This is a genomic window from Corynebacterium sp. SCR221107 (assembly GCF_027886475.1).
In the GTDB taxonomy this organism is placed as follows: Bacteria; Actinomycetota; Actinomycetes; order Mycobacteriales; family Mycobacteriaceae; genus Corynebacterium.
Window position 1 is genome coordinate 575,516 of sequence record NZ_CP115670.1, and the last position, 57,671, is coordinate 633,186.

The 57,671-nt window shown below is 59.3% G+C and carries 46 protein-coding genes and 5 pseudogenes (2 of these 51 running past the window's edge); 25 read left to right on the plus strand and 26 right to left on the minus strand.

Features of this window, described 5'->3' with window-relative positions; all coding sequences use genetic code 11:
- A protein-coding gene (locus PAB09_RS02725) for a LysR family transcriptional regulator (protein WP_271034555.1) crosses the window boundary here: on the minus strand, positions 1-863 show its 5' portion. 49 nt of this gene lie to the left of the window's left edge; 863 of the gene's 912 nt are visible here — the first part of the coding sequence; its start codon is at positions 861-863; its stop codon lies beyond the left edge, outside the window.
- A gap of 121 nt (positions 864-984) precedes the next feature.
- Here PAB09_RS02725 and PAB09_RS02730 point away from each other — a divergent pair, with 121 nt between their 5' ends.
- The 4 genes from PAB09_RS02730 (at position 985) to PAB09_RS02745 (ending at position 3,873) form a co-directional block, all read left to right on the plus strand.
- Complete coding sequence (locus PAB09_RS02730; RefSeq protein ID WP_271034556.1) at positions 985-1,200, plus strand: hypothetical protein; 216 nt, start codon at positions 985-987, stop codon at positions 1,198-1,200.
- A 162-nt stretch (positions 1,201-1,362) separates the two neighbouring features.
- Complete coding sequence (locus PAB09_RS02735) at positions 1,363-2,133, plus strand: carboxymuconolactone decarboxylase family protein (RefSeq protein WP_271034557.1); 771 nt, start codon at positions 1,363-1,365, stop codon at positions 2,131-2,133.
- A 199-nt stretch (positions 2,134-2,332) separates the two neighbouring features.
- The gene (locus PAB09_RS02740) at positions 2,333-3,163 is read left to right on the plus strand and encodes an aldo/keto reductase family protein (RefSeq protein WP_333780178.1); all 831 of its coding nucleotides are present in this window, start codon (positions 2,333-2,335) and stop codon (positions 3,161-3,163) included.
- A 233-nt stretch (positions 3,164-3,396) separates the two neighbouring features.
- Positions 3,397-3,873, plus strand: a complete 477-nt coding sequence (locus PAB09_RS02745) for an imm68 putative immunity domain-containing protein (protein WP_271034558.1) — start codon at positions 3,397-3,399, stop codon at positions 3,871-3,873.
- Between the two features lie 156 nt (positions 3,874-4,029).
- On the opposite strand, the gene eutC is transcribed toward PAB09_RS02745, so the two are convergent.
- From eutC to PAB09_RS02765, 4 genes are all read right to left on the minus strand, one after another.
- On the minus strand, positions 4,030-4,875 hold the full coding sequence (gene eutC, locus PAB09_RS02750) for an ethanolamine ammonia-lyase subunit EutC (protein ID WP_271034559.1): 846 nt from the start codon (positions 4,873-4,875) through the stop codon (positions 4,030-4,032).
- Positions 4,868-6,286 carry an ethanolamine ammonia-lyase subunit EutB gene (locus PAB09_RS02755; RefSeq protein WP_271034560.1) on the minus strand — a complete coding sequence of 473 codons (1,419 nt, stop codon included), beginning with the start codon at positions 6,284-6,286 and terminating at the stop codon, positions 4,868-4,870. The genes eutC and PAB09_RS02755 overlap by 8 nt, the downstream gene beginning before the upstream one ends.
- A gap of 66 nt (positions 6,287-6,352) precedes the next feature.
- Positions 6,353-7,780, minus strand: a complete 1,428-nt coding sequence (gene eat, locus PAB09_RS02760; RefSeq protein ID WP_271034561.1) for an ethanolamine permease — start codon at positions 7,778-7,780, stop codon at positions 6,353-6,355.
- A gap of 457 nt (positions 7,781-8,237) precedes the next feature.
- Entirely contained in the window at positions 8,238-9,440 is a 1,203-nt protein-coding gene (locus PAB09_RS02765) for a PspC domain-containing protein (RefSeq protein WP_271034562.1), read from the minus strand.
- A 280-nt stretch (positions 9,441-9,720) separates the two neighbouring features.
- Between PAB09_RS02765 and PAB09_RS02770 the strand changes: the two genes are divergently transcribed.
- From PAB09_RS02770 to PAB09_RS13295, 3 genes and pseudogenes are all read left to right on the plus strand, one after another.
- A complete protein-coding gene (locus PAB09_RS02770) occupies positions 9,721-10,890 on the plus strand; it encodes an ATP-binding protein (protein WP_271034563.1) in 1,170 nt (389 codons plus the stop codon).
- Positions 10,891-11,012: 122 nt separating this feature from the next.
- On the plus strand, positions 11,013-11,693 hold the full coding sequence (locus PAB09_RS02775) for a LuxR C-terminal-related transcriptional regulator (protein ID WP_271035247.1): 681 nt from the start codon (positions 11,013-11,015) through the stop codon (positions 11,691-11,693).
- A 315-nt stretch (positions 11,694-12,008) separates the two neighbouring features.
- Positions 12,009-12,292, plus strand: a pseudogene (locus PAB09_RS13295) (transposase family protein); the annotation flags it as partial.
- A 34-nt stretch (positions 12,293-12,326) separates the two neighbouring features.
- Here PAB09_RS13295 and PAB09_RS02780 read toward each other — a convergent pair.
- Positions 12,327-13,583: pseudogene (locus PAB09_RS02780) on the minus strand (IS3 family transposase).
- Positions 13,584-13,721: 138 nt separating this feature from the next.
- On the minus strand, positions 13,722-14,138 hold the full coding sequence (locus tag PAB09_RS02785) for a hypothetical protein (protein WP_271034564.1): 417 nt from the start codon (positions 14,136-14,138) through the stop codon (positions 13,722-13,724).
- A 114-nt stretch (positions 14,139-14,252) separates the two neighbouring features.
- Between PAB09_RS02785 and PAB09_RS02790 the strand changes: the two genes are divergently transcribed.
- Both PAB09_RS02790 and PAB09_RS02795 read left to right on the plus strand, forming a co-directional pair.
- Positions 14,253-14,948: a hypothetical protein gene (locus PAB09_RS02790; protein WP_271034565.1), complete on the plus strand. Its 696-nt coding sequence runs from the start codon at positions 14,253-14,255 to the stop codon at positions 14,946-14,948.
- 16 nt (positions 14,949-14,964) lie between these two features.
- Positions 14,965-16,479, plus strand: a complete 1,515-nt coding sequence (locus PAB09_RS02795; protein ID WP_442873732.1) for a Y-family DNA polymerase — start codon at positions 14,965-14,967, stop codon at positions 16,477-16,479.
- Between the two features lie 40 nt (positions 16,480-16,519).
- Here the strand turns inward: PAB09_RS02795 and PAB09_RS02800 are convergent, their stop codons facing one another.
- Positions 16,520-17,182, minus strand: a complete 663-nt coding sequence (locus tag PAB09_RS02800; protein WP_271034567.1) for an AMIN-like domain-containing (lipo)protein — start codon at positions 17,180-17,182, stop codon at positions 16,520-16,522.
- A gap of 445 nt (positions 17,183-17,627) precedes the next feature.
- Here PAB09_RS02800 and PAB09_RS02805 point away from each other — a divergent pair.
- A pseudogene (locus tag PAB09_RS02805) lies at positions 17,628-18,314 on the plus strand (TM0106 family RecB-like putative nuclease); the annotation flags it as partial.
- A gap of 12 nt (positions 18,315-18,326) precedes the next feature.
- Here PAB09_RS02805 and PAB09_RS02810 read toward each other — a convergent pair.
- Positions 18,327-19,478, minus strand: coding sequence for an MFS transporter (locus PAB09_RS02810; protein ID WP_271034568.1), 1,152 nt, complete (start codon positions 19,476-19,478; stop codon positions 18,327-18,329).
- A gap of 105 nt (positions 19,479-19,583) precedes the next feature.
- Here PAB09_RS02810 and PAB09_RS02815 point away from each other — a divergent pair, with 105 nt between their 5' ends.
- Positions 19,584-20,459 carry a LysR family transcriptional regulator gene (locus PAB09_RS02815; RefSeq protein WP_271034569.1) on the plus strand — a complete coding sequence of 292 codons (876 nt, stop codon included), beginning with the start codon at positions 19,584-19,586 and terminating at the stop codon, positions 20,457-20,459.
- A gap of 3 nt (positions 20,460-20,462) precedes the next feature.
- On the opposite strand, the gene PAB09_RS02820 is transcribed toward PAB09_RS02815, so the two are convergent.
- Together PAB09_RS02820 and PAB09_RS02825 are read right to left on the minus strand one after the other, a co-directional pair.
- Positions 20,463-21,653, minus strand: a complete 1,191-nt coding sequence (locus PAB09_RS02820) for a serine hydrolase domain-containing protein (protein ID WP_271034570.1) — start codon at positions 21,651-21,653, stop codon at positions 20,463-20,465.
- A gap of 209 nt (positions 21,654-21,862) precedes the next feature.
- Positions 21,863-22,408: pseudogene (locus tag PAB09_RS02825) on the minus strand (superoxide dismutase).
- An 84-nt stretch (positions 22,409-22,492) separates the two neighbouring features.
- Here PAB09_RS02825 and PAB09_RS02830 point away from each other — a divergent pair.
- Positions 22,493-23,267, plus strand: a pseudogene (locus PAB09_RS02830) (IS256 family transposase); the annotation flags it as partial.
- Between the two features lie 746 nt (positions 23,268-24,013).
- The gene (locus tag PAB09_RS02835) at positions 24,014-24,877 is read left to right on the plus strand and encodes a sucrase ferredoxin (protein ID WP_271034571.1); all 864 of its coding nucleotides are present in this window, start codon (positions 24,014-24,016) and stop codon (positions 24,875-24,877) included.
- A 114-nt stretch (positions 24,878-24,991) separates the two neighbouring features.
- Here the strand turns inward: PAB09_RS02835 and PAB09_RS02840 are convergent, their stop codons facing one another.
- From PAB09_RS02840 to PAB09_RS02855, 4 genes are all read right to left on the minus strand, one after another.
- A complete protein-coding gene (locus PAB09_RS02840; RefSeq protein ID WP_271034572.1) occupies positions 24,992-25,423 on the minus strand; it encodes a TM2 domain-containing protein in 432 nt (143 codons plus the stop codon).
- 261 nt (positions 25,424-25,684) lie between these two features.
- A complete protein-coding gene (locus tag PAB09_RS02845; RefSeq protein ID WP_271034573.1) occupies positions 25,685-26,362 on the minus strand; it encodes a methionine ABC transporter permease in 678 nt (225 codons plus the stop codon).
- Positions 26,359-27,381 (minus strand): methionine ABC transporter ATP-binding protein, encoded by a 1,023-nt coding sequence (locus PAB09_RS02850; protein WP_271034574.1) that lies wholly within the window; start codon positions 27,379-27,381, stop codon positions 26,359-26,361. The genes PAB09_RS02845 and PAB09_RS02850 overlap by 4 nt, the downstream gene beginning before the upstream one ends.
- Positions 27,382-27,612: 231 nt before the next feature.
- Positions 27,613-28,512: a MetQ/NlpA family ABC transporter substrate-binding protein gene (locus PAB09_RS02855; protein WP_271034575.1), complete on the minus strand. Its 900-nt coding sequence runs from the start codon at positions 28,510-28,512 to the stop codon at positions 27,613-27,615.
- A gap of 252 nt (positions 28,513-28,764) precedes the next feature.
- Between PAB09_RS02855 and PAB09_RS02860 the strand changes: the two genes are divergently transcribed.
- A complete protein-coding gene (locus tag PAB09_RS02860; RefSeq protein WP_271034576.1) occupies positions 28,765-32,049 on the plus strand; it encodes an error-prone DNA polymerase in 3,285 nt (1,094 codons plus the stop codon).
- Positions 32,050-32,127: 78 nt separating this feature from the next.
- On the opposite strand, the gene PAB09_RS02865 is transcribed toward PAB09_RS02860, so the two are convergent.
- Positions 32,128-32,595, minus strand: coding sequence for a tRNA (cytidine(34)-2'-O)-methyltransferase (locus tag PAB09_RS02865; RefSeq protein WP_271034577.1), 468 nt, complete (start codon positions 32,593-32,595; stop codon positions 32,128-32,130).
- A gap of 84 nt (positions 32,596-32,679) precedes the next feature.
- On the opposite strand from PAB09_RS02865, the gene PAB09_RS02870 reads away from it, so the two are divergent.
- Positions 32,680-33,531 carry a bifunctional methylenetetrahydrofolate dehydrogenase/methenyltetrahydrofolate cyclohydrolase gene (locus tag PAB09_RS02870; RefSeq protein WP_271034578.1) on the plus strand — a complete coding sequence of 284 codons (852 nt, stop codon included), beginning with the start codon at positions 32,680-32,682 and terminating at the stop codon, positions 33,529-33,531.
- Positions 33,532-33,580: 49 nt separating this feature from the next.
- Positions 33,581-33,865 (plus strand): DUF3017 domain-containing protein, encoded by a 285-nt coding sequence (locus PAB09_RS02875; protein ID WP_271034579.1) that lies wholly within the window; start codon positions 33,581-33,583, stop codon positions 33,863-33,865.
- 800 nt (positions 33,866-34,665) lie between these two features.
- On the opposite strand, the gene PAB09_RS02880 is transcribed toward PAB09_RS02875, so the two are convergent.
- The 5 genes from PAB09_RS02880 to PAB09_RS02900 all read right to left on the minus strand — a co-directional run bounded on the left by PAB09_RS02880 (position 34,666) and on the right by PAB09_RS02900 (position 44,093).
- A complete protein-coding gene (locus PAB09_RS02880) occupies positions 34,666-36,201 on the minus strand; it encodes an HNH endonuclease signature motif containing protein (RefSeq protein ID WP_271034580.1) in 1,536 nt (511 codons plus the stop codon).
- A 1,033-nt stretch (positions 36,202-37,234) separates the two neighbouring features.
- Entirely contained in the window at positions 37,235-38,335 is a 1,101-nt protein-coding gene (gene metX / locus PAB09_RS02885) for a homoserine O-acetyltransferase MetX (RefSeq protein WP_271034581.1), read from the minus strand.
- A 293-nt stretch (positions 38,336-38,628) separates the two neighbouring features.
- The gene (locus tag PAB09_RS02890; protein WP_271034582.1) at positions 38,629-39,945 is read right to left on the minus strand and encodes an O-acetylhomoserine/O-acetylserine sulfhydrylase; all 1,317 of its coding nucleotides are present in this window, start codon (positions 39,943-39,945) and stop codon (positions 38,629-38,631) included.
- 469 nt (positions 39,946-40,414) lie between these two features.
- A complete protein-coding gene (locus PAB09_RS02895) occupies positions 40,415-42,631 on the minus strand; it encodes an NADP-dependent isocitrate dehydrogenase (protein WP_271034583.1) in 2,217 nt (738 codons plus the stop codon).
- 295 nt (positions 42,632-42,926) lie between these two features.
- Positions 42,927-44,093, minus strand: coding sequence for an MFS transporter (locus PAB09_RS02900; RefSeq protein ID WP_442873696.1), 1,167 nt, complete (start codon positions 44,091-44,093; stop codon positions 42,927-42,929).
- On the opposite strand from PAB09_RS02900, the gene PAB09_RS02905 reads away from it, so the two are divergent.
- The 5 genes from PAB09_RS02905 to yhjD all read left to right on the plus strand — a co-directional run bounded on the left by PAB09_RS02905 (position 44,020) and on the right by yhjD (position 49,016).
- A complete protein-coding gene (locus tag PAB09_RS02905) occupies positions 44,020-44,301 on the plus strand; it encodes a hypothetical protein (protein ID WP_271035412.1) in 282 nt (93 codons plus the stop codon). The two genes, PAB09_RS02900 and PAB09_RS02905, sit on opposite strands and share 74 nt — an antisense overlap.
- A gap of 186 nt (positions 44,302-44,487) precedes the next feature.
- Positions 44,488-45,387: an exodeoxyribonuclease III gene (locus tag PAB09_RS02910; RefSeq protein ID WP_271034584.1), complete on the plus strand. Its 900-nt coding sequence runs from the start codon at positions 44,488-44,490 to the stop codon at positions 45,385-45,387.
- Positions 45,388-45,611: 224 nt separating this feature from the next.
- Complete coding sequence (locus PAB09_RS02915) at positions 45,612-45,791, plus strand: hypothetical protein (RefSeq protein WP_271034585.1); 180 nt, start codon at positions 45,612-45,614, stop codon at positions 45,789-45,791.
- Positions 45,792-46,091: 300 nt separating this feature from the next.
- Positions 46,092-47,114 (plus strand): tryptophan--tRNA ligase, encoded by a 1,023-nt coding sequence (gene trpS / locus PAB09_RS02920; protein WP_271034586.1) that lies wholly within the window; start codon positions 46,092-46,094, stop codon positions 47,112-47,114.
- An 828-nt stretch (positions 47,115-47,942) separates the two neighbouring features.
- Positions 47,943-49,016, plus strand: a complete 1,074-nt coding sequence (gene yhjD, locus PAB09_RS02925) for an inner membrane protein YhjD (RefSeq protein ID WP_271034587.1) — start codon at positions 47,943-47,945, stop codon at positions 49,014-49,016.
- 131 nt (positions 49,017-49,147) lie between these two features.
- On the opposite strand, the gene PAB09_RS02930 is transcribed toward yhjD, so the two are convergent.
- Positions 49,148-50,329, minus strand: coding sequence for a D-alanyl-D-alanine carboxypeptidase family protein (locus tag PAB09_RS02930; protein ID WP_271035249.1), 1,182 nt, complete (start codon positions 50,327-50,329; stop codon positions 49,148-49,150).
- Between the two features lie 290 nt (positions 50,330-50,619).
- Here PAB09_RS02930 and PAB09_RS02935 point away from each other — a divergent pair, with 290 nt between their 5' ends.
- The gene (locus PAB09_RS02935; protein ID WP_271034588.1) at positions 50,620-51,552 is read left to right on the plus strand and encodes a hypothetical protein; all 933 of its coding nucleotides are present in this window, start codon (positions 50,620-50,622) and stop codon (positions 51,550-51,552) included.
- 215 nt (positions 51,553-51,767) lie between these two features.
- Here the strand turns inward: PAB09_RS02935 and PAB09_RS02940 are convergent, their stop codons facing one another.
- The 3 genes from PAB09_RS02940 to PAB09_RS02950 all read right to left on the minus strand — a co-directional run bounded on the left by PAB09_RS02940 (position 51,768) and on the right by PAB09_RS02950 (position 54,274).
- Positions 51,768-52,994 carry a hypothetical protein gene (locus PAB09_RS02940; protein ID WP_271034589.1) on the minus strand — a complete coding sequence of 409 codons (1,227 nt, stop codon included), beginning with the start codon at positions 52,992-52,994 and terminating at the stop codon, positions 51,768-51,770.
- 90 nt (positions 52,995-53,084) lie between these two features.
- Positions 53,085-53,990 (minus strand): C40 family peptidase, encoded by a 906-nt coding sequence (locus tag PAB09_RS02945; RefSeq protein WP_271034590.1) that lies wholly within the window; start codon positions 53,988-53,990, stop codon positions 53,085-53,087.
- Complete coding sequence (locus tag PAB09_RS02950) at positions 53,987-54,274, minus strand: hypothetical protein (protein ID WP_271034591.1); 288 nt, start codon at positions 54,272-54,274, stop codon at positions 53,987-53,989. Before PAB09_RS02950 ends, PAB09_RS02945 begins: the two co-directional genes overlap by 4 nt.
- Before the next feature lie 165 nt (positions 54,275-54,439).
- On the opposite strand from PAB09_RS02950, the gene upp reads away from it, so the two are divergent.
- Positions 54,440-55,075: a uracil phosphoribosyltransferase gene (gene upp, locus PAB09_RS02955; protein WP_271034592.1), complete on the plus strand. Its 636-nt coding sequence runs from the start codon at positions 54,440-54,442 to the stop codon at positions 55,073-55,075.
- Positions 55,076-55,334: 259 nt separating this feature from the next.
- A complete protein-coding gene (locus tag PAB09_RS02960) occupies positions 55,335-55,745 on the plus strand; it encodes a helix-turn-helix domain-containing protein (RefSeq protein WP_271034593.1) in 411 nt (136 codons plus the stop codon).
- Between the two features lie 21 nt (positions 55,746-55,766).
- Here PAB09_RS02960 and PAB09_RS02965 read toward each other — a convergent pair whose 3' ends face one another.
- Positions 55,767-57,368: a phospho-sugar mutase gene (locus tag PAB09_RS02965; RefSeq protein ID WP_271034594.1), complete on the minus strand. Its 1,602-nt coding sequence runs from the start codon at positions 57,366-57,368 to the stop codon at positions 55,767-55,769.
- A gap of 206 nt (positions 57,369-57,574) precedes the next feature.
- Between PAB09_RS02965 and PAB09_RS02970 the strand changes: the two genes are divergently transcribed.
- Positions 57,575-57,671, plus strand: the 5' portion of a protein-coding gene (locus PAB09_RS02970) for an amidohydrolase (protein WP_271035250.1). Its footprint extends 1,115 nt past the window's final position; only the first 97 of its 1,212 coding nucleotides appear in the window; its start codon is at positions 57,575-57,577; its stop codon lies off the right edge, out of view.

Sequence of the window (57,671 nt, forward strand, 5' to 3'; positions counted from 1 at the left end):
GACAATGCAACCAGCGGAAGTTGCTGTAAAAAGGCCTCGCATGCACGCGATTGGGCTTGGCTCGCTTTCCAGATCACGCGTACCGGAATGTGGGATTCGACGTTGATAGGGCGAAAGATGAGCCCGGGGGCATTCTTGAGCCCGTCGAGTGTGATCGCGCAGCCCAGCCCGCTGCGCACGAGGATGCTGGCGTTGTAGTTGAGATTGAAGGTAGCGACAACGTCGAGCTTGGCGGGGTCGACTCCGGGCAGGAGCGCGAGCTTATTGTCGGCGAAACGCTGCGAAAGTAGCAAGGGGGTCGTAAACAGGTCGTCGATTTCAATAGTCTTCTTTTTGGCCAAGGGGTGATTCTTGCGCATGAGGAGGCCGGGGGTTTCATAGAAGGGGAGATCGATCTGGTGGAAGCCTTTCGGCGCATCGCCCACGATCAGCGCGCAGTCTAGGTGACCGTTTTCGATCCTTTCGACTGCGTCATCAGCGGTGGTGGACACGATGCGGAATTGGAGTTCGGGGTAGAGCTTTCGTAATCCGGCGATGGTGCGGGCAACATATTCGAACGCCTGTGATTCGGCTGCTCCTATACGTACTGAACCTGCTACTTGTCCACGGCTAGCGTAGATCTCGGTCTCTGTTGTGCGGACGAGGTCGATGATTTCGCTCGCCCGTCGCGCCAACAACATGCCGTCCTTCGTAAGCGCAACACCCGTGCGGGATCGAACCAACAACTTCGTGCCTAGGTGATCTTCGAGCTCGATAAGTTGGCGAGACACCGTGGGCTGGGCAAGCCCGAGTTCGTCCGCGGCTCCTGAGATGCTTCCCTCTTGCACGATGGTGAGGAAAGTTTCAAGTGCTTTGACCTCCATCGGTATCCCCTGTCTTTTCCCCGGCAACCCTTAAAAAGCATTCGAAATACGCATACTAACGATGACAAATTAATATTTTACATATGTGGGAGCGGTTCCTAGGCTGACAAGTGTGTCAGGAATGAACCAGACCAATCCAACGAACATGGACTTGCTTGCCGATGCGGGTGTTGAACCACAACAAGCAACGCAAATCGATCAGCTCATTCGTGCTGGCCATGCCGATGAGACCAGGGTCTTGCTCGCAAAAAGGAGATTTGAGCTGGTAGCGCAGTCACGAACCTGTCATCGCCAACTTTTGTGCCTAGATGAGCTCTTAGGCTCACTGGGTACCTAGGATCCTCCGCATCGCGGGGGCCAGGACGCACATCCCCTCAGCGCGTGGCACCAATGTCATAAACAAAACCAGCAGAAGACCCCTCGGCTCTCACCGGCTGCGGGCTTTGCTGGCAGAGCTTGTCGTATAGGCGAAGCTTCATTACGCATAGAAAGAACCCCCATGGAGATCAAGCAAACCGCAGGACGCGACCAACTCGGGGAATTTGCCCCGACTTTCGCCGCCCTCAACGACGACGTGTTATTCGGACAGGTGTGGTCGCGCGATGAGCTGCCGCTTAAGCAGCGCAGCATAATAACGGTCACGGCACTGCTCGCGCAGGGGCTTGTCGACGAATCCTTCCGCTACCACCTCATGAGCGCCAGAAACAATGGGGTCAGCAAGCAAGAGATTGCCGAGCTCATCACCCACGTTGCCTTCTACGCTGGCTGGCCGAAGGCCTGGGCTGCCTTCCGGCTCTCGAAGGAGGTGTGGGTGGGCACCGAAGGGGCGTCGTTAAGCAAGCAAGCCTACGAGCAGCAGGCCATGTTCCCCGTCGGAGAGCCGAACGATGCGTACGCACAGTACTTTACTGGCCAAAGCTACCTGGCTGAGATCTCCAGCGAGCAGGTGGTCATGCACAATGTCACTTTCGAGCCGGGGTGTCGCAACAACTGGCACATCCACCACGCCGCAACCGGCGGCGGTCAGCAGCTGATCTGCGTCGGCGGGCGCGGCTGGTATCAGGAAGAAGGCAAACCTGCCCGCGCACTGGCCCCCGGTGATGTGGTTAATATCCCTGCCAACGTCAAGCACTGGCACGGTGCGGCCAGTGACAGCTGGTTTAGCCACCTAGCCATCGCGGTGGACGGCACGGAAACCTCAAATGAGTGGCTTGAGCCGGTTACCGATGAGGAATATGCGGCTATTGAGACTGCAGTAGAAAAGGCCTAGCTTTCTGCACGGTCGTCGTAGCACCCTGCGCATTCACATGATGGCCAGTGGAGGCCAACCTATGGACGTCGGCAAGCAACGCCAAAGCAACAACAAGCAACGGCTGGCAACGACAAGCACTGGTACTCTCCGACAATTATTAGATAGACGCGACAATGAGTGTCCCAGAATTCGAACTTTCCACCGGCGCACGCATGCCGTGCGTAGGCTTGGGCACCTGGCTTATCGACGCCGCCAACGCCGAAACCCCCTCGTCGCCGAAGCGCTGCGCGCAGGCTACCGTCACATTGACACCGCGCAGGCTTACGGCAAAGAGTCGGGGGTGGGCAAAGGCGTGCGCGCCGGAAGAGAAGAATGGGGGATAGGGCGTAGCAGCGTCTTCATTACCACTAAGATCGCGGCCGAGGCCAAGGATTATGACTCGGCGCTGGCCTCGATTGACCAATCGCGTGACAAGCTGGGGCTTGACTATATCGACTTGATGATTATTCATAGCCCGCATCCATGGGTGGAATTCCGCGGGACCGACAAGCGCTACTTCGCAGAAAACCTTCAGGTGTGGCGCGCCCTCGAAGATGCTCAAGCGGCAGGCAAAGTTAAGGCGATCGGCGTCTCGAATTTCTTGGAAGATGACCTTGCCAACATCCTCGAGAATGCGCACACTCAACCCTCGGTCAACCAGGTCCTGGCCCATATTTCGAATATGCCCACAGAGCTTATCGACTACTGCCACCGCAACGGTGTTGTGGTCGAGGCTTATTCACCGCTAGGTCACGGAGCCAACTTCCGCAACCCGCGCCTTATGTCCATCGCTTCCACGTATGGGGTAGGCGTGGCACAGCTCTGGCTGCGTTACCTTCTCGACAAGTGGCTAGTTGTTTTGCCCAAGATCACCAGCGTCGAACGATTGCGAACAAACCTCGAGCTCGATTTTGCGCTGTCCGACGAAGATGTCTTGGCTCTCGATCACATCACAGATGCTCCCGACTACGGTGAGCACTCCTTCTTCCCCGTCTTCGGGGGGGGGTAACGGGGAGGCTCTAGGTGGTGCGTTCTATACGTAATGACGCTACTACAACCCAAAAAGACCCTTAGACGCGTGCGGCCGGTAGTCGACGGCCAACCGCACACGCTTCGGGCGAAAGATGCCGCCTAGGTAGGTAGTATGCTTTCTCGACGGAAATTGACGAAAGAGCATGCCCGCTACCTTCATGGGCGGCATCTATTATGCGAAGCGACGCATACGAAGCAAAGGGGCTACCCATGATCATTGATAAGTACTGGGGACGATATTTTGGCGACAGCCCCGACAGCGCCGTATTGGTCGCCTACCTCGACGACAAAGGTGAAGAGATCCTCGACGTGGCCGACATATTCCGGGATCTAGGCCTTGAGGAACTCCACGGCAACTACACCGACGCGCAACTCGACGCCGATGTCGCGACCCCGGCGGGCGAGAAGCACTACCACTTCGACCATGCCTTCCAGGTCATCATGGATCTTTCGGTGCTTTTGCTGGAGTCTAAGTCCACACGCAGGTTTAATCTCGCCCGGGTGGGAGGAGCAGACGATCGCTTCATGAGGATTGACTCCCAGCCCAAACACAACACGCAAATCACAACCGCGTTGAAGTATTTCGCCCTGATGCCCGAAGAACACGCGATCACCGAGCGCTTCGAAGACGACGATTGGGACGAGGTAGGCAACCTCTGTGAGGAAATCCGCGGTCAGCTCGACTAAGACGCTCGAGCACCTGCGAACACCCCCACCAGGCAACAGAAAAAATAGTGTACCCCCGGACCAGTCTTGTATGTGTACTTACAGGGCCGATCGTTCGGGGGTTTCACGCAGTGCGGGCTGCGCACACAGACCGTAGACTGGCGGCAACTCTAGCGGTCAGGCAGGTGTTCCTGCCGAGTGCCCAGTTTCGGTTGGTTGTCCAAGTGCCTGGTTCCCGGACTGCTCGGCCGCCTTGATCATGAAGCCGGAGCGGCGGTGCGCGTAGTATTCGCGAACATAATACGCAGCAAGGCTGGCAGCTTCTGCATACCCCATGCCTTCTGGCGGGTGAATATTGGAAATGCAATTGCGTGCCTCATCGGTGGTCCCCGGCGTGGTGCGCCACGTGGAGTAGATGCCGAGCGAGCTTGGAACCGAGAGTCCGGGGCGTTCACCGATGAGCACCAAGGTCACGTCCCACCCGGCGGCGTGGCCGATGTGATCGCCGAGGGCTACCCGCGCCTGTGTTGCGATCACCGGTGCCGCCAATTCGTACTCCGGTAGGGCGTCCGCGAGTGCCGCATACATCTGGGGCCCGTGCTCGGCTACGGCGGTGGGGGACAGGCCGTCGGCAAGCACGATGCCGATGTGTCCTGCATGCTCCGATAAATCGGGCAACGCCTGCGGCAATCGGCCTAGGTCGGGGCGTAATAGGTAGTCTTGCCTGGTTGCAGCCTGCGACCTGACGAGCGCATGCGTGCCGACGCCCACCGCGCGCAAATCCGCAACCAATCCTTCCACGTCAAGGCCAGTATGAACGGCGTCGCGGGCGCCGGCGTGTGCGCTGAGAAAATCGAGCCGAGCCTTCGTGGGAATAGCGGCGCCTACGCGCCCGAGTCCCACGCGCGCCGGGGTTGCGGCCCGCAGCTTCTCCGCGGCCGTCCCAACGGAGGGGTCCGTGGTGTGGGAAGAAGCCGCCGAGGGGGCGGTGGTACTAGTGGTAATGACGGTACTGCTAGACATAGCTTCCACCACCGATTTGAAGTAGGCTGTCGATTTCTAGTGAATTCGTGGACTGCAGGGTGCGCGACTCGTCGATGAGCTCCCGCGAGCTCAGCCACGCCTCGAACTCCGGAGCGAAGCGCTGGCCGGTAACCGAGCGGGCCAAGGCCACGTCGTGGTAGCTCAGTGACTGGTATCCGAGCATGATGTCGTCGGCGCCCGGTACGCAGATCACGAAGCTGGCTCCGGCCTGGATGAGCAGGTGTAGCAGCGTGTCCATGTCGTCGGAATCTGCTTCGGCGTGGTTGGTGTAGCAGACGTCGACACCCATCGGCAGGCCGAGGAGCTTGCCGCAGAAGAGGTCCTCGAGTCCGGCGCGGATGATCTGCTTGCCGTCGTAGAGGTATTCGGGTCCGATGAAGCCGACCACGGTGTTGACCAGCAGGGGGTTGTAGCGTCGCGCTAGGCCATAGGCGCGGGCCTCGAGGGTTTGCTGGTCTACGGGACGCCCGTCGCCGTCGAGGTGTGCCGCCGCAGACAGGGCCGAGCCCTGCCCGGTCTCAAAGTACATGCAGTTATCCCCCACCGTGCCGCGGCGCAGCGAGAGGGCGGCCTCGTAGGCCTCATCGAGGATCGCCGGGGTCACTCCGAAGCTGTCGTTCGTGCCTTCGGTTCCGGCAATGGATTGGAATACCAAATCGACCGGTGAGCCGTGCTCGATGAGCCCGATGGTGGTGGTGACGTGAGTAAGGACGCAGGACTGTGTGGGTACCTCGTAGCGCTGGCGGACCTCGTCGATGAGCTGGAGCAGGGTGTCAACGCGCGAGGGGATGTCGGTGGCTGGGTTGATGCCGATCACGGCGTCGCCGGAGCCCATGAGTAGCCCGTCGGCGATGGAGGCTGCGACACCGATGGGGTCATCGGTGGGGTGGTTGGGCTGGAGGCGGGTAGCAAGCGTTCCGGGCAGGCCGATAGTGGATCTAAACGCGGTGACGTTACGTATAGTGTGTGCGACTGCGATCAATTCGCCGTTGCTCATGAGTTTGGATACGGCCGCCACCATCTCCGGGGTCAGCCCCTTGGCGATTGACGCGAGGTCGAGGCTTGCCGACTTCCGGTAGCACGTCGCAAGCAACCACTCCCGGAACTCGCCGACGGTAAGCCTCGACACGATATCAAAGGCCTCGAGGTTGAGGTCGTCGAGGATGACTCGGGTGACCGAATCGGTCTCATAGGGCATGGCGGGGTGTTCGAGGAAGTCCGCCAGGGGCACGTCGGCAAGCACCCAGCGTGCTGCAGCGCGCTCCTGCGCGGTGGCGGCAGCTGCGCCTGATAACACGTCGCCGGAGCGGGCGGGGGATGCCTTGGCAAGGACGTCGTTGAGGGAGGCGAATTGGTAGGTATGCCCGGCAAGGCGTTGAACGTAGACCATGATGCGTCGTGATTCTTTCTAGTGTCGAACTAGGTGGGCTTTCAGTACTGTCGGTACGGATCTCACTTACATGTCAGCGTCGTAGGTGTCGTAGGCGGGCTTAACGACGCCACCAGGGCCGTCGGTGGCTGGCGTTTTCTTTGTCGTTGGCACGTAGACGTAGACGATCGTCATCGCGACCAGCACCAGCGAGGAGACGGAGCCGACGGCGAAGTTGGAGACGAAGGCCGACACGATTGCGCCACAAGCGAGCACGAAAGCGACGCCGGAGGTGATGATGCCGCCGGGGGTCTTGTAGGGGCGCGGCAGATCGGGGTTGGTGATGCGCAGCTTGATGTGGCTGGCCATCATCAAAGCGTAAGAAATGACGGCGCCAAAGACGGCCACGCTCATGAGGGTGTCGCCGTCGATGAACAAGGTGAGCGTGAAGCCGATGGCGGCCGGGATGACCAGCGCGTAGGTGGGCACGCCGCGACCGTTGACCCTCGATAGTGCCGGCGGCAAGACATTGTCGTTGGACAGGGAGTAGATCAGTCGGGAGTAGCCGTACATGATCGAGAAGAAGGAGGCGACCAGGCCGATGAGGGCGGCGACGTTGATGAGGGTGACAAACGTCGGGTTGGCACCGACAGCCTCAAGCCCACTGACCAGTGGGTTGCCGGACTCGGCGAAAACGGCCACCCCTGCGGCACCTGGGCCCACCACGAGCATGGTCCCGGCCGCAAGCATGAGGATGAACATCGACCCCAAAATTGATCGTGGGATGGTGCGGTGCGGATCACGGGCCTCCTCGGCGGCCATGGGCACACCTTCGACGGCAAGGTAGAACCAGATAGCAAAGGGGATCGCCGCCCACACGCTGGTGGCTCCGTTCGGGAACAGCCCGACGCCAGTGGTGAGGTTGGCGGCCTCAAAGTGCGGGACCATGACCAGCGTGTAGGCGATCAGTGCGAAAACCGCGATACCGGTGATGCCAAGCATGAGCTTTAAGGCCTCGCCCGCGCCCGCTAAGTGGATGGCGACGAAGATGATGTAGCAGGCAAGGTACAACGGCCAGCCGCTGGTGAGCCCGAAGAGATTGAGGGATTCGACATAGGATCCGATGAAGGTGGCGATGGCCGCCGGTGCGATGACATATTCCAGCACGATGGCTGCGGCGGTGATGAAGCCTCCGAGTGGGCCGAAGGCCGTGGTAGCGAAGCGATATCCGCCGCCGGCACTGGGCAGCGCGGAGGACAGCTCGGCCAGCGACATACACATGGTCAAATACAAAACGGTGACGATGCCGAGCGCGATGGACATGCCGCCCCAGCCGCCGTCGGCAAGCCCGAACTGCCAGCCGGCAAAGTCGCCGGAGATCACGAAAGACACGCCCAAGCTGGTAATGAGTACCGTGCCGAGGGTGCCCTGCTTGAGCTTGGATTGGTGGGAGGTGCCGTTGTCGCCGCCTGGGGTAGGGCCGGAGGCGGTGTGCGGTGTGGTGAGGATTGCCATGGTGACTTCCCTTTCCGATGGGAGGCGAAGCGGGGAACCGGCCTGGGTAGACCTGAGTGAATTCCCGAGAACTACTTTGGGATCGCCGTGCTCTACCCGTGGCGTATGCCCGGCGCTCTCACGGCTTTAATTTATACCTGTAGACCGATAGAAACCAAAGGCTATGGTAAACCCCATGTGTCCGGTTCTGCGTGCCACATCGACACGCACCCTTTCATGCGTGATGATGGGGCAACCGTGAGGGAAAGTTGTGCCGCAACCCCGTTCGATGCGCGAAACGTCGAAAAGCACAAGCAAACGGATACAATGTCAGCGAAGGTAATGGCGGCGCGTTGTTGACTAGCGTTGTGATGACCTCATTGGGCTTTTCGTTGATCACCGTATGAAATACAGTATTTCTCACACACGCTCATGCGAGGAGGTTCCATGCCCGGGGTGTCTGGCGCGAGGGTGTCTTTTAGGGCTTGACCACAACATCGCCAACGCTGCCACGTGCGTCGATGATTAGAACGGGGCCGGTTGTGTGTGTCGTGGGAACGCAGTCGACCTCGCCTGCTGCGGTGTCGCAGGAGAGCTTGACGGCCACCGTCTCTGGCAAGGTGACATAAATATTGCCGACAGTATTAGTCACTACTACGCTGCGATCCTGGCTAAGAGAGTCAAGCTCGGCCAGATCGAGAGTGATATCGCCGACATCGGTGTGGTAGCTCGGCTCAAGCTGGGACTCGTCGGTGATGACTTGATGCTGGTCGCCGACCGCCGGCGTAGTCTCACCGTCGACATTCGCGCCCGCGAGGGCCAGCAGGACCGCGACCGAAGCGGCCGCGGGCACGCCGATCCACCACAGCCAACGCCAGCTTCGCTTCTGCTTGACGACGGCCTTCGGCGGCTCCGGCAGATACCACAGCGACGGCGCTGCCCCCAGGGGATCCCACGCAGGCGGGGTAGGTAGCTGGAACGGACTAGCAAAGCCCTCAGCTGGCAGGTACGCGCTCAAGTCCACCTGCGGCTGGGAAGGCGAAGTCGGGGCGGTGTGCTCGTTGCGGGAGGCCCCCGTGGAGTCATCGGCGTCAAGGGCACAGGGGTTGGTAGCCGTCCCGGCACTAGCGTGTGGACGTTGCCCATAGTGGGTCGGGGGCTGGAGCAAGCCAGCCGGGGCTTGAGGGGTGCGCTGATACAACCCAAACCAAGCGATCGCGAATAAACCAAGCACGACCGAGACGCTGAGTACGCCTTCACCTGCCACGCCAAGCCCACCGAATAAAACGATCGCTACCGCTAGCAACCAGCCTATGTTTCGTTCCTTTTTCAGCGTCTTTGCTTGAGGTGAGGCCGGATCGATGTCGCTAAAGACAAGCTCGCCTGGCGATTGGGGGACGGAAAAACGCGGCATGAGGAGAATGGCCACAAGGTAGGGGACCAGCCCGCCGCCGGCCACGGCACCTACCACGAAGGCAACGCGGACGATCGTCGGATCGATGCGATATCGCACACCGATGCCCTCGGCGACCCCTTCGATCTTTGCGTTGCCCCCCTGGGAGGAAGGAAGGCGCACTGGGCGGGTGGCCCATATGTCTTTTAGGGTGTCTATCGACAACGGTGTCGCCGAAGCCCGGGGCGTCGGAACGGAATCTGGCTCGGGGTTCGGTGGGGTTGTCATAGGTCTATTGTTGCCGTCATTACCAATAGAAAACCATCGGGGATGCCCCTGATTTTTGGCTCCGCTAGGCCGTTGTCGGCGCCACAAGGTGGTCAGCGCAGGAAGCGGGTGTGTGGCTGAGAGGTAGCGTGGGTGGGACGTGCGGCGCTGCGGGCGTCGTTAAGCGAAAGGCGGCAGCGCCACGTGCCGGCAGAATATGGGTAACGGTGCTGTGCGTGCTGTCGAAAATCAGGGCAAGCCCTGATGTCAGGGTGCGGGGCGGGATGAAATGATGGGGGATATGAATCTCGAAGCAGCCTACCCGCGCTACGTGCGCCGCAAAGATGGGGCGGTGCTTGCAGGCGTTGCCAGCGGGCTTGCCGCACACCTGCGCATCCCGGTGGATCGGGTGCGCGTGGCGCTCGTGGCACTGGCGCTGCTAGGTGGGCTCGGCCTGTATTTCTATATCGGTCTATGGATCATCACTCCGGCGGAAGACCACCACGAGGCGTCCCCGGCGCGCATGAGTCGCTCCTTCAATTATCTCCTCGTGGCGTTGGCCGGGCTCGGTGCGGCCGCGATCGGCGGTTTCGTCGCGGGGCTTTCCGGCGGGATTGTGGCGGCGTTGGCGATCACGGCCGTGGGGGCGGGGTTGGCGTGGCTGTCGTATGACAGGGCGGTGGATCGTAGTGGTACTGACGCTACGCATAGTCAACCGCGCACCGTGATCGCGATCGGCGCGGGCGGGATCCTCGTGTTGTCCGGGGTGGTGCTGACCATCGCGCAGTGGGGTGATGGGGAAAGCTTCGGCCTTGCTGTGGCGGCAGTGCTGCTTACCCTGGTGGGGGTGGCTGCGCTGGGGATTCCGTTCGGGCTGCGCGTGTGGTCGCGGATGACCTTCGAGCGCGAGCAGAAATTGCTTGCCGACGAGCGCGCCGAGATTGCCAACCGCCTGCACGATTCCGTGCTGCAGACGCTGGCGATTATTCAAAAAAGGGCCGATGACCCCGCCGAGGTGCGCCGGCTCGCCCGCGGCCAAGAGCGCGAGCTGCGCCAATGGCTGTTCGCACCTGTTGAGGACACCACCGTTTTCGCCGCCCTCAACCGCGCGTGCGGGGAGGTTGAAGACACTTTTGGCGTGCGCATCGCACCGGTGACCGTGGGCGAAGATCTTCCTATCAGCGATTCTTTGCAAGCCGCGGTTTTGGCTGCCCGGGAAGCGATGGTCAATGCGGCCAAGCACGCAGGGGTAGGTACGGTCGACGTGTACGCGGAGACGCTTGGCGGCTTCGAGGTGTTTGTGCGCGACCGCGGGACCGGCTTTGACCAGGAGGCGATTCCGGCCGATCGTCATGGGGTGCGCGATTCCATTCTGGGCCGGGTGCACCGCGCGGGTGGGACGGCCACGATTACCTCTACCCCAGGTCAGGGCGTGGAAGTTGCCATCGTCATGCCGGTCACAGACCAGTAGGTCCGAATAAGGTGCAGTGGGGTGGACTGGGGTGCGGGGCGTGGCGGGGTGCTCGCGGCGTGGCGCAGCAATCGGCTCGTCGGCCTTCGGCGCGTGCAACAATAGGAGTCATGAGCGAACCGATTACCGTTTTTCTCGTCGATGACCACTCTGTTTTTCGTGCCGGCGTCAAAGCCGAGATTGGCGGGCAGGTGGCAATCGTCGGCGAGGCGGGTACCGTTGCCGACGCGGTTGCCGGTATCGATGCGACATGTCCGGATGTGGTGCTTCTCGACGTCCATATGCCCGATGGGGGTGGCGTTGCCGTCCAGCGTGCGGTTAGTGCCACGCCGCGTTTTCTAGCTTTATCAGTCTCTGATGCCGCAGAAGACGTCATTTCCGTTATTCGTGCGGGTGCGCGCGGGTATGTCACCAAGTCGATCTCCGGTCCTGAGCTGGTGGAGGCGATTACGCGGGTGCATACCGGGGATGCTGTTTTTAGTCCGCGCCTGGCAGGTTTTGTGCTCGATGCCTTTGCTCGTCCTGATCATGAGGCGGGAGCGGGTGTGGTTGAGGATCCGGTACGCGACGCCGCCGTCGATCGCGGTGCGCCTGTGTCGGATCCTATCGTCGATGCGCTGACTCGCCGCGAACTAGAGGTACTGAAGCTACTGGCTCGCGGATACACGTATAAAGAGATAGCCCAAGCGTTGTTTATTTCGGTCAAGACCGTCGAGACGCATGCGTCGAATATTTTGCGCAAGACCCAGCAGTCCAACCGACATGCGCTCACGCGGTGGGCGGTCTCCCGCGATCTTGATTAGCTTTCCGTCTTTTTGCAGCGCTGACCCTGTATCGCCACACGGTGCGTATGTGGTGTATGTGAGTCAGGAGTATTCGTTTTATGCATTGCTGGGACGATGTATGCGTCGTACGAATTTGTTGCTTGGGTCTGAACCCCGGAAAGTGGACACGGGGATTTAATCAAGATGCGATAGTAAGTGTAGCTAATCCGGCTCTTCACGATTTGGAATGCGTAGCTGACCACGGGGTGGGGTTCGGGGGGTACAACATATAGGGTCCTGGTTCGGTCAGATGAGGGTTACCACACCATCATCTGACCGAACCAGGACCCTACTGTGCAGCCTACTGGCAACCTCGTCGCCGACACCATCTGCCGTACCGCGGAAATCGGATTGACGATCACCGGTGCCACTGACGCCGGAAGCATCACCATCATCGATGCCGCACCTGTGGCGGTCAGCGACGCCTGTCCTGAATGCTCCCGGCCCGGGACCAAGCGTGACCACATCTTCCGTCGGCTGGTGGATCTGCCCGTCGTGGGGTTTCCCACTCGTCTGCACGTGTGCGTCCCCCGAGGTTCACCTGCAGCTATCCAGCCTGCGGCAGGAAGCTCTTCCAGGCCCGAACCCCGGAAAGTGGACACGGGGATTTCATCAAGATGCGATAGTCAGTGTAGCTAACCCGGCGGCTTCGAAGGCGTTCGGTGAGCGGTAACCGCACTATGAATGCAATCGTTTGGTGTTGTACCGCGTGCACCACCGAAACACATCCCGGCGGCAGGCCAACTGACTAGCGAAAACAGACTCATCCTGCAGGACTTCCCGCTTCAGCGAGGCGTTGAACGACTCCGCCAACGAGTTGTCCGCACTCGTCCCGATCGCGCCCATCGACTGGGTGACACCGAAGCGCACGCATAGTCTCCGGTACTGATCAGAGGTATAAACACTGCCGTGATCCGAGTGGAAAATCGCCCCATTCAGGTCTCCTCGTACCTTCCGGGCCATCGTCAGGGCTTCTTCGACCAGTTCGGTGCGCATGCGGTCGGCGATCGCGAAACCGGTCAACTGCTGCGAATAGCAATCAATAACGGTGGCCAGGTACATATTCGAGCCGTCCGCGATCGGCAGGTACGTGATATCGCCGACGTAGACCGCGTTCGGCCTGTCCGCAGTGAACCGGCGTTGCAGCAGGTCCGGAAACCTCGGGGCCCGTTTACTCGACGTCGTCGTTTTCACCCGGCGTTTCCTGGTGAAACCTAAAAGGCCCATCTGCCGCATCAGCCGGGCCGTGCGATTGTGATTGACCCGCTGCACAACAACGCCGCCGGCGGAGTTGCCGTCGCTGGAGTTGATAGTCGCAGTCACACGTTTCGCCCCGTAGCAGCCGTTCTCGGCGTTGAAGGTGGTCTTGATCTGCGCTCCCAGCACCGCGTCGGCGACGAGGCGTTGCTGGCGGGCAGGGGCAGCCGATTTCCAGGCGTAGTGCGAGGACCGATTGATTTTTAAGGACCTGGCATAACCGCTTGACCTCGTAGAAGTCTCGGTGGTCGTCAACAAATCGGAAGCGGTTCACCAATTCGTCTCTTCCGCGAAATATTTAGCCGCCTTGCGTAGGATTTCTCGTTCCTCGCGGAGTTTGGCGTTTTCGCGTTCCAACACGCGGATGCGCTCGGTATCGGAGAGTCCTTCAGCCGGGGTGCGTGCGCTGTTGGCGGCGGCGACGGGGCTGGCGACTTTCTCGCCGTTGGCATTGGTTTTGGTGCCGGTGCCGAAGGAGTCGAGCCAGGTGCGCAGGGAGTTGCGGTTGACTCCGAGTTCGGAGGCGATCGCGTTGATCGTTGCTCCGGGAGTCGACTCGTACAACGCCACTGCGTCACGCTTGAACTGCTCGGTGTAGGTCTTGCGTGGCATGGTGGAAGGGTACCTCACTTCCCCAGCGACATGCTGGTTTCAGCGTGTCCACCATCAAGGGGTCAGGTCCCTTGCCGACGCCTACGGTCGGTGCCTTACTCGTCGGCAAGCATAGGCGTAGCGTCAGTGCGCATCGCACTAATCGATAAAAGCGAGCGAACGGGTGCCGTCGATGTGGGGGAATACCAGCCACATCCAGCCGAAAATGACAAGGAACACCACCACCGTGACCCAGACGGCCGCAGGCGCTAGCACCGGCGCGAGCATGAGCGCGAGCCATACCAAAAACAAGGGAACGATCTGACCCACCTTGGGCATGTAGACGAGGTTGCGGGTCTCGAGGAAGGTGCGGATCTCACGACGATACGGGTGGGCGAAGATGATCATGATGCCCACCGCTAGGCATGCGACCATGATGGTGACCTGAACACCGCGGGCCAAGGATGTGGTGAGAACGGCGACCGCCACCCCGAAGAGGAAAGAACTAACAAGTCTGACAATAAGAGGCGTAGGGATGGGGGTCTGGCGCATGCGGGACTCGTAGATCGCGTTCATGGCTTTAACCTAACAGTAGGGGCGGCGTCATTACGTATAGAACCCCACACCCGGGGCGAGGTGGGTTGCGCTGGGGTGTTGACCGCTACTGGGGCGGTGCTTAAGATAGCTTGCATGATGCAAACGTATGTTCGAAATGCTGGGGTGGCTGAACCGGCGCCCGGTAGGGAGGAGCAGATCGCACACCTGCGCGCGAAGCTCGCCCGTTTTGATAGCGAGCATGCTCCCTTGCCGGTGGATAAACAGATCGCCATGCCCGTGGGATTGGCCAAGCTGCTGCCCGGTGGTGGGCTTGCTCGTGGGGTTGCCTACAGCTTTAGTGCCAGTTCATTACTCATGTCGGAGGTCATTGCCCACGTCAGCGGTGAAGGTGGCGTCGTAGGCGTAGTCGGATGGCCCGAGTTTGGTTACGCTGCCGTTGCCGAAACCGGTGGCAATTTAGACCATGTCGTCGCCGTGCCTGACCCGGGTCTTGAGCCACTAGCGGCGGTTAGCGTTCTCGTTGAAGGCTTAGATCTTGTGGTCTATCGTGGGCCCGCGCTGGCCCTTTCTCCGACCCGCGCCCGTCCACTCTTGGCCAAGCTGCGCGCCGGACGTGCCACGTTAGCCATGATTGGAACACAAGTTCCATCGCCGGCCGCCTATGTCGAGGCCCGCCTAGCCGCGGTGTCTGGAATTGGCGCCGGCACAGGACGTATCCGCAGCCTGGAGTTGGCGGTGCAGGTACGAGCAAAAGGGCATGAGCGAAGGGGCGCGGTGATCGTCGGAAAGCAACCACCGCAACCACGTCAGCGGCTACGGGCAGTCTGACATGCGGACGCTGGCCATGTGGTTTCCTGACTGGCCGGTGCAAGCCGCCCGTCTTGAAAACAAGGCCGGGCCAGGGCCAGTGGTGATTACCTCCCGATTCCGTGTTGTTGTCTGCGATCCGGAAGCGCGCGCAGCAGGAATCAAGCGGGGCATGCGTGTCAGGCAAGCCCAAGCGCTGTGTGCGGAGGTTGCGGCGGTTGATTTAGACGAAGAACGCGATGCCCGCACATTCACAGGATTGGTGGAAGATCTCGCCGACGTCGTTCCGAGCATTGAGATTCTGCGGCCAGGATTAGTCGTGCTCAACGCGGCAGCGGCCGCGCGCTTTTATGGCAGCGAGGATCGCGCCGCAGAAAAGCTCATTAATGCTGTAGCCCGGGCGGGAAGCGATTGTCTGGTAGGCATTGCTGACGAGATACCTACTGCGGTGCTGGCCGCGCGGGAGCAAAAGATCGTGCCGAAGGGAAAATCGCTTGTATTCCTGGCTTCATTACCACTAGTGATGCTGCGCCACGAGGTCGCGCTGGGCTGCGCACCGGAGGTCGTCGATACTCTTTATGATCTTGGCGTGCGCACGCTCGGGGATCTCGCCAACCTCCCGAAGCACACTGTCGTCACCCGTTTCGGTGACGAAGGGATGCGCTGTTATGAGATTGCCAGCGCGCATGACGATCGACTTGTTGCCCCACCGATCGAAGGTGAGGACTTCAGCGTATGGATACGCCCCGAGGATCCCATTACCCGCGTGGACGAGGCTGCGTTTATTGCCCGTGCGTTGGCCAGCCAGTTGCATGAGACTTTAAGAGCCCGGGGGTTGGTCTGTTATCGGTTGAGGGTTCATGCTAGTGGTAATGAAGCTACCGCTACCCGCACCTGGCATACGCGGACGCAACTTGATGAGAAGGCGATGGCCGATCGTGTGCGGTGGCAACTGGATGCATGGCTGGCATCGGGAGGGGTCGGTGCCATCAATGAGCTCGGCCTCGAACCCGTCGAATGCGCACAACCGGCTGCACGCAGCCTCTGGGGTGCGCAGGCAAGTGATGAGGCTCAGAGGGTGATAGCGCGGGTACAGTCGAGTTTAGGGATCAGCGCAGTCAAGACTCCCGTAGTCGTCGGGGGACGTGGGGTACGCGAGAGGATTGACCTCATCGATTATGGGGAGTCGGTGGATGTGCAGGCTCGACGCGCGCGAGGACGCTGGCTAGGCAAGATCCCACCGCCGCTACCCGCGCGGCTAGGCGATGGCGCCGCGAAGGTTAATCTGCGCGCGTCCGCGGCTGCGGGTGGGATGACGGTGTACGTCACCAGTGAAGCCGTCTTGAACGCCGATCCGGCGATCGCAGAGATCGACCACGAGCGATTCGACGTCATCGGGTGGGCCGGGCCTTGGCCAGTAGATGATGGATGGTGGCAGGGCAAAGCGGCGGTGGCCAGACTGCAAGTGGTGGCCGTCGATAAGCAAAACCGCCCACGTGCATGGCTGCTGCTGTGGGCGGGACGCTGGGAAGTGGAAGCAGAATTCGAATAGAACCAGAACTAGGACTCGTCTATCTGTCTCATCGTTACTGCTAGTCGTTGCGGATATCGATGACCACGCGTAAAGGATCATTCAGGGTTTGAATCGAGTAGGCGTGGGAGCCATTAAGACCGATGACAAAAGCCGAACGACCCTCAAACGTACCTAGCGACTGTACTCCAGTGACCACCCCGCCAGTGGAGGTAATGGGGGACAAATCCGGATCCTCCATGCCCAGCTCGAAGGGGTAGGTGGTGCCCTCGATATTGATCATGAGGGCTGTCGTTCCCTTGTACTCCACGGGGAACCCACTGCCGTCACGGGTGGGAGTAGACGTCAACTCCGTGGACCAGCCGGGGCTGCCAGTACCGCTGAGATCGAGCACGACGCGCTCGAAGCTGTCATGACTGCCATAGCGCATCCCGGTGACCACGAGCTGGGAGCCTGCGGCAGGCGCTTGTGTCTTGTTGTCTGCCGATGCGTCGCCGAGTGGCGCCAAACCGGCGGATTCAGAAAGCAGTGATGCTGCTTGGCCTGGATTGGCGGTAGCCGCGGAGGTCTGCGCGGATTGTGGTGATTGTTGGGTCTGTGCGGAAAGCGTTGCGGTGCTGCCCTGTGTGCCAGGCTGGCTGTCGCCGCAGCCTGCCAGCACGAGTGCACCAGCGGTGACGCTTACAAGCATGAGCCTACGGAAAGTCACAGGGGAAATACTCATAGCCCCAACCGTAACTTCTTTCTCATGGGCAACGGTAGCTATTTCATGCGATAGGGCTAAATCGTTGCGAAACCTTAACAAAGTATGTGGCAAGGGGCACTAGTTGTACTGACTCTACTGATAGCAGCCGATGGGAACAGTGGTTGCGGAATGCGAGGTGGCAGCGCATTGAATATGTGCCGAAGAATCGTCGAATAGTGGTCAGGCGCTCTCGCCGAGTGGGCGATGGATGCATGGAAAGAAAAACTATCCATCCCTGAGAAGGTAGGGACGCTTCGGTAAACGACAGGATGTGATTGCTTGGCGGTTATCGCAGGCGTGCAAGTGTAACATGCAAAAAACGAATAACATCTTCTTTTAATGCATTTGTCGAATGTGTGGGGGGGTTTGTGCCTAGCATAACCATTCTGGTCATGTCGCTTATCGTACTTAGACGGTGTCATTCGTTCCTATGCTTATCGATGCCGGCTTGGGAGATACCTCTGCCCTCGCGGCCGCGTGGCGAGAGGGCATCCCGCTGCTGCGGCGCGGAAAGGTATCTGTGCCACGCGCTGATGTAGAAGTCGACGTGGACATGGAAGCCTACCTCGACCAGGGCGCATACCTATGGGGTGCGTGGTACGAGGGCGAGTACCATCCCTTCGTCACCTGGGAGCCGCTGGGTGGCAAGGCAGAGGCGGAGAACTTCTCCCGCTTCTGGGATTGGCTCATGGGCATCCGCGCGGGCGCCCACGCGCAGGGCGAGACTTTTGCCGCCTACTGCTATTTTGCCCACGGTGAGAACCACTGGATGCGCATGTCCGCGCAGCGCTTTGACTCACCCAGCCTCGCCCAGGTCGAGGAGTTCATCGGCTCTCAGGAGTGGGTGGACCTCTTCCTGCACGTTAAGCGCAACTTCGCCTGCACCATGGGGCTCGGCCTCAAGCAGGTCGCGCCCGTGGCGGGCTTCCACTGGGCACAGGAGGACTTCGACGGCGAGGAATCCGTCAATGCCCGTCGCGCCGCGCTCGCCGGGGATTCAGAAAGCCGTGCCAAGCTGCTGGAGTACAACTCCGGTGACGTGCAGGCCACCCGCGTGGTGCGCGAGTGGATGGATCGCGGCGCGCCGGGGATTAGGTCCCTGCGCGGCTAGGACTGAGTGCGGCTAGGCCTCTTTGCGCACCGTCAGAGCGAGCACGCACAGCGCCAGAGCCACCGCGGTGTAGGAGAGGATGAAGCCGGTCCAGGAGAAGGCGTCGAAAAGCACGCCCGCCACAGCGCCCAAGATGGACGAGCCCAGGTAATAGCAGAAGACGTACATGCTCGAGGCCTCCGCGCGATCGTGGGTGGCCAGGTGGCTCACCCACCCCGATGCCGTGGAATGGGCGGCGAAGAAGCCTACGGTCAGCGCGACGATGCCGATAAGCGTGAGGACGATGCCTCCCATGCAGCAGGCGATGCCCACAGCGAGCAGAACACACGCTGCCAGAAGGGTTGTTCCATGCCCGTGGCGGCTCACCAGCCTTCCCGCGCGCGCTGAGGCCCAGGTGCCGGTGAGGTAGAATAAGAATACCGATCCGGCCAGCGCGGGGGCGAGGCCGAAGTGCTCGGTGAGCCGGAAACCGAGGAAGTTGTAGAGCGAGACAAAGGCACCCATGGAAAGGAAAGCCACGATGAAAAGGGGTGCGAGGCGCCGGTCATGCCAGTGGACAAAGATCGCGCGCAATTCTGAGCGCACGTGAATCTCCTTGGGGTGGAAATTGCGCTGGGCTGGGAGCAAGAGAATGCAGGCCACGGCGAAGAGCGCCGATACGCACGCGGAGGCAAAGAGCGCCCAGCGCCAGGTGGAGAATTCCAGGACGCCTGTGGGGATGAGGCGCCCGCTCAGGCCGCCGATGGAGGTGCCGGCGATATAAATGCCCATGACTCGCGGCAGGAGCTTGGAATCCAGCTCCTCAGAAAGCCAGGCCATCGCTGTGGCCGGAGCCCCTGCCAGAAGCGCGCCCTGCAGCCCGCGCAGCACAATGAGCTGCAGCGGCGTCTGGGCCAGCGGCACGATAAGGCCCACGCCCGTCGCGGCGATGGCGGAGATGATGAGCACTCGCCCGCGCCCGTAGCGTTCGGAGGCGATCGACGCCGGGACCACGCACAGAGCCAGCGCCCCCGTGGCCGCGGACACCGTCAGTGCCGCCTGCGTGGAGCTCATGTGCAGCTGTTTTACCAGCGTGGGCAGCATGGCCTGCGTGGTATAGAGGCAGGAGAATATCGCTAGTCCCACAAAGAGCATCGCGATGGTGGCGCGCCGGGTTCTGGTCATAGAACCATCATTGCCCCCACGCACTCATGTGTAAAATGCAATAAAGCGACAATCTTCATGCACGATATGCATGAATTCAGTGAAATATCTAACTGAGGAGTGTCCATGAACCTGGAGGATGTCCGCGGCGTGGTCGCTGTGGCGCAGGTCGGCCTCGTGGGGGCCGCGGCCGATGAGCTGGGGATATCGCAATCCGCGCTCACCCGCCGGGTGCAGCGCATTGAAAAGGACCTCGGCGCCACCCTCTTTGAGCGAAGCGGGCGCCGCCTCGTTCCCAACTCCCGCGGCCAGGCTTTCCTCGAGCCGGCGAAGGCTATGCTCGCTGCCCAGCAGCGCGCCCGTGACGCGGTCTCCCGCCTCATGGATCCGGAGCTGGGAACCGTACGTCTCGATTTCATGCACTCGCTGGGAACCTGGATGGTGCCCGATCTGCTCAAGAGCTACCGCGAGCTTCATCCGCGCGTGGACATCCGCCTCCACCAGGGCGCAGCCCGGGAGCTACAGGAGCGCGTGGTGGCGGGGGAGTCCGATATTGCCCTCGTTGGCCCGCGGCCCGTCGATGCCGACTCCGCCCTGGGCTGGCACCAGATAAAACTGCAGCGCCTGGGCCTCGCGGTGCCCGACGGACACTGGGCGGCAGGCCAAGCCAATGCCCGGCTGGCGAACTTTGCCGAGGAGGCCTTCATCGGCATGTTGCCTGGCTATGGTACCCGAATGCTTCTCGACGCCCTCGCCACCTCCGCCGGCTTTAACCCCAAGCTGGTATTCGAGTCGATGGAACTGACCACCGTGGCGGGACTGGTCTCTGCCGGATTAGGCTGCGCCTTGCTGCCACTGGATGACCCATACCTACAGGTAGATAACCTCATCCCGCTCGATCCCCCGGCCTATCGCGAGCTCGGCCTCATCTGGCGCAAAGCCGACGATGCCCCGCCGGTGCGCCAGCTGCGAGATGCCATCATCGGCGGCTTCGTCTCCTAGAAACTACTCTGGATTTCCATTTACCCATTCGGTCGAATGGAAATCTCCCTTACCAAGGAAGAGCTGCAGTAGGTCTTCTGCGGACTTCTGCCCGTTGCTGCTGTTCCAGAACATGGCAATAGATTCCTTTCTCTCGGGGAAAGCTATGAAGAAGGCCCGCCGAGAACCGTTATCTCCCCAATGCCAGACTGCTGGGCCTAGATCGCTGTCCTCGAGTCCTATTCCCAATCCCCACGAGATGAACGGATCTGCTGGGCTGGGGGGAGTCTGATTAGCGTCGGAAGAAGCCTGAAGCCATTCCTGGTGGACTTCTGGCGAGAGTCCCTCACCAGAAATGATCGCCCGCTGGATGAACTTAGTGTAGTCATCTGCACTGGTAAGCAGGGTATAAGCGTCGTTTCCTCGCCGGTACTCGCTCAGCTTGCCTGGTTCGCCATTCTCATTATGACCCACAGTCATGAGCGGGATATCTGCTTCACGGAATACTAAGGAAGAGTGTTCCATGTTGAAGGGGCGGAATACCTCGGTGTCGAGTATGTCTGAGAAGTTTTTATTCTCCATGTGCTCTACTACTTGTTGCAGCAGGAAGAATGCATCTCCGGAGTAACCGAACTTAGTTCCTGGCGTCCATTGCGGAACGAGCGCTGAGTCTTCGGCACCGGGCGAGGTAGCCCAGTTGGGAAGCCCGGTGGTGTGGTTGAGAACCATGCGTGCAGTGATGGTCTTTGCTTCGGCACTACCCGCGATGCGAGGAGATTGATAGTAATCCCACAGGGGGGTGTCTAAGTCGAGTTTTCCCTCATCGACGAGCTTGAGGAAAGCGTAGGTGCTGACAACCTTTGTCAAGGATGCGGCTTGAAACATAGTGTCTTCAGACACTGGAGTTCCTAGGTCTTTTCGGGCGACTCCTACAGCGTAGCTATCGGTCACACTGCCTTTTTGGTGTACAACTTGGGCACCTGGAATATTGTACTTCTCTAGGATCTGAGCAATTTGCGCCTCGTTGACCGCGTGTTGGGCATCGCCCGGAACAGAGCTTGAACCGATTAAAGATGAACTGCCACTGGAAAGGCCTAAAGCCGATGCAGCGGGTGCGCCAAGTGTAGTGGTGGCGACTATCAAAATACCCGCGACCACTGTTTGTGAGCGTGATACACGGGAGAACTTCCAAGAGGACTTACTGATTCTAGGCACTATAGAGCTTTCTAGGAGAGCGGAAAATGACCTAGGTATTACACCTCAATAGTTTCTATATGTCAATAGAAATGGCTGAGCTGCAATGTCTTGGCACACGCTATCCGGAAAGCTGCACATATAACAAAAGTGTGGGGCGGGAATCCGGTAGATCCGGTTCCCGCCCCACACCGATAGTGATGAAGCTACTTCAGCTGAAATTACTGCAATTACTTCCTGGCGGCGGCGAAGCGCTCTGCCACATCAGCCCAGTTGAAGACGTTCCAGACGGCCTTGACGTAGTCAGCCTTGACGTTCTTGTACTGGAGGTAGAAGGCGTGCTCCCACATATCCAGCATGAGCAGCGGGGTGAAGTTCGCAGAGATGTTGCCCTGCTGGTCCGTCAGCTGCTCAATGAGCAGGCGGCCAGCGATGTGATCGTAACCGAGTACTGCTCAGCCGGAGCCCTGCAGGCCCAGTGCTACAGCGGAGAAGTGAGCCTTAAACTTCTCAAAAGAACCGAAGTCCCGGTCGATGGCCTCAGCCAGCTCGCCGGTGGGCTCGCCGCCGCCGTTGGGGGAGAGGTTCTTCCAGAAGATGGAGTGGTTGGTATGTCCACCCAGGTTGAAGGCTAGGTTCTTGGACAGAGCGCGGATGCGGTCGGCGTTGGCCTCACCGTTGCGCTCAGCCTCGAGTGCCTCGAGGGCTGCATTGGCGCCAGCAACGTAATTTGCATGGTGCTTGTCGTGGTGCAGCTCCATGATCTCTGCGGAGATATGTGGTTCGAGAGCGTCGAATGCCTAGTCAAGATCTGGAAGTTCGTAGACAGCCATGATTAGTCCTTTCTTTGGGTACGTTGTCCAATAGATACCGGCCCGTATTTCTACGTCTCTTGCGATGCGTTGACCATGAAGGTCCGCGAAGGCGGACGAGTCGTTAAGACCTCCGTGCTACTGGCCACCGGTGTTAACGCGGAAGGCTATCGGGAGTTATTGGGCATGCAGGTCGCTACAGCCGAATCAGTGGCCTCATGGACCGGGTTCTTCAGAGACCTTAAAGCACGCGGACTCAACGATGTCTACCTCGTTACCAGTGACGCCCATTTGGGCATCCAGCACGCCATCGGGGAGGTCCTTCCCAATGCGTCCTGGCAGAGATGCCGAACTCATTTCTTAAAAGAACTTGTCCGCAATGGTGCCTAAAACCCAGTGGCCGACACTGTCTGCGATGTTCCACACGATATTCCAGCAGCCAGATGCACAATCAGTATGGGCCCAAGCGCAGGATGTGGTGACGTTTTGCCAGCAGAAGTTCCCGCATGTCGCCGACTATCTGGAAGAAGCCCTTGATGAGCTGCTGGCGTTTACCAACGCGCCGAAAGCAGTGTGGAAGAAAGTCTGGTCAAACAATCCCACTGAAAGGCTTAATCGTGAGATCCGCCGGCGCACCGATGTCGTCGGCATCTTCCCGAACCGAGACGCTGTCGTCCGTCTGGTTGGGGCCGTACTCGCTGAGCACCACGATGACTGGATTCAACAAAACCGATACATGTCACTCACCAGCCTGGAGCACACCAAAGCGATGATCACATCCAACATCATCGACGCTGGCGATCCCACTGAGCAGGCCGCATGAACCGGCAAAAAATTCAGGCTCGAGCGGGCCCCCGAAGCCGTTACCCAGCCTGTTTAATCGAAAGGCAGAAACACCACTTCCATGGACTTGACCGAGTCTAGCTACACGGGTCCGCTGTAATAAGTATCGAGTTGTAGAACTGGGGGTCGAGTCCTGATATCTGCCGGTGCGTTGCCCCTCGCAATTCCCGAAGTGTCTTTCTGGATAGGCTGCCTTCCTGCAATGCGATGGGAATGCTGCGACTTGGAACGAGCAGACCGGCCCCAGAGCAGATGGTCTGTCAACTGTGGTCGCGGTGGTGAATCAGACCCGTTATCCCTTTCGAGCACACCAGCGCTTGGTTGAGAGATTGCAGTGGCTAAGCTTCAGTACGTATCGATTCTCTGGCAGCTCGCACCCGACAACGCAGTGAGAGAACACGTGGGTAACAAAAGCGGTGTACACGAACCTTTTCCGAGTCTGCGAGTAAGCATTATCGGCACCCACAATCTTCCCCGGTGCTGATGCCGTGGACGTACGATTGGCAAGATGGCGATAGTTGCTGCTGTGATCTCTGCCTTGAACATTCCTGTTGATAAAGGGTTTAAAGAATTGGAAGACAAAGACAACATAGAAAAAAACTGCAGGGTATCGTGAAATCCACACGGTTTTTGAACCGGTATGGGGAACACGGTGGTTCCACTTCATAATGAAGGTGCTACAACTAATGCACGCACTTACCTGTCACGGGCGTTAATCTAACAACCATGACAAGCATGCTGTGTTCTGATGTTGCTGGCGAGCCGCTGCCGGGGACCTCCAAGCCGGGGGCCATGTACGTCGTCTTTGAAAAACCGGGTTCGTGGAGTCATGACATCCTTGACGGCGATACCTTCGGTCCTGAGTTGACCAAGCGTCTCAAGGCCTTACCGGGTGGGATGTATCTTATTCGCAAGCATGGTCGCGAGGGGCATGTGAAAAAGGACAAGCACACTTGTTACCTCGTATTTTGCGAGCAGGCGGTAACAGAACGTCTGGAATTGACAAGCGTCGAGGAGCTGTTTGACTTGGACCTGGCTGGGCCTGGTCGCAACGCCGATAAGGGCGCGGTCGTGGAGACGAAGCCATTGCTGCTCGTGTGCACGCATTCCAAGCGCGACCGTTGCTGCGCGATCAAGGGCAGACCAATGGCTGCGGCGCTTTCCGAAGCATTCCCCGATGCCCCGATCTGGGAATGTTCACACACGAAGGGGCATCGCTTTGCACCGTCGATGGTTCTGATGCCGCACAGCTACTCTTTTGGGCGGCTCAACACCTCCGCAGCGATCGCTATGTATGAGGCAAGTCTGCGTGGAGAGATGTTTCTGCCGGGGGCGCGCGGGCGCGGAATTTATTCGCCCCAAGGGCAAGTCGCCGAGCTTGCGGTAGCGCAGCAATTAGTTCAAGCAGGAGAGACGGTACGTATAGGCGAACTAGCTGTAGAAGGAACGACCGTCATGCACCCAGACGGGAGGAAGTTCGAGGTTGAGTTAGAGACAACGGTCACCGATGGGGTCATGGGTTCTTGTGGGGATGAGCCGAAAAGAGGCACGTCATGGGTAGCCGTGGGTATTACTAAGTCCTCTGCCTAATCGTCTTGGGAGGCAGAAATTCAATGAGCGCAATTCCTTACAACCCGAAACGGGTCTGTTGGGAAATGCGCTCATTCCGCCGCTGCGGAGTGGTCCTGGGACAAAAGGAGAATCCTAGTCAAGCAGGACGCCCCGGGCGTCGGTGGTGTATTGGCCTGCGCCGATCAGGATCATGATGAATTCAACGAAAGCCCACAGACCTACGGCAGCGGTAATGAAAAAACCTATCAGCAGTAATGATGTAATAAGGCCAATGACAAAAAGGGTGAGCTGTACAGCGCCCCTTCCGTTGTAACCAAGATAGAAGTTGTGGATACCAAGGCTTCCAAAGAAGAAAGCGAGGACCGCTGCGAGGACCTTAGACTTAGGCGCCACCGATACGACATACGCCGGTGGTAGAGCAGGGTGCTGGTAACCGACAGGAGACCCCGCAGGGAAACCCGTTTGTGGTGCCAGCGGGTTAGCGGGCTGAGGCATAGCATCAGGGGTGGAGAATGGGTTATACGGCTGGTTGCTTTTGAAAGGGTCATTATGCGGAGTGGTCATGCTAACCATTCAAACACAGTTGGGTCTTGCTTCCAATAGAACTTTTGACAGAAATTCCGGCAAGAATCGGAGTGAAGTGCCCGAGGTGTGCCCACAAATGCTGGCGGCTCAGAGAGCCTACGATGCTTTATTTTTGTGCAGCAAAAAGCCGCTATACGAGGGTTGCTGCTGAACCACCGCCACCTTTGTATCGCTCGCGTGGGGAGAAAAAAGTCCGCATGCGCGAGGAAGCGAATGCGGACTTCATGGGCGAATGGGTCTCTACCGGCGCATGACCTTCTTGGCCAGGAAGTTGCCGAAGTTCTGGGCGAACTGGACGATGATGACAATGACCACCGTGGCTACCAGGGTGACCTGCCAGTCGTAGGCGCGGTAGCCGTAAGTAATCGCGAAGTCGCCAAGTCCGCCGCCACCGATGTAGCCGGCCATCGCCGACATGTCCACGATGGCGATAAAGGCGAAGGTAAAGCCCAGGATGAGCGGGCCTAAGGCCTCGCGGACGATAACCGAGGTGATGATCTTCCACGGGGAGGCACCCATTGCGCGGGCAGCTTCAATGACGCCGGGGTCGATGGTGACGAGGTTTTGCTCGACGATGCGGGCGATACCAAAGGTTGCGGCAATCGACATGCCGAACATGGCGGCCTCGCGGCCGATCTGCGTGCCGATAACCGCCACCGTGACGGGGCCGATCGCCGAGATCAGGATGATAAACGGGATCGGGCGCACCAGGTTGACGAGAAAATTAACCAGCCAATAGATGGGCTTGTTCTGAAGCACCCCGCCGGGGCGGGTGGTGTAGAGCAAAACGCCAAGGACGAGGCCGAAGAAACCGCCGACGACCAAGGTGACTGCAACCATGACCAAGGTGTCGATGATGGCGGTCGTAAACGTGTCACCGAGTCGTGACCAATCGGCTGCAAGGATCGTAGTAGTCATCGTGCGATCTCCTTAATTTCCGTGGTGCGGCTGAGGTGCTGATAGAACTCCTCGATGACCGAATCCGGACCGGACAGGCGCACCGTTATCTTGCCGAAGCTGTGGCGCTGCAAGGTGGTGATGCCACCGTGGACTATGCCGATTTCAGCGCCCGCGTCGCGCGCAGCTGCGGCCGCGCTAAAGAATCCGGAGTCTTCGGTAAGGTTGATCGTAAACAACCGGCCTTCGTGGGCTAGGAGATCCTCGGATTCGATGGCATCGGGGGTATTGCGCAAGGCTGTGGCCACGAAACGCTGAGCCACGCGGGTCTGTGGGTTGGAGAAGACCTCGAAGGTGCTACCGTACTCAACGACCTTTCCGTCCTCCATGACCGCGACCTTGTCGGCGATGGCGCGCACCACTTCCATTTCGTGGGTGATCACGACGATGGTGATGCCAAGCTCCTTGTTGACCTTGCGAAGCAGGTTGAGCACCTCATGGGTGGTCTCGGGATCGAGAGCAGAGGTGGCTTCGTCGGCAAGCAGCAAATCCGGATTGGTGGCAAGCGCTCGGGCAATGCCGACACGCTGTTTCTGGCCACCGGAAAGCTGCTCGGGATAGTTTCGGCCGCGATCGGCCAAACCGACGAACTCGAGCAGCTCGGCCACGCGTTGCGCGCGTTGTTGTTTGGGCATGCCGGCCAGAGTGAGCGGATAGTCGATGTTGCCCGCGGCGGTGCGGGAATTAAATAGGTTGAACTGCTGGAAGATCATGCCGATGTTGCGGCGGATCTGGCGCAGCTGGTGCTCGGACATGCCGACGATATCGGTGCCGTCGAGGCGTAGATGACCGCTGGTGGGGGTGTCTAGCCCGTTGATCATGCGTACGAGCGTGGACTTTCCGGCGCCGGAATAGCCGATGACGCCGAGGATCTCACCGGGCTCGACGGTTAAGGTGACCCCGTCGAGGGCGGTGACTTTCTTTTTTCCGGAGTCGAAGACTTTGGTGATGCCTTCGAACTCGATTTTGGTTCCGGTCACTGGATAACTTTCTAGTGGTAATGATGACGCTAAAAGATCGTCTCAAGCCTAAACGCCCCGCGCCAGCTTGGAAAATTGTGAAAGCAGGCGCGGGGCGCGAAAGGTGCTGCGGGTATGAGGCCGGTGGGCGTCGGAAAGCAAAAGCCAAACGCCCTGCGTGAGCAAGCAATCCTGCCTGCGGCAAGGGCATGGGCTTGTGTGAGACCTCAGCCGAACTGAGGCGAGGCAGGCTTACTGGGCCTGCTCCTCGAGGCGGTCGAGGATGGCCTGCAGCTCCTCCGGGGTGCGCTCGACCTCGACGGAAGTGCCCTTCGAATCCTCGGCGATAGCATCCTGGACGGCCTGGGTGTGCCACAGCTCAACCAGCTTGGGGACGGTCGGATCGTCCTTGTCCTCGGCCTTGACCACGAAGACGTTGATGTATGGCTCGGCCTCCTCGGAATCCGGGTCATCCTGGAACACGGCCAGCTTCGGGTCGATGCCGGCACGGTCGAGGAAGGAGTTGTTGATGATGGCCGGGGTGCCCTCGCCATAGGCGGCGGTGGTCTGAGCGGCATCAACCGGGGTGACGGTGACCTTGGAAGCGGCCTCGTCGATGTCAGCCGGAGCCGGGGTGACCATGCCCTTAGCCTCCTCCTTCAAGGTGATCAGGCCGGCCTGGACGAGCACGTTGATGGCGCGACCCTGGTTGGAAGGATCGTTCGGGATGGCGATGGACTCACCGTCGATGCCGTCGATGGAGTCGTGATCCTTCCAGAACAAAGCCAACGGCACGATCTCGGTAGCACCGACCGGGATGAGATCGTCGTTGTTGCCGACGTTGTATTCTGCCAGGAACTTCAGGTGCTGGAACTGGTTGACGTCGATCTGATCCTGGGACAAGGCCAGGTTCGGGGTGGAATAATCGGAGAAGTTAACAAGCTCGAGGTCGATGCCGTTTTCCTTGGCGGCATCTTCCATGGCTGCCCATGCCTTCTTAGTAGAGTCCGTGGTGCCCAGGCGGATGGTGACGGTCTCGGAAGCAGCCTCGGAAGAATCAGAGGAGCTGCTGGAGTCGGAAGAGCAGGCAACCAGGCCGGTTGCGCCCAAGAATACGGCCAGGCCGGTAGCTACGGTGCGACGAAGCTTCATGAGATGTTTTTAGGTCCTTTCATGCGTGCTTTCCGACGCCCACAAGCTCCCACCTTGTGCGGTCGTCATTCGCGTGCGGATGCCTGCGGTGCGACCTTTTAGCAAGGCGCGGTGGAGAGTGTTTCTCATGGCTGCTCGGATAAGCGCTGTCATTTAATAATTGAAAACCCTAGCCTAGTCTGTTCTAAATGTACAGCTTAGTCTACAGATTCCTTCAAATGGGATAGAACTAGTGTACTAATATGGGGGCTTATGGACTGGAGTAGTGGGTATCTTGGCGGCCCCAAGGGGGCGCCATTGAGCTGGAAGAAGCTCGAAAAAGTGCTCTCTGGCAAGCCGACGGCGCCTCTTGTCCCCGTTGATCATATCCCGGCTAGAGGAAGTGCTGGTGCCGGCGTTGGGGGCGATCGAGGGAATATTCGAATAAATGCGAACCGGCCATATTGTGAACTCCACGCGGCAGGAAGCTATCACTTCTTACGCGGCGCCTCAGAACCTGAAGACATGGTGGCAGCAGCGCAAGCTTGCGGGCACGTCGGCTTGGCGCTACTGGATCGCGACGGCTTCTACGGCGCGGTCGCCTTCGCTGAAGCTGCTATCGGTAATGACGCCACGCACAGTAACCCCCAAGGTGACAGTCCGGACAACGGCGCGCAGGAGACGTCGGCAAGCATGCACGACGTGGCACACGCCGGGATACCCTGCGCCCCGACCAATGCGATCAAGACGATCTTCGGCGCAGAACTGACGCTCGAGGCGGGAATCTTACCGGTGCTTTGCCGCGGGCCGGAAGGGTACCGGCGTCTCAGCCGAGCGATATCGGCTGCGCGGATGGCAAGCGGGGAAAAGGATCGCGCACTCTACCCGCCGCTGGAACAACTAGCCGCAGCCGCCGACGGAACCTGGCTCGTGCTCGCCGATCACACCTGGCTGCCACATCTGGACGAACTTTGTGAGGCCTTCGGTACCAACGTGGTCCTCGAATACGTGCTTGCGCAGGATCCACTCGATGCCGATCACTTCGACGATCTCGATGCGGCGCGGGCCAAGCACGGTATACGCGCCATCGTTACCACTAGGGCAACAAGTGCGACGAAGCAGGGCAGCCACCTTGCTGCTGCCAAACAAGCACTCGCGCTGCAACAATCGCTTGCCGACGCCAACCCCGAACTGCCACCGATGCCGTCTTGGCTGCGCCCGGGAGAGCTGATTGCCCGACAGCTTGGGCACCGCGACTACCTCGTCGATGCCACGGTAGACATCGCCGAGGAATGCGCCTTCGAATTGTCACTAGTGGTACCGAAACTACCGAACTGGGACGTGCCCGAAGGATACAGCGAGCAAACCTGGCTCGAGCATCTGGTATGGCAGCGTTTCGACGTCCGCTACCATAGCCGCAGCAAAGAGGTAACTGCCAAGGCCAGGGCACAGGCCGAGCACGAGCTCGCCGTCATCGACAAACTTGGCTTCCCGGGATATTTCCTCATCGTCGACGACATCGTCGGATTTGCCAAGAAAGCCAATATCCTCTGCCAAGGCCGGGGGTCGGCGGCCAATTCCGTGGTTTGCTTTGTGCTGGGGATTACCAATGCCGAACCGATCAGCGCGGGGCTGCTCTTCGAGCGCTTCTTGTCGCCCGAGCGTGAGGGGGCGCCGGACATCGATCTCGACATCGAGTCTGGGCGGCGGGAGGAGGTGATCCAATATGTCTACGGCCGGTACGGGCGTGAGAATGCGGCTCAGGTCGCTAACGTCATTACGTATAGAACAAAAGGCGCCATCCGCGATGCCGCCCGGGCACTGGGCTACCCGCAAGGGGCTGCCGACGGGTGGTCCAAAGGCCTTGACGAGCCACCGAGCGCTGTTACCGAGCTCGCCACGGAGTTCCTAGGCCAACCTCGCCACCTCGGAATCCATTCTGGCGGCATGGTCATCTGCGACCGTCCCATCGCCGAGGTTGTGCCGACCGAGTGGGCGCGCATGGAAAATCGCAGCGTCGTCCAATGGGACAAGGAAGGATGCGCCTCGGCGGGGCTGGTGAAGTTTGATCTTCTCGGACTGGGCATGCTCGAGGCGCTGCATCACATGATCGATCTCGTGGCCGAGACCGGTACCACGGTCAACCTATGGGAACTCGACATGGGGGAACCGGCGGTCTACGAAATGTTGTCCAAAGGCGATGCCATCGGAGTGTTCCAGGTAGAGTCTCGTGCCCAGCTCAATACGCTGCCAAGGCTCAAGCCCACCTGCTTTTACGACCTCGTCATTGAGGTTGCACTCATCCGCCCGGGGCCGATTCAGGGTGGGTCGGTGCACCCGTATTTGCGCCGTCGTGACGGAAAGGAGGAGATCACCTTCGAGCATCCGGTGCTAGAAAAGCCGTTGGCGAAGACGCTAGGCGTACCGCTATTTCAGGAACAGCTCATGCAAATTGCCGTCGACGCGGCCGGGTTTAGCGGCGGCGAGGCCGATGAGCTGCGCCGTGCGATGGGCTCGAAGCGTTCGGCACGCAAGATGGCGGCCCTGCGTGAACGCTTCTACGCCGGGCTGCGCTCCAACGATATCGAGGGACAAGTCGCCGATGCGCTGTGGAACAAGATTGTGGCATTTGCCGCCTACGGTTTCCCGGAGTCTCATTCGCAGTCGTTTGCGTCACTGGTCTTTTTTTCCGCGTGGTTTAAGCTGCATTATCCGGCCCAGTTTTGCGTTGGTTTACTGCGTGCTCAACCGATGGGGTTTTATTCCCCACAGTCGTTGCTTGCCGACGCCAGGCGACACGGGGTTGAGGTTTTGCCGATCGACGTCAACGTGTCACAGGTCGAGGCCACCATCGAAAACGGTGCGATCCGGTTGGGGCTCAACCTCGTCAAGGGGCTAGGCAACCTCGAGGCGATCGTCGAAGGCCAGCCTTATACGGATATCGGGGATCTTGCACGACGGGCAGGCCTTAGCGTCAACCATGTCGAGGCTTTGGCGCGCGCGGGTGCGCTTGAGTGCTTCGGCGTTGATCGTCGGCAAGCATTATGGCAAGCCGGTGTGGCCGCGACCGAACATGCCAACATGTTGCCGGGACTATCGGTAGTGAAGGCACCGACACTTCCCGGAATGAACGCATTTGAGCTTATGGTCACCGACATTGCTGCCACCGGGGTCACACACGATACGCATCCCATGGCGCGGCTTCGGGCAGGGCTACGCGGACGCGGGATACTCACGGGCGCGGAGCTACGTGAGGTGCCCGATGGGTCGCGGGTCTACGTTGCAGGCGTTGTGACTCACCGCCAACGCCCAGCCACCGCCAGCGGCGTGACGTTTTTCGGCATGGAAGACGAAACCGGCCTCATCAATATCGTTGTCTCTGTCGGACTATGGAACCGGCAAAAAAAGCTTGCTCGCACCGCCAAGTCGCTGCTTGTGCGCGGAATAGTACGCAACGCCAACGGGGTAGCACAGGTCGAGGCGGATCGTCTGGACCCGCTGCCAATCGCGAAGTGGCTTGCACAAGGAACAAGCCAAGGCTCGCGTGACTTCCGATGACAAGGCCTGTCTGTCCGAACCAGCGGAAGCATATGGGCAAAGGGATACCGGTAAGAATTAAAGTGCCGGAAGAATCGGCTAAACCGCGCCGGGAAATCCCAGCTGGCGCCAAGCCTCATAGGTAGCGACTGCCGCGGCGTTAGACAGATTCATCGAGCGCCGGCCGGCCAACATAGGAATGCGCAACTGCTCGGTGATCCGAGGATGATGGAGTGCATGGTCATCGAGGCCGGTAGGCTCCGTACCAAAAAGAAGCGCGTCACCTGCTTGGTATTCAAACTCAGTATAAAAAGTGGACGAGTGGGCCGTAAAAGCAAACACGCGACCAGGGATAACAGCAAGGCAAGCGTCGAGATTGTCGTGGACGGTGACCTCAGCGAGGTCGTGATAGTCCAGGCCGGCGCGACGCAAATTCTTTTCCTCCAAGTTAAAACCCAAAGGGCCGGCGAGGTGGAGGTGCGCACCGGTACCTGCACACATCCGGATGGCATTGCCGGTATTCGGCGGGATGACGGGCTGGTCGAAAATCACGTGGAGGATGGACATGGAGTCGATTCTAAGACGGGAAGTTGTGGGCTGAGGTGACGAGGGATGCGCAACGTCATTACGGATAGTGGAATAATGTCACCTATGACTGCGATCAAACTGGACGGAAATCTGTATCGGGATGAGATCTTTGCTGATCTTGCCACCCGAGTTGCCAATTTGAAGGAAAAAGGAATCGTCCCTGGGCTTGCCACCGTTCTCGTGGGCGACGACCCAGCAAGCCACTCCTATGTAAAGATGAAGCACCGCGACTGTGAACAGATCGGCGTGCGTTCCATTCGTAAGGATCTTCCTGGCGATATCACCCAGGAAGAACTGCACAAGGTCATTGACGAGCTCAATGCCGATCCGGAATGCACCGGATACATCGTTCAGCTTCCGCTGCCAAAACACCTCGATGAAAATGCTGTGCTCGAACGCATCGATCCGTCCAAGGACGCCGATGGCTTGCACCCAGTCAACCTCGGCAAGCTGGTCCTCAACGAGCCTGCCCCCCTACCGTGCACACCAAACGGTGCCATCCACTTGCTGCGCCGTTTTGGCGTCGAGCTCGATGGAAAGAAAGTTGTAGTGATTGGTCGAGGCGTGACTGTCGGGCGCCCCATCGGATTGATGCTCACCCGGCGTTCTGAAAATGCAACCGTCACCCTTTGCCACACGGGCACCAAGGATCTCAAGGCAGAGACCCTACAAGCGGACGTCATTGTCGCTGCCGCTGGCAAGGGCCACATGCTCACCGCCGACATGGTCAAACCGGGCGCAGCCATCCTGGATGTCGGAGTTTCGCGTGTCGACGGCAAACTTGTCGGCGATGTACACCCCGACGTGTGGGACGTCGCGGGGTACGTGTCCCCGAACCCCGGTGGCGTGGGCCCGCTGACACGCGCCTTCTTGGTGCGCAACGTTGTTGAACGCGCCGAGCAAACTCTTGGATAAAGCGGCGAACCTTCCAAAGGCGGCGTTGGATAACCCTCACGACCGAAACTTGTCACCATCGAAGCTGCCGCAGCGGGCGCAGTGGGCGATGATGGCACTGTTTGTTATGTCGATGGGGATCTCAACCGTGTTTGCGTTCACGGAGCACTGGCGACGTGCAACGTTCGTACTTGGCATGGCTTTGCTGTGGCTGTCGATCGTGCGCTGGACCTGTGATTCGAAAACGCTAGGAGTACTGTCTGTCCGTTCCCGCAACTTTGACACGGCGTTTACTGGAGTTATGGGTGCTGCCATCGTCTTCCTCGCAGCCTCGGTAGACCCATTGGGGAGCTGACCGTACCGACAGCAAACCCTCTGGGTAGCCCATTTACCAACATACCCATTCACCACAGCACTAATACCCGCCTGTGCCGAATGCACAGACGGGTGTCAGGTTGTCGCAGGTGTACGGAGGACTTGCCGATTGAAGGCTGTGGAACGAGTGGATGCCACCGAAGTGGTGCCACCGCGCCGCTACAAACGATTCTGCAAGGCACGCGTTGTTGAGCAACTTGGGTAATCGCTACCCAACTATTTCCGCCTAGATTTTCGCATCTTCGATGGCAGTACTTTTGGGAGTTGAGTGGGCGCCTTTCGCCTCTTCCAATAGCGAGAGCCTTACCCGGTCTTTGCTGTGCCCTTTTTGATTTGGTTTCCTCCCGAGGCTCCTTGATGCTTCTTTGAAGCTAAGGAAAGACAATTCATTCTTCGCAAAGCACCTGCCATTCGTATGCCTTAGGCCTTATCGCCGTTTGGATCGCCTAGGTGTCCTTGTCCTTTTGCGAAGCCTAGATACCCGTTGCCGCACGCTGTCCCTGGCGCCCGTAGGACTGTGCTGAGGATTCATCCTGAGCGGTCCTTGTAGCGTCATTTTCTTAAAAAGATGCAGGCGCGAAAACCCTCCCGTCCCCGCTGGACAGCATCCCACGCAGGGGCAGTCGTGACTTGGCAGACAGTGAGCAGATTGTCCTAGGGCGGTGCTTAAGGGTGCGGAATAAGCGTTAAATACCGTCGCAGTCGCCCCGGGGGTTACCTCAAAATGGCGTGGTTTCTGGGCCCCGATGGGTATCCGCCATTCTTGAAGCAGGGCGCAAGTCAGGCGGCATCAGGCGGCAAATCGCCCGGCGCTGACGTCCTGTTTTTCTCATGCGCCGATGGGTGCGCTGAGGAAGCACGGTTGGATGCGCGTCGACGTTCGGCGCGATCGGCGTAAACTTTGTTAACTGACTTGCCAGTGAAACGACGCGGGGCAGCTGGCCCATTGGGAAAGGTGGTCACCGTGGTGCCATCTTTGAAATGCCATTCGAGGACGCGCTCGCCCAGGTGGGCGTAATGGAAATTTTGTTCGGTTTTTAAGTTGTGGTGATATTTGCACAGGCAAAATAGGTTGCTGACCTCGGTCTTGCCGCCGAGGTTATACTCGACGCGGTGATCCATCTCGCAGTAGATCGCGGGTGCGTCGCAGTTGGGGAAGCGACAGTGGCCGTCGTAAAGCTCAACGGTAGTACGCATGCGTTCCGGGACCTGGTAGGCGTCGACGGAGGCGTCAACGTCAAGGGTGCGTTCAATTGCTGCCTCGCGAAAACGGGCGGCCTGGTCGTCGTCAAGCGGGCCGACGCCATTGAGAAATAGCACGCCGTCGCGGGTAAACGTGTTGTGTACGACCTTGATTTTCGAATGTGAGCGGATGCCGGCCAGCAAGGAATCTGCCAGATCAAGTTTGGCTGGTGTGCGGTTTTCTGCTCGCGCACGAGCGTGCTCTTGAGTGGTAATCCGGTGCAGCGACGTGTCCATGAATGCGCGCACCTCACGGGCCTCATCGTCGGGCAGATGGAAGCTAAAACGGGTAAAACCGGGCTCGCCGCGACGCACACTGGCAGTGCGCTTGGCCATGTCCTTCTTCTGTGCGACGGCTCCAGGATCGACCTGAAGCACCATTTCACGCACCCTTTTTGTGATCGTCTGTGCTTGCGGCAAGACCTCATTGGGTACGGTGGGCGTGAAAAATTCAACTAGCATGGCGTCGAGCGTTTTGCGCTTATCGACGTCGCGGACGCCGCACACCTGCTTCTCAATTGCCCGTAACCGTGTTGGGCACAAATGCTTCAGTTGCAACGCCAAAGCATGCAATTGTGGGAACGCGCGCAGCATGGTGCTCACGCGGAGATGATCGCGAGCCTCGCCTAAGGACTCTCCGCGGGCCGCGCTGAGGTAGGAAAGGAGTTCGCGCTCGGACATCTCCTCCGGAGGATGCCACGAACCCCACAGCTGCACATAGCGGTAATTGGTCTCCATCTTGTCGGAGGAAAAGCGGTCGCCACCATCGAGGTGCCGATAGTTATCCACGGTAGCTTGAGCCTGGTTGACAGGAGGGTTTTCTTGAAGATCCGTGGGCACCTCCGCGTGTGCTCCTCCCTTTTCCGGCTGTGACCTGGCCGGGGACGGGCGCGGGGTGGGTGAGTGGCGCGGATCTGTGTTGTCCTGGGTTGTTGTGTTTTTAGCTTGGGCTGAATCGAGATTATCTGCGCGGGAGCTATCGTCGGGGCAGCGTCCTGGGTGCTGACCTGATTCAGGGGAATTGGGGGTGAAAATAGCGTGGTCGATGTCCTGGCGGGGGTGGTGGGAATCCATAGGTGAAACCTTTCTGTTTGTTCGTCTACTTCCGCAGTCTTTGCTCATCACGCTTGACGCGGTGCTAAGGGCTGCCTCCTACTGCCAAGCATTACCGCCTAGTCACCGTTGTGTCTTCGCGATGCGCCGGTGCTCGTCGTTGACTTCGGTGACAATGCAAGTGACAACGCCGCCGAAAGAAACCGCTGGAGGACGCCCCAAGATGAGCGCCGTGGGTTGGTCACTGCTGATAAAAGACGAGACAATACTGTTTTCGGTTCCCCAATGATCCAAAGGGAACAAATTTTCGAATACGGGGGTAGGGTGATTGGGTTTGGCGGAAAACCGGACTTCGACGAAGCGAATAGGGATAGGTGAGTCGTTCTCGAGGCTTAGCGCTATTGAGGGGGCAATCTTCGATGCACTGACACATGGCAACCACACGGTCGAACCACTACTGCGCCTACTGGCACGAAGGGCGGTAGATACGCGAGGGGGCGATAGATAGCTGAAAAACTCCACCTTTTCGGAAGGCGAGGCCAGTCGTTTACGCCATCGGTTAAAAATCCCGCAAGGGGGTTAGCAACTAACAGTCGTGGAATCCCCCCATGGAGCACAGATCTGCCGGGCAAGGGGAATGTGCGCATCTTTTGACTACTTCAGAGGAACCCGGTCTTGGTGTTGCTCAATGGCAGGAAAAGACTCCAATTTTACGACAAGCATAATGGGCTCGACTTGAGTCGAGGATTCCTCGACAACCGGAGGTCCTCTTGCCTAAAATACTTGTGGCTGCAAGTGGGTTGCGTTAAAAAATGATAGACGGCTGTCATCGCTCGCGCTGTATCGTCAGGCGCGTTCGCTTCGTCGTTTCCCAATAAGCCCTCCACGGGTTTAGTCCTGCCTTTTGTTGATCCGGAGGCTAGTGGCGCGTGTGCCCCTGACCCGATTCGCTTCTTACGGATCATGGCGCGGCGGTGACAACTTGCCAAAGAGTCAAGGAACGCACCTGAGAATTTCCGGCGGAAATATCGGTGACGATTGCCTGCCGGGCCGGCTATATGGAGAACTCAATAGTGTCGGCGGCGTCAGTACCACTAGCCAACGTCAAAAAGTGGCGAATAATGCGGTCCATCTGCCGCGCCTCTGTAAGGAACGCATCGTGGCCGACCGGGGAGGAGATTTTCGCCATCGCGAGGAGGTTTCCAATATTACGAGAAAGGTGCTCTTGCTGGTGGTAAGGGTAAAGAATGTCCGTATCTACGCCAGCGACCATCGTAGGCACCTTGCAGGAAGCCAGGGCTTTGTTCAACCCGCCTCGACCACGGCCAATATCGTGGCGATTGAGCGCCTCGGTAAGCGTGACATAGGAGCCGGCGTCGAAACGCTCCGTGAGTTTGTATCCCTGATAATCAAGGTAGCTTTGTACTGCGAAACGCTGCTTGTTGCTGCGGAAGGGGCCAAGTGGATTCTCCCCGGCTTGTGCTTGGGTCCCGAAGCGTTCATCGATTTCTAGTTCACCGCGGTAGGTCAGATGCGCAATGCGGCGTGCAGCGGCGAGCCCTTCGGTCGGTGGTTGGGAATCGTAGTAATCGCCCCCATTCCAATGCGGGTCGCGCTCGATGGCCGAAATTTGGGCTGTTTGGATGCCGATTTGCCATGCCGAAGCGCGGGCAGAGACGGCGATGACGAAGGCGGCGTCGAGCATGTCTGGGTACTTGAGTGCCCATTCAAGTGTGCGGGCACCACCCATGGAGCCGCCTATGACAGCGTGAAGGTGCGTGATGCCGATGGCGTGGAGGAAAGCCCATTCGGCATCGACCTGGTCGCGGATGGAGATAGCAGGGAAGCGGGAGCCATAAGCAGCACCGTCAGTACTGATAGAACTCGGCCCCGTCGAACCCTTGCAGCCACCGAGCACGTTGGTGCAAACAATGCAGTAGACATCGGTGTCGAGCGCCAGGCCTGGCCCGATTACTCCCGACCACCATTCGGCTGCGTTGGAATCACCGGTCAAGGCATGTTCGATGAGAATGACGTTGTCGTCTTTGAGCTCGCCCCAGGCCTGGTAGGCGATGGTGACGTTCGAGATCGTGGCGCCGGCCTCGGTGGTGAAGTCGCCGATAGAGACCGTGCTGAGCGCTCCAGAAGTGTCCATTGACGGTTGTCCCTCCCGTTGTTTCAAATGCTCAACATCCTACCTGTACCGCTCGGTCTAGTCTATTTCGAGGACCTTCTGCGTTGAGGTAGTACGTCTTGTTTCGCTTTCCTTGCGCGGTGTTTCGTTTGCTTTCCGACGCCCACAGGCTTCCATGCACGTCTCGCCCTTTTCCCGGACGTCTTCCCTGAATTACCTACTTGCGACTCATGGGGTGCAAGCAAGCCCCGTCCGACTATACGTACAGACGGGGCTAACCGAAGCCACCCACAGCCGGGTGGTACTAGCGGTACTTAAATGGCGTCTAGACCGCGCTGCAGGTCGGCGAGGATATCGTTGATGTCCTCAATACCCACGGATAGACGAATGGTGGACTGCGTGATGCCGGCACGCTCAAGTCCGTGCTCATCGGACTGCGAGTGGGTGGTGGAGGCCGGGTGCACCACCAGCGAGCGTACGTCGCCAATGTTGGCCAGGTTGGAGTGCAGCTTGAGGGCGTCGATAAAGCGCCAGGCCTCATCCTTGCCGCCGACGACGTCGAAGGACAACACCGAGCCGGTGTAGTCCAGACCCAGCTTCTGCTTGGTTGCATACCATGGGGAGGATTCAAGGCCTGCGTAGTTGACCTTGGCTACCTTGTCGCTGGCGTCGAGGAATTCGGCGACCTTGGCGGCATTTTCGTTGTGGCGAACTACGCGCAGGCTCAAGGTATCGAGGCCTTGGACGGTGACCCATGCGTTGAACGGGGACAGGGTTGCACCGGTGTCGCGCAGCAGACCAACGCGGGCCTTGAGGCCGAAGGCGGCGGGGCCGAGATCGGCGTACTTCAGACCGTGGTAAGCCGGGTCCGGGGTGACGAAGTAAGGGAACAGCGGCTTGCCGTCGCGCTCGACGGTCCAGTCGAAGGTGCCACCGTCGACGAGGATACCGCCGATGCCGGAGCCATTTCCGGTGTAGAACTTGGTCAGGGAGGCTACGACGATATCGGCGCCGAGCTCTAGGGGGCGCACGAGTGCTGCGGTGGCGATGGTGTTGTCCACGATCAGCGGAGCATTGTTGCGGTGGGCGACTTCGGCAACCGCCGGGATGTCGAGGACATCGGCCTGAGGGTTGGCGAAGGTCTCTGCATAGAAAGCCTTGGTGTTCGGCTTGACGGCTGCTTGCCAAGAATCGAGATCGTCGGGGTCCTCGACGAAGGTGACCTCGATGCCCAAACGTGCGAGGGTGACCTGGAACAGGGTTTCGGTGCCGCCGTAAAGGCGCGGGGAGGTAACGATGTGATCGCCGGCGCCGGCGAGATTGAGAATGGCTGCGGTCTCAGCGGCCTGGCCGGATGCGAAAGCGACGGCGTGGACGCCGCCTTCGAGGGAGGCGATGCGGTTTTCGAGGACCTCGGTGGTTGGGTTGGTCAGGCGCGAGTACACCGGGCCGGCGTCTTGAAGCGCAAAGCGGGCTTCGGCGTGCTCTGCGGAATCGAAAACATAAGAAGACGTCTGATAGATCGGAAGGTTGCGGGCGTTAAGGGTTCCATCGAGGCTCTGACCTGCGTGGATGGAACGGGTGGCCAGTGCCCAGTCGGCTGCACCGGAGTTATCGTACTTGGTGGTCATTTCTTTTTACCTTTCGTGAAAATTCTTGACAAGGGTGGCGGCTAGCATCGGCAATAGAGTGGTCAAGAGCCGGTGTGCGTCGTGCCTTGCGTCATGAATGCACGTTAGTCCTCAATTTCGAGACATGTAAACCAAGCGGTCTATATTTCTTTAAAAGGGCAGGTAAATACGGTAGGTAATTATATTCATCACCCATTCAGAGCGGTCTGTTTCGCGTAAGACCTGCCCGCCGGTAGGCGTCGGAAAGCAACGAGGCACGCGGGAGCGCTGGCGATACACGCTTATGCTTGCCGACGTCCACCGCTGCAAACTGCAACGTCCACTTTCTTGCTTTCGCGTTGCCGGGGAATGCGTGCCGTCATTACCGATAGCACCGCGCGACCTGCGCGCTGACGAAAAGAAACCTCCCGCCAACCCCGGCTTATCGCGCGGGGTGGCGGGAGGTCTATGCGTAAGGAAGGTGCTTACACTACTTCTTCAGGCCATCAATGATCTCGTTGAAGGCAGCGACCGGGCGCATGACCGCGGTGACCTTTGCTTCATTCGGTGCATAGTAGCCACCCAGATCGGCGGGTGCACCCTGGTTAGAAATCAGGCCTGCGGCGATCTCCTCGGACTTCTCATCCAGTGCCGCGGCAACCGGGGCAAAGACCTCGGCCAGCGCGGCGTCGGTGGTCTGCTTGGCCAGTTCCTCGGCCCAGAACTTGGTGAGGAAGAAGTGGGAGCCGCGGTTGTCGATCTCGCCCACCTTGCGGGACGGGGAGAGGTTCTCGTCGAGCAGGCGCTCGGTGGCGGCATCGAGGGCGTCGGCAAGCACGGCTGCGGCCGGCGCGTCCTCGGTGTTGGCGATGTGGCGCAGGGACTCGGCCAACGCCAAGAACTCGCCCAGGGAGTCCCAACGCAGGTGGTTTTCCTGCTCCACCTGCTGGACGTGCTTCGGCGCGGAACCGCCGGCACCGGTCTCGAACAGACCGCCGCCCGCCATCAGCGGAACGATGGACAGCATCTTGGCAGAGGTGCCAAGCTCCAGGATCGGGAACAGGTCGGTGTTGTAGTCACGCAGCACGTTGCCGGTGACGGAGATGGTGTCCTCGCCGCGGCGGATGCGCTCGATGGAGACCTTGGTGGCCTCGACCGGGGACATGATCTCGATGTCCAGGCCGGTGGTGTCGTGGTCGCCCAGGTACTTCTCCACCAGGGAGCGGATGTTGCGGTCATGGGCGCGCTCCGGGTCCAGCCAGAAGATGGTCTTCATGCCGGACAGGCGAGCACGGTTGACAGCCAGCTTGACCCAATCCTGAATCGGGGCGTCCTTGGTCTGGCAGGCGCGCCAGATGTCGCCAGCCTCGACGTCGTGCTCGATGAGCACCTCGCCGGCGGAGTTGACGACCTTCAAGGTACCGTCGGACGGCACCTTGAAGGTCTTGTCGTGGGAGCCGTACTCCTCGGCCTTCTGTGCCATCAGACCGACGTTCGGGACGGTGCCCATGGTGGCCGGGTCGAAAGCGCCGTTGGCCTTGCAGTCGTCGATGACGGCCTGGTAGATGCCTGCGTAGGAGGAATCCGGCAGCACGGCCAGGGTGTCTTGCTCCTCGCCTGCGGCGTTCCACATGTGGCCGGAGGTACGGATCATAGCCGGCATGGAGGCGTCGACGATGACGTCGGAAGGAACGTGCAGGTTGGTGATGCCCTTGTCGGAGTTGACCATGGCAACGGCCGGGCCCTCGGCAAGCTCGGCCTCGAAGGAAGCCTTGATCTCCGCGCCGTTGTCGAGCGCGTCGAGGCCGGCCAGGATGGCACCCAGGCCGTTTTCGCCGTTGAGGCCGGCGGCCAGCAGCTGCTCGCCGTAGGCGGCGAAGGTCTTATCGAAGAAGGCGCGCACGACGTGACCGAAGATGATCGGGTCGGAGACCTTCATCATGGTGGCCTTGAGGTGGGCGGAGAACAACACGCCCTCGGCAGCGGCGCGGGTGACCTGAGCAGCCAGGAACTCATCGAGTGCCTTGGCAGACATGTAGGTGCCGTCGATGACCTCACCCTCGAGAACCTTCAGGCCGTCCTTGAGGATCTCCTCGGTACCGTCGGCCTTGACCAGCTTGAAGGTCAAGGTGTCGGCGGCCGGCATGATGACGGACTTCTCGTTGTGACGGAAGTCGCCAGCGGTCATGGTGGCGACGTTGGTCTTGGAGTCGGCAGACCAGGCGCCCATGCGGTGCGGGTTCTTCTTGGCGAAGTTCTTCACGGCGATCGGTGCGCGGCGGTCAGAGTTGCCCTCGCGCAGAACCGGGTTGACGGCAGAGCCCTTGACTGCGTCGTAGCGGGCGCGAACGTCCTTTTCCTCATCGGTGGCCGGTGCATCCGGGTAATCCGGGAGCTTGTAGCCCTGGGACTGCAGCTCGGCGATGGCGGCCTTCAGCTGTGGGACGGATGCCGAGATGTTAGGCAGCTTGATGATGTTGGCCTCAGGAGTCTTGGCCAGTGCACCGAGCTCTGCAAGAGCGTCGGCGACCTTCTGCTCCTCGGTGAGGTAGTCCGGGAACTGAGACAGGATACGACCGGCGAGGGAAATATCGCGGGTCTCGACCTCGATACCAGCGGTGGAGGCGAATGCCTCGACGACTGGCTTGAGGGAGTAGGTAGCAAGTAGTGGGGCCTCGTCGGTGCGAGTCCAAATGATCTTTGCCATGAGTCTCCTCAACAAATTCGCTTCAAGTACAACTGTCTAGAATACCGCCTATTGAGGGTAAAACCCGCATGGTCATGCGAAAACCCCCTTTATGCAGCCGTTTGGGGGCGCGGGTAATGGGGGTAAAACAGTACGCTTGTCCTATTTTGAGCCGTTTCTGTCCTCTCAGACGGCCGGCCGTGGCGCCTGCATGAAATCCCGGGTGGGTGCCTGTCATACCTCGGTCGGGATCTTTCCTGTCGCTTTCTTGCTTTGCGACGGCCAGAGGTTGCTATGCGTAAAGACGCTACGTCTATTACCGCTGCGATGAAATGACCTTGGTGCGTGCGCGCGGTGGTCGTCGTAAAGCAAAAGCAACCGCCCACACTGCAATCGCAATGCTGCCTAGGGCCGCGCCAGCCAGCGCCGGGGCGGCGTACCCGAAACCGGCCGCGATAACGACACCACCCAAGGCCGCACCGGAGGCGTTGGCGATATTCAGCGCCGAATGATTAAGTGCAGCCGCCAACGTCTGCGCCCGCCCGGCCACATCCATGAGTCGTATCTGTAGGGAAGGCACCAAAGTAGACCCCGAAGCGCCGATGAGCCCGAAATTGATTAACGCTGGAATCGGATGCGAGGAGGTGAAGTAGAAAGAAACCAACGTGATCACGATGGCGCACAAGGCCGCACAGATCCCCAACTCCAGGTTCCAGTCCGACAAACGGCCACCCACCCAGTTTCCAGCCACCATGCCCACTCCGTACGACATCAACACCAGCCACATGTAATCCGCGCTTAAACCGGCACGCTCAGTCATCGTCCACGAAATATAGGTATAGACGGCAAACATGCCTCCAAATCCCACCGCGCCAATCGCCAGCGACAACCACACCTGCACCTTGGTGAGCGCGCCCAGTTCCGTCAGTGGGGAAGTAGGGGCCATCAACGACATATGAGGCATAAGAAAACACAGCGACACCAGCGTGATCAGCCCGATGGCGGCCACCAAAACATACGCCGCGTGCCAGCCCACATGCTGACCCAGCGCCTGAGCCACGGGCACACCGACGACCGTCGCCAGCGGCAAACCCATGCCGACGAAGGCCATCGCCCGGCCACGCTGCCCAGCCGGGGCCATCGAGGCCACCGCGAGCCCCGACACGGAGAAATACGCCCCATGGGGAATACCGGCGATAAAGCGCGCCCCCAGCAAGAGCCCATAAGAATTGGCGAAAACACTCAAGCCATTACCGACGGTAAACGCCGCCATAAGGATCAGCAAAAGCCGACGGCGCGGTATGCGCCCGGTCAGTGCCGCAATCAGCGGTGCGCCAATGACAACCCCCAAGGCATAGGAGGTAATGACATGTCCTGCGACATCCTCGGTGATGGCGAAGTCTTTGGCGATGAGCGACAACAATCCCATTGAGACGAATTCCGTTATCCCGATGCCGAACCCGCCCAAGGCAAGAGCGATCATCGTGATCACCCGCCGGGAATTGGAAATTTCCGTCTGGCGCGGAATCGGGCGCCTTTTGGCGGCAAAACCTGTCGGCGCCGAAACCGAGTTTGAACCGGGGCGGGTTAAGTTCGCACCTTCGTTGGGGGCTGAATGTGAGTCGTTTTCAAAACTAGGGGTCATTTTTGGCACGAGTGCCCACCCTAGTCGCAGGGTGCTAGGCCTGTAAAAATCCGTCTCACCGCTTAAGCATTCAGTGTTAGCGTTCGGTCTTAGCATTCAGACCCCGAAAGTCGTGCAAACAACATCGTGCAAACGCAGAGACCTCGAAATGATCGGTCGCTTTAGGAATGAAAAGGACGCGAAAAGGACACGGGGTTTCTATTGGTAATGACGATGCCTCTACTATGAACCCATGCAAATTACGACCGTGAACGTCAATGGAATCCGCGCTGCTGTCAAGCAACGCAGCGAGCACAACGTAGGTTTCTTGCCGTGGCTGCAGGCCTCCGGATCGGACATCGTCTTGCTGCAAGAAGTCCGCGCCAGCGAGAAGGACTCGCTAGCAGCGCTCGCGCCAGCACTCGATGCCGGCTGGCACTATGTCGGCGCCCCCGCTGCGGCCAAGGGGCGCGCCGGGGTCGGAATCTTGTCGCGCACCCCGCTTACCGGCGTCACGATCGGCATTGATGGTTTCGAAGACTCGGGGCGCTTCATCGCAGGTACCTACGATGACCACGGCCAACCGGTCGTGGTGGCTTCGCTGTACCTGCCGTCGGGAAGCGCGGGCACGGACAAGCAGGATGAAAAGTACGCCTTCTTGGATTCTTTCGAGAATTATCTAGAAGTCGAAGGATCCAAGCAACAACAAATGGTCATCGGCGGGGACTGGAATATTTGCCACCGGGAGCAGGACCTGAAGAATTATAAGACCAACCGCACCAAGTCCGGATTCTTACCCGATGAGCGGGAGTTCATGGATGCCGTCTTCGGATCCTTTCCCGATGAGAAAGCTCAGCCCAAAGACGGTGGGGCCTGGGCCGGGGCCGTAGCCTACTCAAGCGACAAGCGCCGTGTGCAAGCCGCCGACCCGAAGTGGTTCGATGCGGTGCGCCGGCTGGAACCGGAATCAGAGATCTACACATGGTGGACCTATCGCGGTCAAGCCTTTGCCAACAATGCCGGGTGGCGCATCGACTACCAGGCGGTCACCGCCCAACTTCTGGCTCGTGCGCAACAGACGTGGGTGGACAAGGTCTCAGGCCACGACATGCGCTGGAGTGATCACGCCCCGGTCACCGTCGTCTACAACTAACGCCACCGGAGACTGTGTGGATACAGCGCGGACACAGCGCGGTGGCACTGCCGCTTGCCTTGAGAGCCCCTCAATGGGCGGGAGACCCCCACAATGTCCACTTTTGTTTAAATTTCCGAGAAAAATCGGGTATATTGAGGCCGGTTCATCAATTGCCGACGAAAGTCTGCGGAGTCGGCACGGTAGGTGTAAGTGGCCTGCCCCATCTTTCTTAGGAGCAATGCATGCGTGTTAAGGGAATGATCCTCCTCATTTTGGGTGTCGTACTGGTTGCAGTTTCTTTCCTGCTGCTGGGTGATCACGACGTCAAGGCAATCATCGGCGCACTGGTCATGGCCTTGGGCGGCGCCTCGCTGCTGGGAGCTTTGGTAGAGCTGTTCGGCGAGAAGCCACGCATGCAGTAGTTGTGACCGATAGGCCAGAGTCCGAAAGGGCTCTGGCCTTTTTTCATATCCTTATCGCCTTTCGTTGCATTGGTGCTTTCCGACGTTCGCAGCCTGGCATAGCGCGGGCGTGGATAACGCCCTATCACGGGCAGTCGTCGGTGTGCGGCCCGCGGTGAACGTCGGCAAGCATAACGATGTTGCCATCAAGGGCGCGCCCTCGTGCATACGTCAAATCATCGGGGCGGCTGCGTTTGCACTATCGGTACTGACGGCACTGCTAGGCGGTACCGCTAGATCCAACGGCTAGACTAAGCAACTATGACTGACACGACGGAAAAGAAGCAACGCGTCCTCTCTGGCATCCAACCCACCGCGGACTCCTACCACCTTGGCAATTACCTTGGAGCCCTGAAGCAGTGGATTGATCTGCAAGATACCTTTGATGCTTTCTACTTCATCCCGGACCTGCATGCCATCACCGTCGACCAAGACCCGAAGGAGCTGCGCGCCCGTACCATCGGCGGCGCCGCCCAGCTGCTAGCGCTGGGTATCGACCCGGAGCGATCCACCTTGTTCGTTCAGTCGCACGTGCCCGAACACGCCGAGCTGGGATGGGTACTGACGTGTCTGACCGGTTTCGGTGAGGCCAGCCGCATGACCCAGTTCAAGGACAAGTCGGCCAAGCGGGGTGCCGACCGCACCTCCGCGGGCCTGTTTGCCTACCCCATGCTGATGGCCGCTGATATCTTGCTCTACCGTCCGCAGCTGGTGCCGGTGGGGGAGGATCAGCGTCAGCACCTTGAGCTTACCCGCACCCTCGCCGAGCGCTTCAATTCCCGCTACAAGAAGACCTTCGTCGTCCCGGAAGGCTTTATCCCGCAGGGCGCTGCCAAGATCTACGACCTGCAAGAGCCGACCTCAAAGATGAGCAAGTCCACCGATAATCCCAAAGGACTGATCAGCTTGCTCGATGATCCCAAGGTCTCGGCCAAGCGCATCAAATCCGCCGTGACCGACAATGACGGCGAGATCCGTTATGACAAGGAAAACAAGCCGGGCGTGTCCAACCTTCTGGTCATCCAGTCCGCGCTGACCGGCAAGAGCATTGATTCGCTTGTCGACGGCTACGCCGGCGTCGGTTACGGTGCGCTTAAGACAGACACCGCCGACGCGCTCGAGGCTTTTGTCACCCCGTTGAAGCAAAAGTACGACATGTACATGTCCGACCGTGCCGAGCTTGAAAACGTGCTCGCCAAGGGTGCCGAGCGCGCCCGCGAGGTCGCCTCTCGTACGCTTGCCGACGTTTACGAGCGCGTTGGTTTCTTGCCCCCGAAGCGCTAAAGGGCTTTCCTTCCCGCCGGTGTTTTCTCTGCGTTGCTTCATTACGTATAGAAGACGCCGGCGGTTTTTCGCGCCTTCGTGCGCCCAATGCTTCACCAGTTGGTCCGGATCGCAGCGCGTGGCCAGTAAACGTGCAAAGGCTTACGCCACCCCTCCAATGCTTACCCCCTTCGATTACCCCCAATGCCTACCCCTGTGAAGATGCAGGGGTGCTTGAGCCTTTTAGTCTTGGTAATCCTCAAAAGTTTGGGCCTCCATAAAAGGATATGCCTGATAAAGCAGGTGGTCAGTCGGGGGATTCTTACGCGAACCGGCGTTGGGTTGAGCTAGCAGTAATTGCCGTTCACTCAAGGGCATGGGTTTGGGGTGTAAAGCTGTGAGGTCAGCTAAATAAGAGTGGAATAAGAAATAGATTCGGCTCTTCAGCCAATTTTGCCTACGCTGGAATAGAGCAACTTGGAACGAATCGTGGTCTTGTTTTGCTTCGATCTGTGGGGACGCTACTTGTCTTTCGGCGTTGCACCCTGGTGCATAAATCGTACCCCACAGTCGAAAAGGCAAAGAGGCGTGGCGCGCAATCAGGTTGGTAACTTTCGTTCTCATGTCGTGTTCGACGCATCAGTGAAGCATACCCAGCGCTGAAATTGCCAGGAACCATTCTCGGCTAGAGCGATTCGATGAATACGGCGCAATGAAGAAATCCCGGCATCTTTCACCTTTGAGCGAGGACGAAATGGGTGAAGACACCCAAGGTTTGGTTGCCTTTCCTGTTTTTGCGGGTTCGATGCAGTCCAGTCTTGCTCCACCAACCAGACAAGGAGATCTTACGTGGCTACCACAACGTCCCCTCAGCCTTGGCGAATGGACGAGTTCGGCATCGAAAGGGCTACATCCGATTCCCCCACCAAGATGGAGCTATTTCGGATGAAACATCCTTGGTTCGATCATGTGATGCGTGCCTGGGATCGCTATAAGCAACGAGGCGGCGACCAATACGCCGCCGGCATCACCTATTTTTCTGTGTTGTCGCTGTTTCCCCTTCTCATGCTGGTGTTCGCGGTGGCTGCGATGGTCTTGGCTTCGCGCCCGGAGTTGTTGGAATACATTCAGTCCCAAATCTCCTCCAGCGTCGATGATGCCTTGGCCGAGACCATCAACACGGTCATCGACACGGCGATTGATCAGGCCGGCACCGTTGCAGGAATCGGTGGACTCACTGCCTTATGGTCGGGACTGGGGTGGATCAACAACTTGCGCTACGGCGTATCGAAGATGTGGATGTACCCCGCCATTGGCAATAATCTTTTCCTGACCAAGCTCAAGGATTTGGGCGTGCTGATTGGTTTGTTTGTCGTGCTCGTAGTGGCATTTGCCGTGACCGCCGTGGGCAGTTCGGGGTTGACGTGGCGATTGATCGAGCTGGTCAATCTTGATCATGTTCCCGGGATTTCGGTCATGACTTTTGTCGTGGCGGTCGTTGTGGGCTTGCTGGCCAATTTCGTGATGTTTTGGTGGATGCTCTCATCCCTTCCGCGCGGGCAGGTGCCACTTCGCTCGGGTCTACAGGCTGCGGTGATCGGTGCTTTTGCCTTTGAGATTCTCAAGCAAATTGGTTCGATGTTTTTTTCCTCGGCGTTGCAAAACCCGGCCGGTGTCACATTCGGCCCGATCATCGGCATCATGGTGCTGTTCTACATCGTGTGGCGGATTACGTTGATGTGCTCTGCCTGGGCGGCAACCACTGAGGAATCCTTGGCGATCGCAACTCAGCCCGCGCCACCTCCGGCGGTGATCAATGTGCGCGGTCAGCAGCCGCCGCGTCGTCGGGAAAAGTCAGGTTTGTTGCCGGTGGTGGGAGTGGGAGCCTTGGTGGGCGCGGTCGTCTCGCTGTGGCGGCGCTAGCCAGCGGAGCGATTGATCACGGCAGGTTTATCTTTTTGCTTTCCGACGGTCTGCATGGTGGTCGCCTTTCGCTGGCACCTTTTTCAGAGCTATTCGTAGCTTCACGACGCAATACTGCCGGTGGGAATCGCCTAGGACTTTTGGTGTTTGCCGTGGTGTTTACGGGACTGTCGAGCCCCACCGGCCAAAAGAACAACCCCGACAATCCCAACGATGGCGGCGAGAAGGAAAACCCCTGCGCTTAGATTTTTCCCACCGCCATCCTCCGCACGTTCATCAGCCACATTCATTGCGGTGGGTAGTTCGGTGGCGTCATTACCACTAGTGGCTTCGCCGGGGTGCGCGCTGACATCACGTCCTCTGAGGTTGCCAATAGCTCCTTGAGAGGCGTAGGCGGCCTCGATAAGTGCTTGAGCCTGTTTCCAGGCGCGCCCATCATCGATGGTGGTGTCGAGGATGACTGCGGCTAATCTTCGGCCACCGATATCCTTTGCACCGACGAAGGTATGGTGGGCGTCATCGGTGTAGCCGGTCTTGCCACCAATGCCGTCGGGATCGTTCATAAACAACCCATTGTCGTTCCATACTTCATAGGTTTCTTCTTGGCTTGGTCCGGGGAAGGTGACCTTTTCGGTGGCAAGCATGCGGGCAAAGGTTTCGTTTTCCCACGCGGCGGAGTAAAACACCGCTAGGTCACGGGCGGATGTCATCATTCCTGGAGCGTCGAGGCCGCTGTAGGAGGCGACGAACGTGTCGACTGCTCCAAGCGAGTGGGCTAGGGCTCGAACCTTTTCCAGCGCAACCTCGTCGCCTCCAAGCTCCGTGGCCAAGGCATGAGCTGCATCATTTCCGGAGTTGAGCAGCAAACCATATAGCAACTGTTCATTGGTATAGGTCAATCCTTCGCGAATACCCACGGCTGAGCCTTCTTGGTTTTGATCTTCGGCCGTCGCCACGTAGGTGTCGGACAAAGTGAGCTCGTTAAGGGCGACCATGGCAAGGAGCACCTTGATGACACTTGCTGGCCGATAGCGACCGTGTGGGTCCTTCGTTGAGATGACGTCGCCGGTGTCTATGTCGAAGACCATCCATGCCGCAGCGGTGTTTGCAGGAACCACGTAGTCGGCGGGTGCCGTGATGTCACAGCTTCCGTACTCGTTGACTACCGTTGGTGGGGGAGTAGGGGCTACTTGTCCTGGGGTAAGCGCCTCCGAGGTTGTCTCAGCTTCCGGTGGGTAGGTGGCCTGCGGACACTGTGAGGTATCGGGTGCTGTGGTTCGGGGTGCCGGATCGGCATGAGCGACGGCATAAATTGGGGCGGTGGATGATAGTGGCGCGTTCGTTACGCCTACTGTTACCGCAGGCAAGGCCGCAGCGGTTGCTGCAAGTGAGGCGATGGTCCGCCTGAGAGCCGGTGCCACGAAAACTCTCTCCTTCCCCTAAGACCACTTGTGTTGAGCGCTCGAATTCTCAAGCCTGAAAGCACCTTACACCCTGATTTCCGGGTGGCTGTCACCACACTGCCTTCCTGATAGCGCTCCTATACGTAATGACGGCACGGGTCCAGCGCATCCTAAAGCGATGCTCGCTTTAGGATGGGGGCATGAACGATACTCCCGACTCTCGTCCAGATTTCCGCCCGGAATTTAAGACGCTCGATGCGAGCGTGGTGACAGCACTGCCGAAGGTTGTGCTGTTTTCCCGGCAACCGATCGCCTCGCTTGCCGACGACAATGTGGTCTATGCGGAAGTGATCGTCGAACCTTCGGCGCTCGAGGGTGTGATGGATCAAGCTGTGGCAGCACCTTCTACCGTTGCAATTGTATTACGCTGCCATGAGACTGCCGATGTCGAGATCGTGGCCAACGATGCAACGGGTCTGCTGGTGGGAGCGATTACCGATTCCGCTGACGTCGCCGCCTTCGCGCGCGAGCGTTTCGTCGCCTGTGTCTTGGAATCCTCGCTTGAGGAACAACTAGCGGTAGCGTCACCGCGTATAGTGCGCCCGCTTTCGCTTTTCGACGACATCCGCATCGATTCCGAAGGCGAAATTGAGCTGGGGGCCCGAGCAGCGTGGGTGCGAGACCGCCAACTCCAAGTGGTCTGTGATCCGATTGCGGCTGTGGCCAATGGACACATCGATGAACTGGCGGACTACCCACTTGAACTCTTGCGCTCCCTCGGCTTCAAAGCCGTATGTGCAGGATTAGACACGTCATTACTGCTCGAGCTTTCTACCCACCTTGAGTTCGGCATTGAAGAGATCTATGAGCTGACCTTCGATGCGTTAGAAGGCTCGTTCCTTCCGGATCCTTTGCGCCGTAGGCTTGTCAGTGAACAACTCCTACCCGCCTTCGAAGCCTTTAGCGGTAATGACGATGCTCCCACAACTGCCCCCGAGCCGGAGCCGGAATCGCTTTCCGACGAGGACTTGGCAGGCATCGACCCCCTGCTACTCGAACAACTCGGTATCGATCCGCGCGATCTCCAACCGCGCGCATCCTCGCCCGCCGACGAGGACAAGCCCCACAGGTAATGCCTTAAAACCTGGGAACAACACCACGGGGACAACACGAAAGGGAAAACTTCAAAGCCCAAGCTTTCTCGACAAATGGAAAGCTTGGGCTTTGTTAACCGCTGTGCAAGTTCTCAGGTCCTAGTCGTGCGCTAGCACATGACGTAGCTTCACTACCAATAGGAACACGAGCCTTACCCCAACAGCTGCGAGCAAAGAGAACTGGGAAAAGGAACCTAGAACCGGCTAAAGCGCTTGGTTAGCATCTCCTCGAGGTCGTGCCAGGAATCGGCGTGCTCAGTAAAAGGCGGGGTTGGGGTGTAGCCGGCGGTGTTTGTCGAGCCAATCATGTAGGAGATGTAGTCCTGCATGCGCGGGTGCTCGAGGAAGTAAGAATTCAACGAATCATCCTGCGCCCAGTCGGCGGCATCGGCAAGTAGCTCGTAGGCGCGAGCCATCTGTGCGGTGTCGACGGCCTCGGTGCCTTTGTTGATGTCGCGGACAAGGCCATTGAAGGAGTAGACGTTGTCGGGGTGGACCGTGATCTCAAGATCACCGGCGTTGGCGGCGTCCATGACCTCCGACCATGTGGATACCTTGGCGAGGTCGTGGTCTTCGTGCTCAATGAGCCAGCGAACCAACGCCTTGGAGGAAGAGAACGTGTAGATTTCACCGTACTTGCCCAAAAAGACCGGCTGGGCCTTGAGATAGGTGCGCAAGGTGTAGAGGGTGCGGCCGTCGATGGAGATCTTGATAGGGTCGATGCCTGCGTGGGCCCATACGGTGGTGTCGTAGGGGTCGACCTTGGCTGCGGCTTCTTCCTTGCGGGTTTTTTCCTCCTCGGCGGCCTTCTTGGCTTCCTGTTCCGCATTGGAAATGCGCGTCTGGGCGTCAGTGGTGTTGCCTTCGACCTCCTTGACGGTTACGCAGGAATCCAACGCTTCGACCGTCTTATCCCAGTTACTAACGACGACCCGTCCGATGGCGGTCCACTCGGACAATCCATTGGGGCCGGAAAAGTGTTCGAAGCCGCGCGCGGGGTTTGACAAGATGGAGTGGGAAGAGAACAAGACCTGAATATCGGTGTTTCCGCAGACCTCGCCGATGGCGCGGGCAAGCTGGAAGTTCCCGGCGACCTCCTTGACATTGCGGCGGTCGGGCTTTTGTGCCAGCAGCGCCGGGGTGCCGACGAAGTCGTAGTAGTGGAACTCGTCGGGAACAACACGGGTTGCAGGCTGTGCCTCGAAGTTGGCCCACTTGGGGTGGGACTGCAGATCGTGCTTGTCGCCGGATTCGAGGAACAGCAGTAGCTCAGCTGGGGTCTGAAACACGTAAAGGTCGTCCCCAAAGCCCAAAAACGCCTGCCACTCGGCGCCGTGTTCGCGCCACTTGGGTGCGAAGAGGGTGTAGAAATCGCCTTCTGTGAGCGATAGCTTGACGGGGACGATACCTTTATCTGCCATGAGGATTTATGATAGTCGTTTCATCTATTCCTCGTCACGTTCAGGTTTATTCACGCCTGACTCGGGCAGTGATGGTGCGCTAGGCGCAGTTTAGCCCGTCGGCCGGAAATAACCCTTGAACGCCATGCCCATGTTGGTCTCGCGCAGCGGGTGCACCCCGACCGGATCGCCGGCTTCGATAATCTGGCCGTCCCCTGCATACATGGCTACATGGCCGTCCCAGACGAGCAGGTCGCCTGGGATGAGCTCGCTGCGGCTGACGGCGCGCCCAATATTTTGTTCTTGCGCCAGCCTAGGTAGTTCCACGCCCGCCTGCCGCCATGCCCATTGCGTTAATCCAGAGCAGTCGAAACCTGCTGGGCTGGTGCCGCCCCACGCATAGGGGGTGCCGATCACGGAGCGTGCGGCGGCGACGGCGGCCTCACCCTGGGCAGTGGCGGGGCGTGCACCGAGTGCTGGCGGAGCAGGCATGCTTGCCGACGCATACTGCACCTCCTTTCCTGCGTCGCTCTGCCCGCCGTGCGGTTGTTCGTGGTAGGTGGTGGGATTATCCTCCCCGCCTGCCAACCCGAGCAGCGCTGCCACCGCTGGCTGTAGCCGGGCCTCTGCTTCCTCGAGCCGAATCATGGCCTGGAGCATGAATTTGCTGGGCAGGGCACGAAGATCGTTGACTGCCGCCAGAGCCGCGAGTGGTTCGGGCGTGAAGAGGCGCGGGAGGATCGCCATCGCCTCGCCGAGCAGGGAGTGGGCAATGTGTGTCAATTCGCCAGCCAGGCTGGAGAACTCATCGCCCACCAAGGACATGATGTGCCCGAGCTTTGTGCCATCAATATTGAGGTTGAGGGCATCGTCGATAAGAGCTGCCTGCGCGCCGAACTGGGCGGCAAGTGGCGCCGCCGCTTGGTAAAGCGGATACCCGCCGGTGTCGGGTAGTTGCGGCGGAAGGAGCATGGACAACGTCTTGATGCTCGTCGCGACATCGTCGAAGAATGTCATTTGAGCAACTCCTCAAATAGGCGGGCGGAGTCTTTCTCGAGGCCTTCTATATCGTCCAGGGTGGCCCTGACCTGCCGAGCATGTTCTTGAGCCCTTTCTGACTGGTGGGTTGCCCGCCGGTAAAAGGACTCGAGGCAGGAGTTGATCGCGGCGATGGCTGCGCCGATGCCGGGTGATTCCGCACCCTCCACCAACGTCGGCGGGCTGAGGGTGTGGGCCTCGTTGACGAGTTCGGCGGCGAGGCGTTGGGCCAGTTCGGGATCTACGTTCATCTGTTGGTTCATGCCAGCATTAGACTGTCCCGAGCCCGCGGTGGTTCCCCGCGTGGATCAATAAATGCCGGTCTGATGTGACGCCGAGGGTGGTAGTGTAGCGCATCGGTTTGCTGCGGTGGACGTCGGAAAGCAAGGATGCAGCAGGGGGTTATCAGGGAGGTTACGATGGAAGGCATGCAGACTAGAGTCATTGACCATCCCCTGGCGGCCGCCCGCCTGAGCATCATGCGTGATGAGCGCACCGATAACGCCGGCTTCCGCGCCGCCCTTGCCGACCTTGGCACCATGCTCATCTACGAAGCGTCCCGCGATCTCGCGGTGGAGACCTTCCCGCTTTCTACCCCGGTAGCCGAGACCGAAGGAAAGCGGCTGCAGGATCCGCCGATCATCGTGCCGGTGATTCGCGCTGGCCTGGGCATGGTGGATCCGGCCTTGTCGATGATCCCCGACGCACAGGTGGGCTTCATTGGTTTGGCCCGCGATGAACGCACCCATGAGCCGGTGCCATATCTGGAGGCGTTGCCGCAAGACCTCACGGGGCGGACGGTTTTTGTCATCGACCCGATGCTGGCAACCGGCGGTTCGCTCCTGCACGCCATTCGCCTTCTGGCCGATCGCGGGGCCACCGACATTACCGCCGTGTGCATGGTCAGCGCGCAGCCGGGCGTGGACGCACTGGCCAATTCTGGTCTACCGGTGCGCCTAGTCACGGCTACCATTGACCCAGCGCTCAACGAGGATGCCTACATCGTTCCCGGTCTGGGCGATGCCGGCGATCGCCTTTATGGACCGCGCAATATTGATCTCTAGCTCGGCCTTGCGCGCCGCGTGAATGCCCGCGGTTGATATTTCGTTGCGCATTCTTGCTTTCCGACGTCTACGGTACCCCTGTGTGGAATTGCCGTGGGCGTCGAGCCATGTAGAAAGTGAGAGATGGTTGCAGATATGCCTACCGGTTAAGGATATCTGACTTGTCATTTTTGGCACGATGTGCTCAAAAAGTTGTATATTCGCGCAAACTTTTCCCTTCCGGATGAGACCGGCGTCACTTTCGGCTATCGTCGAGGGCATGGCGAGAGTAAATGATATTCATTCTGTCCAGTGGGGAAGTTACAGTTTCAATCTCGGGTACCGCCTGCGCACGATCAGGGGGATCCGGGGCATTAGTCAGTACCGCCTGACTGAACTTTCGGGGATCTCACGTACCACCATTTCGAATTTGGAAAGAAACGAATCCCCTGAAGATGGCTTCCCTAGTCCCTCATTGTTGACCGTCTACGAGCTTGCGCGCGGTTTGCACGTGCCACCGTGTGCACTCATGCCCGGGGTGGGAAGCTACGTCACGCCCCGTTTTGAAGGTCCGCACAAAACATTGGAAGTGGAGTACCAATGGCCCAACCTGCCCAATGACAACCAGCGCTTCGACAAGCGATACCGAAGCGGCGGCGCCTTCAATCCGAATCCCACATTTGAGGAATAACGGGGACGGCCTAGGTTCAGGCTAGAGCTGTGCGATGAGGTCTTTCACAGCACGCGAGACCTCATCGAGCAGCCTGACCGCTCGGCCGCGCCCGGCGATGGTTCCTGGCGGCTGGGTGATCTCTATATAGACCTTCGCCTTGGACTCGGTGCCCGACGGTCGGGCCACGATGCGCACCCGCCCATCGGCATGCTGGCCAATGAAATGCATGCCATGCATCGCCGGCAGCCCGGTGATCTCGGCAAGGGAGGTGACCTGGCCATCAAAGCCTAAAAGCTCCTCCCAGTTGATCCGAGACAAGGACTCGATCAGCGCTGGGGGATTGATGGTACGCGTGGAAATCTGGGTTCCCACGTGCACGCCATAGGCGCGGTGTAGGTCGTCGAGCTCGTCTATGAGGGTCAGGCCGCGGCCTTTGAGTTCCGCGGCCCAGGCGCAGGTCAAAAGTGCGGTGGCAATGCCGTCCTTGTCGTCGACAAGCTGTGGCGCAGGCGCTATTCCCACGGCTTCCTCGCAGCCGAAGGTGATCGAATGCGGATCGGCGGCGGCCATGAGGTTTTTGAATCCCGTCAGCGTCAACCTGAGGTCCCAACCGCGATCGGCCGCTATGGCGGGAAGCAACTGGGAGGAGACGATGGTCGTTGCCACGATCGGCCTGGTGGCGTCGGCAAGCAAATGCGTAGCCAAAAGCGGGCCGGTCTCGTCGCCGCGCAACATGCGCAAGGAACCGTCCTTGCCACGTACGCCCACCGCGCAGCGATCGGCATCCGGATCGAGTGCGATGAGGATATCGGCATGCACCTCCTCGCCGTGGGCAAGCAGTCGTGCCACCGCATCGGGTTCTTCCGGGTTTGGAAACTCCACGGTGGGGAAGGTGGGATCGGGGTAGAGCTGTTCTACGACGGGGAAGATATGCACGAACCCGGCTGCCTCGAGCCCCTGCTTGAGCGCGCGGCCGCCGACCCCGTGCATCGCGGTATAGGCGATCTTCAAGCTTGCTCTTTCATTATTCACCCGCAACAAGTCGCCTTGTGTGGGGCGCACGAGCGCGACTAGGTTATCGACGTATCTGCGTAGCTGGTCGGCCGCTGGGCGCACGAAAACGCGAGGCACGCTCGCTGCCTCCCCGATCTCCTCGATTCGCCTTTCAATCTCTGTGGCAGCCTCTGTGCCGAGCAACCTGCCGCTCGCGGTGTAGACCTTGTATCCGTTATCGGGCGCTGGGTTGTGCGATGCGGTAATCTGCACGCCCCCATCGAGGTGCCATTGTTTAATCAGCCACGGCACGATGGGGGTGGGGGTGGGCGTTGGCATGAGAAACACCTCGAAACCCGCGCCAGCGAAAACCTCTGCGGCGGCGGTGGCAAAGGCATGCGAGCCGTAGCGGGCGTCGAAGCCTACCGCGACGCGCACCGGCGCGTCTTCTTCATGAAAGGCAACGCCAATGCCGGCGCTGGAATCGGGCGGGTACACCGACTCCGGCGAGTGGGGGTGTGCCGCCGCCTGCTCAGCCAACCAGGTGGCAACCCCTGCCGTGACCCGGGTTACCTGCCGAACGTTCATCTGATTGTCGGCAGGGCCTACCGGCGCACGCATTCCCGCTGTTCCAAAGCTCAAGCTCATTGAATCGGCCCTCTTCTCGATACTCGTACTTCGAAGTTACTCGGTTTTGCCGACCAAGGCGTGCTTTTCTTTGCCCCCGGGACGTTCTAACGGGGTGTGGGTAAAGGTAAAGCGAAAGGCTACAACGGTTTTTCCGGGGCGGGATAGGACTGGAATGGGGCGGTTACTAATATCAAGGAGGAAGAAAATTGGAAAGGGGTGGCATGGTGCCACAAAGCGTGTTGGAACATGTCGTGACATGGATCGCCGAACATCACGACGAGGTCATTGGGTGGCGGCGCCACTTTCACGCGCACCCGGAAT

Coding starts and splice junctions, on each gene's coding strand:
- PAB09_RS02795 (WP_442873732.1), top strand. CDS start 14,965: ATGTGGTTTCCTGACTGGCCGGTGCAAGCCGCCCGTCTTGAAAACAAG.
- PAB09_RS02790 (WP_271034565.1), top strand. CDS start 14,253: ATGATGCAAACGTATGTTCGAAATGCTGGGGTGGCTGAACCGGCGCCC.
- PAB09_RS02890 (WP_271034582.1), bottom strand. CDS start 39,945: ATGACCACCAAGTACGATAACTCCGGTGCAGCCGACTGGGCACTGGCC.
- PAB09_RS02735 (WP_271034557.1), top strand. CDS start 1,363: ATGGAGATCAAGCAAACCGCAGGACGCGACCAACTCGGGGAATTTGCC.
- PAB09_RS02815 (WP_271034569.1), top strand. CDS start 19,584: ATGAACCTGGAGGATGTCCGCGGCGTGGTCGCTGTGGCGCAGGTCGGC.
- PAB09_RS02855 (WP_271034575.1), bottom strand. CDS start 28,512: ATGAAGCTTCGTCGCACCGTAGCTACCGGCCTGGCCGTATTCTTGGGC.
- PAB09_RS02765 (WP_271034562.1), bottom strand. CDS start 9,440: ATGACAACCCCACCGAACCCCGAGCCAGATTCCGTTCCGACGCCCCGG.
- PAB09_RS02785 (WP_271034564.1), bottom strand. CDS start 14,138: ATGAACGCGATCTACGAGTCCCGCATGCGCCAGACCCCCATCCCTACG.
- eutC (WP_271034559.1), bottom strand. CDS start 4,875: ATGTCTAGCAGTACCGTCATTACCACTAGTACCACCGCCCCCTCGGCG.
- trpS (WP_271034586.1), top strand. CDS start 46,092: ATGACTGACACGACGGAAAAGAAGCAACGCGTCCTCTCTGGCATCCAA.
- PAB09_RS02840 (WP_271034572.1), bottom strand. CDS start 25,423: ATGACCACTCCGCATAATGACCCTTTCAAAAGCAACCAGCCGTATAAC.
- PAB09_RS02770 (WP_271034563.1), top strand. CDS start 9,721: ATGAATCTCGAAGCAGCCTACCCGCGCTACGTGCGCCGCAAAGATGGG.
- PAB09_RS02905 (WP_271035412.1), top strand. CDS start 44,020: ATGAGCGACAACAATCCCATTGAGACGAATTCCGTTATCCCGATGCCG.
- PAB09_RS02865 (WP_271034577.1), bottom strand. CDS start 32,595: ATGTCCATCCTCCACGTGATTTTCGACCAGCCCGTCATCCCGCCGAAT.
- PAB09_RS02935 (WP_271034588.1), top strand. CDS start 50,620: ATGAACGATACTCCCGACTCTCGTCCAGATTTCCGCCCGGAATTTAAG.
- PAB09_RS02940 (WP_271034589.1), bottom strand. CDS start 52,994: ATGGCAGATAAAGGTATCGTCCCCGTCAAGCTATCGCTCACAGAAGGC.
- PAB09_RS02860 (WP_271034576.1), top strand. CDS start 28,765: ATGGACTGGAGTAGTGGGTATCTTGGCGGCCCCAAGGGGGCGCCATTG.
- PAB09_RS02870 (WP_271034578.1), top strand. CDS start 32,680: ATGACTGCGATCAAACTGGACGGAAATCTGTATCGGGATGAGATCTTT.
- PAB09_RS02945 (WP_271034590.1), bottom strand. CDS start 53,990: ATGACATTCTTCGACGATGTCGCGACGAGCATCAAGACGTTGTCCATG.
- PAB09_RS02950 (WP_271034591.1), bottom strand. CDS start 54,274: ATGAACCAACAGATGAACGTAGATCCCGAACTGGCCCAACGCCTCGCC.
- PAB09_RS02895 (WP_271034583.1), bottom strand. CDS start 42,631: ATGGCAAAGATCATTTGGACTCGCACCGACGAGGCCCCACTACTTGCT.
- PAB09_RS02900 (WP_442873696.1), bottom strand. CDS start 44,093: ATGATCGCTCTTGCCTTGGGCGGGTTCGGCATCGGGATAACGGAATTC.
- PAB09_RS02880 (WP_271034580.1), bottom strand. CDS start 36,201: ATGGATTCCCACCACCCCCGCCAGGACATCGACCACGCTATTTTCACC.
- PAB09_RS02730 (WP_271034556.1), top strand. CDS start 985: ATGAACCAGACCAATCCAACGAACATGGACTTGCTTGCCGATGCGGGT.
- PAB09_RS02755 (WP_271034560.1), bottom strand. CDS start 6,286: ATGGTCTACGTTCAACGCCTTGCCGGGCATACCTACCAATTCGCCTCC.
- PAB09_RS02835 (WP_271034571.1), top strand. CDS start 24,014: ATGACAAGCATGCTGTGTTCTGATGTTGCTGGCGAGCCGCTGCCGGGG.
- PAB09_RS02800 (WP_271034567.1), bottom strand. CDS start 17,182: ATGAGTATTTCCCCTGTGACTTTCCGTAGGCTCATGCTTGTAAGCGTC.
- PAB09_RS02915 (WP_271034585.1), top strand. CDS start 45,612: ATGCGTGTTAAGGGAATGATCCTCCTCATTTTGGGTGTCGTACTGGTT.
- PAB09_RS02965 (WP_271034594.1), bottom strand. CDS start 57,368: ATGAGCTTGAGCTTTGGAACAGCGGGAATGCGTGCGCCGGTAGGCCCT.
- metX (WP_271034581.1), bottom strand. CDS start 38,335: ATGGACACTTCTGGAGCGCTCAGCACGGTCTCTATCGGCGACTTCACC.
- PAB09_RS02745 (WP_271034558.1), top strand. CDS start 3,397: ATGATCATTGATAAGTACTGGGGACGATATTTTGGCGACAGCCCCGAC.
- PAB09_RS02960 (WP_271034593.1), top strand. CDS start 55,335: ATGGCGAGAGTAAATGATATTCATTCTGTCCAGTGGGGAAGTTACAGT.
- PAB09_RS02845 (WP_271034573.1), bottom strand. CDS start 26,362: ATGACTACTACGATCCTTGCAGCCGATTGGTCACGACTCGGTGACACG.
- eat (WP_271034561.1), bottom strand. CDS start 7,780: ATGGCAATCCTCACCACACCGCACACCGCCTCCGGCCCTACCCCAGGC.
- PAB09_RS02810 (WP_271034568.1), bottom strand. CDS start 19,478: ATGACCAGAACCCGGCGCGCCACCATCGCGATGCTCTTTGTGGGACTA.
- upp (WP_271034592.1), top strand. CDS start 54,440: ATGCAGACTAGAGTCATTGACCATCCCCTGGCGGCCGCCCGCCTGAGC.
- PAB09_RS02910 (WP_271034584.1), top strand. CDS start 44,488: ATGCAAATTACGACCGTGAACGTCAATGGAATCCGCGCTGCTGTCAAG.